The sequence below is a fragment of the Campylobacter sp. RM12647 genome (assembly GCF_020138135.1).
Taxonomy (GTDB): domain Bacteria; phylum Campylobacterota; class Campylobacteria; order Campylobacterales; family Campylobacteraceae; genus Campylobacter_E.
In genome coordinates this window covers 1-57671 of sequence record NZ_JACGAS010000008.1, presented here as the reverse complement: position 1 = coordinate 57671, position 57671 = coordinate 1, and the positions used below count along the sequence as shown (strand labels likewise).

The window sequence follows — 57671 nt, the reverse complement described above, 5'->3', positions numbered from 1 at the left end:
ACTTTAGTATGAGTATTTGTATCATAATATCCAATACCCCTTGGAGTTATGCTATCACTTTCATATCCTCTAACACTTCTTAAACCACCAAGATATAATCTTGAGTTAATTGGTGTATCTTTATAATTAAATAATTTATTAAATGATGTTCTAAATCTAAAAATTAAATCGGTGTCAAAATCTTCTTTTAAACCTTTATAATACTTAAAATCAAAGGCAAATTTTTTATATTTTTGGTCTCCCCCAAGCCCTGCATAAGTAAATGCTGCTCTACTATAAATACCACTTCTTGGTAAGTAAAAATCATCAGTATTATCAAAATATAAATATGGAGTTATAGCTGATTTTCTTGATTTGCCTAATTTTTCACCACTTGCAATCATTTCAATAGTTGCTTTTCTTAAATCACTTTGCTCGTAATTATAAATAGCTCCAATTCCCCAAAATCTAGCTAATTCTCTACCAATGCTAAGTTCTAAACCATTATTGTATTCTTCATAAGTATCCCAATCTCTTTTGTAGCTATATATATCAAAGCCTGTTGAGTATTTAGAATCAAATATCCTAGGATTATTTAAAAAGATTTTACCAGTTACATCTTTATCTGATTTTTCTAAATTAATCCCACCATACATTCCGCTACCTAAGATATTCCTATCGCTAACAGATGCGTTAATTAAGAATCCATCAGATGTGCTATAACCAACACCACCAGTAATTGAGCCTGTTGATTTTTCTTTTACATCTACTAATAAATCAATATCTCCCGTAAAGCTTGGTTTTGGAGTGATATTTACTTCTTCAAAATAACCGGTTTTTCTAAGTGCTATAATGCTATCATTTAAATCTGTTTTGTTAAATTGCATTCCTTCGGTTAAGAATAATTCTCTTCTTACTACTTTATCTAAAGATTTATCATTGCCTTTAATTATTACTTTACCAATATTGTATTTATTTCCTAGATTAACTCTAAAATAAATTTTTACAACTCCATCAGCATCATTTTTAGCAATATCAGGATAAACCTCTGCTAAAGCATATCCTTTATCTTGGAATTTGGTTTTAATTAATTCTATATCAGAACGAATTTTTTCTGAATTAATATATTTTCCTTTTTTGCTTCTTAAATCACTTAAGTTAAATTTCACTTCATTTTCTAGTGGGTTTTCTATTGTGATTTCTTCTATTTTATAGCGTTTACCTTCGCTTATATAATAGGTTAATTCTGCTTTGTAAGTTTGCATATTAGCTTCTAAATAAGGATTTGATACATTAGCATCAAGATAGCCTTTTTTCATATATTCATCTTTAATTCTAGCAGGGTCGTTTGGTAGTTCGGTTGAGTATAATTTACCATCATTAAATCCCCAAAACCAACCTAATAGTTCTTTTTCTTTATTTGCTATTACAGGGTCAAAATCACTATAGTCTAATTTTTTAGCACCTATTAAATTAACTTTTTTAATTGTTATGATTTCGCCTCTATTTATGTTGAAATTTAATACAACAGCATTATTTTCAAGCTCTTGAGTATCAACTTCAACTACGCTATCATAAAATCCACGAGATTGGTAGTATAGAATTATTTTTTCTTTTGCTTCTTCTATTTTTCTATCATTATAAGCTTCGCCTTTTTTAATACCTAAAAACGATTCTATTTGCTTTTTATCATTACTTGAAGTTCCTTTGATATTTACTTTTGCAATGAATTGTTTTTCTACAACATTAAATATTAGCTTTCCATTATTTTCATCAACATAAATATCATCAAAATATCCATAAGAAAAAAGGTTTTTAACCGCATCATTTATCTTATATATATTAACTTCATCATTAATTTTTAAATCCACAGCCTTTAAGGCTTGTTCTTTTGACAAGTGATATAAACCTTTAAATTCAATATCACTTATTGTATTTGCATAAATCAAAGAACTAATAGCACTTACATATATAATTTTTTTCATATTTAACCTGATTTTTTGATTTTGAAGAAAGAATAATAATAAAAGAAAGTTAATATTAAGTTTGTAAAAAAAGCCCTAAAAATAGGGCTTTTCGGCTTAAATATAGCCTTGGTCTATCATAGCATCTGCAACTTTTTTAAAGCCTGCAATATTTGCTCCTGCTAATAAATTGTGTTCAAATCCAAATTCTTTAGCAGTATTTGCAGTTCTAGCGTAAATATCTTTCATAATCTTATGTAATTTTTCATCAACTTCGTTAAATGTCCAAGAAGTCATATTTGCATTTTGTTGCATTTCAAGCGCACTTGTAGCTACACCACCAGCATTTGCTGCTTTTGCTGGTGCATAATATATTTTGTTTTCTAAAATAAATTTTTGTGCATCAAGTGTGCAAGGCATATTAGCACCTTCAGCGATTAATTTACAGCCATTTTTATATAAGTTTTTTGCATCTATTAAGCTAAGTTCGTTTTGTGTTGCACAAGGGAAAGCATAATCACAAGGAATACTCCAAATTCCATTTGTTCCTTTTTCATAATTTACTTTAGATACAAAAACTGCACCTTTTTTGCGGTTAGCATAATCACTTACACGAAGTCTTAAGTTTTCTTTAATTTCTTTTAAAAGGTCTAAGTCAATTCCATCTTTATCATAAACATAGCCATCGCTATCGCTTACTGCAACAACTTTTGCTCCGTATTCATAAAGTTTTTCAATAGTATAAATAGCCACATTTCCACTACCTGAAACTACGCAAGTTTTTCCTTCAAAGCCTTCGCCTTTTTCTTTTAGCAATTCTTTTGAGAAATAAACCGTTCCATATCCTGTAGCTTCTTTTCTAACTAATGAACCACCCCAGCTAATTTTTTTACCTGTTAAAGTTCCATCAAATTTAGAAGTAATTTTTTTATAAGCTCCAAACATATATCCAAGCTCTCTAGCACCAACACCAATATCTCCAGCAGGTACATCGGTTGAATAGCCTATGTGTTTGCTAAGTTCGCTCATAAATGCTTGGCAAAATCTCATTATTTCAGCATCGCTTTTGCCTTTAGGGTCAAAATTAGCCCCACCTTTACCACCACCTATATAAAGTCCTGTTAAAGAGTTTTTAAAGATTTGCTCAAATGCTAAGAATTTTAAAATGTCAAGATTTACCGTAGGGTGAAATCTTAAACCACCTTTATAAGGTCCAAGAGCACTAGAAAATTGAACTCTGTAGCCAAAATGTGTTTGAGCTTTACCGCTATCATCAATATATACAACTCTAAAAATAATTGTTCTTTCTGGCATTACTAGTCTTTGTAATACTGCGTGTTGTTCGTATTGCTTGTTGCTTTCTAGTAATGGTGTAACTGATTTTAAAACTTCAGTTGCACATTGTAAGAATATAGGTTGTCTAGATGAATAAGTTTTGATTAATTCAAGTGTTTCATTTACATAAGATTTTGCACTCATTTTTTCTCCTTTAAAAAATAAAAAAATATTATACAAAAAAAATTAAATTTATGATAAAAATTTTGAAGAAAAATATATGAAAAAAATTAATAAAAATTTGTGATTAATTTTAGGAATTTAAAATGATTTAAATTCCTAGAAGTTTTAAACTATTGGTATGAATAATTGATAATTATCGTCTAGTATTTCGTAAAGTTTTGAAAAATCATTAGATAAATATTTTAAAGTATTCGTTTTGATTATATGCTTTTCAAATCCTAAACAATGTATTATGTATGGATTAAATTTTAGCTCTAATAATGGGTTTTTGCTTTTGTATTCTACTAATTCTAAATTCTTATTAAAAAATTGTGATTGCATATTTATATGCTCTATTAAATCATCACTTACAGGATTTGCATTATCAAAATACATCATTTTTGCATTTAAATTAAGTATTAAAGAAATATCTAATAAAGTAGATGTCAAATTCTCCACTCTAAGAGAGCCTGAACCTATGCAAGCTATAGTATTTAGCTTTGCAAAATCTATTGTTCCTATTTTTAAAACAGGCATAGAACTATCATAAAAAGTTGCTATATTTTTTTTAAAAATTTCTTTACTTGTAATAAATAGTCCAGAATACATATTACAAAACTCTAAAACTACATTATTTACCGATATATCTTCATATTTAATATGGACTATTATTGTCTTTCTTTTAAGTTTCTTTAATTTTTCTAGGTCTTTATTTATTGTAGGATTTACTACATAAAAAATTAGTCTTGAACTATTAGATTTTGCGTGTAATAAAAGTGCTGTATTTATTAAATTGTCTATATTTTCATCAATTTTCATATCAATTACAACGCAAATGCTATCTCCATAAGGGCTAGGAAATTGTCCTACCTGACCTTTAATCCTTGAAAACATTAGATTTAAAATATTTGGATCACCTACTAAAACTAGCTCATCATTTGCTAGAATTTGAGTATCGGGTTTTGGTAAAATTATTTCATTATCTCTATAAATTAATGCGATTTTATAAAATTCTTGCGCAATTGCATTTATATGTTTGTTTGCATAAATTGAACCAACAGGAACAAATACTTGCATAATCTCGCCAATTCCAAGTCCAATATCTCTTGCTATCATTGGCATATTTGGCAAAATATCTATCAAATGATTTGTAGTCATTTCTTCTTGATTAATAAGGGTGCAAAAGCTATCATTTTCGTATTCTTTATTATTTGATAATACTACAATTCTTACTCTTTTATCAATAAATCTTATAGCATCATAAGCAAGCCTTGTATCTAAATCATTATCAAATAATAAATATACAAGTTCAAGATTACTATTTACATAATTTTTAAGTCTTGCAGCATTTGTAGGGTCAATTTTAATATGAGTAAAACTATGCTTAAAATTAATATCATCTTGGCAAACGATTATATATTCTTTTGTGCTATCCTTAAACTTTGCAAGTTCTTTTAAGAAGTGATTTGCAACACAAACCTTAGCTAAAACTAATATTTTTTTCATAACAACTCCATTTTATAAAGGAAAATTATAATGAAATTTGATTTATATTCAACAGATAATAATGCTAGGCTTGGTAAAGTAAGCACAGCTCACGGGGAATTTAATACTCCTTGTTTTATGCCAGTAGGAACTCAAGGCTGCGTAAAAGCCCTAGATGCAACCGATATGCAAAAGACTTTAGGAGCAAAAATAATCCTAGCAAATACTTATCATACTTATTTAAGACCAGGTGCTGATTTGATAGCTAGACACGGCGGGCTACATAATTTTACTAAATTTAATGGAAGCTTTCTAACTGATAGTGGTGGATTTCAAGCTTTTTCACTAAGTAAAAATACAAAACATAGTGATGATGGAATTACCTTTAAAAGCCACATTGATGGGAGCTTACATCATTTTACACCTGCAAGTGTTTTAAAAACGGAGTATTTATTAAATAGTGATATTTGTATGGTTTTAGATGATTTATGTGCTTTACCTGCTAGTGAAGAAAGGATTAAAGCAAGTCTTAAACGCACTATTTATTGGGCTAAACTCTCGCTTGAGATGAAAAAAGAATTTCAAAATACAGATGAAATTACCTTGCTTCAAAAATATTCAAAAGAGCTTTATAAAAGCGAGTTTAAAAAGCTTTATACAAATGAATTAAAAAGAGAGCAAAATATCTTTGCTATCGTTCAAGGTGGGACTAATCATACGCTAAGAAGTGAGTGTTTAAAAGGTATTTTAGATGCTGAAAATGAATATTATTTTGATGGACTTGCAATTGGTGGGCTAAGCGTTGGAGAGCCAAATGAATTAATGTATGAAACGGTAGAAAAACTAGCCCCACAAATGCCGCAAAATCGCCCAAGATATTTAATGGGAGTTGGAACTCCGCTTGATTTGGTAGAAAATGTCGCTCGTGGGGTTGATATGTTTGATTGCGTTATGCCTACTAGAAATGCTAGAAATGGCACATTATTTACAAGTTTTGGCAAAATAAATATAAAGGCTAGTTTTATGAAAGATGATAATGAGCCAATTGATAAAAACTGCTCTTGTTATACTTGCAGAAACTACAGCCGTGCTTATGTTCATCATTTGTTTAAAGCTGGAGAGATTACATTTTTTCGCTTAGCAAGTCTTCATAATTTGCATTATTATTTAAATTTAATGAGTGAGATTAGAGAAAATATAGCTAATAAAACTTTTGCTAATTTTTATAAGAATTTTAAAGAGATTTATAAATAATATTAGTTTAAATACTAATATTATTTAAGCTAAACTTAGAAAGTCTTTATTGAGCTTTCTAATTTTTCCTTGAAAATTTACGCTAATTAAATTGCCTTCAATGGCAAGTATTTTTCCACTACCAAATAATTTATGATTTACTGCATTTCCTACTTTAAATTCATTAGTAGAATTATTTATACTAGTATTGCTAGTATTTTTATACATAATTTCATTTACAAAAATACTTGGATTTGTATAATCATATTGTAAATAGAATTTATGTTTTGCCCTTGTCATCGCTACATAAGCTAATCTTCGCTCTTCTTCAATATCAAAAATACCCATAAAAGTGCAAGGCATTTTGCTACCATCACAATCAATTAAAAATACATATTCAAATTCTAATCCTTTACTAGCGTGAATAGTCATAAGATTAATTGCGTTATTATTTTCTTTTATTATTTGTTCTTGTAAGATGATTTTATTTAAAAAATTAGTAAGCTTAGCAATATCAGCATTAAAGCCGCATTCTCTTTTGATAATATCAAAAAATACCGAGCAGTTTTCAGCTCTTGATTTTGGATTATCAAATAAATTATGAACTTCAAGAGAAGCTAATTTATTTAAAAATAAAGCGAATTTATCTTGAGTTGTAGTATAAAGCTCTATAAATTCTTTAATTTCAATATTTTTAAAACTATCTAAATTATCTTTTAAACTTTCAAATAAAGATGGTTTTTTAGATAAATTCTCTAATTTTTCTAAGGCTTTTTCACCAAATTTTCTTTTAGGCATATTGATGATTTTTTTAAAGGCCAAGTTATCGTTAAAATCCACATAAAGTCTTAGATAATTTATGAGTAATTTAATTTCCGCTCTTTCAAAAAACGGAACAGAACCAATAACTTTATAAGGTATATTCTCACTAATTAATCTAGGCTCAATGAAATTTCCGCTCATATTCATTCTATATAAAACACAGATTTCATTGTGTTTTACGCCTTTTTCTATAAGACTTTTAATCTCGTAAATTACTTCATAATAATTTTCTAATTTAGTAATATCTATATCAAATTCATTATTTGTAAATAGCTCTTTTCCATATCTTGTTTTATTGTTTGCTATTAAGCTATTTGCGTGATTTAATATGGTTTTTGTGCTTCTATAATTTTCTTCTAATTTAATGATTTTTGCGTCTTGAAAATCATCAGAAAATCCTAATATATTTTGTATTCTTGCGTGGCGAAATGAATAAATACTTTGATCATCATCTCCAACTACAACGATATTTTGATGAGCTTTACATAATAATTTTAATAATTTTAATTGAGCTAAATTAGTATCTTGATACTCATCTACCATTATGTATGAATATTGATTGCTAATTTTTGTAGCTGTTGTTGGATTGTTTTTTAAAATATCGTGTGGAAGAATTATTAAATCATCAAAATCTATTAAATTATTGTATTCTAAAGTTTTTTCATAATCTAAATATATTTCGTGATTTTCATTTTCTAATTCAAATTCTAAGGTATTTTTAACCCTATCTATATAAGCCATAGCTTCGTTGGTTTTATTTCTTAAAAACTCTTTTTCATCTTTTAAGATTTCTTTATCTTTTTTATCCTTACTTAAAAAATTTATATCAGTTTTTCTAATTTTTTCTAAAACAAATTCTTTAATCATAGCCTTTTTATCATCAGTATCAATTAGTCTATAATTTTTTCTTCTTCTTCCATCTAATAATTCTATATATTCACTTAAAAACTCCATTCCAAAGCTATGAAATGTGCTTAAAATTGGTAAATTATTACTATAGCCTATTTCATTTAGCATTTTTATAGCTCTTTCTTTCATTGAAGCTGCGGCTTTATTTGTAAATGTAAGGCTTAAAATTGATTCAGGGCTAATTCCAACTTCACTTATTAAATAGACTAATCTGCTAATCATTGTTTGAGTTTTGCCAGTTCCAGCACCAGCTAAGATTAATAAACTTCCATCTACAAATGTAGCGGCTTGTTTTTGAGCAGGATTTAGTCTATCTAAATAATTCATTCGCAAAATTCCTTAACCATTTTAGCAATTTCATTAATTCCTAATTGCCAAAACTCATCACTATTTAAATCAAGTCCAAAAAGTCCTACCAATTCAGCCGGAGAGCGACTTCCACCACTTGCTAAAAATTCTGTATAAAGCTCTACGAAATTAGCACATTTTCCACTCTTATAAAGTCCAAATAATGCTAAAACTAATAATTGTGCGTAAGAATACGCGTAGCAGTAAAACGGCGAATGGATAAAATGTGGGATATAGCTAAACCAATATTTGTATTTTTTGCGTAGTTTTACGCTACTACCAAACATTTTTTGCCCTTCAGCTAACCATAAGTCGCAAAACTCATCAACACTTAATTCACCTTCGTGATTATGTAGAGCGATTTCGTAATTTGTAAAATTAATTTGTCTAAAAAATGTTGCGAATATATCTTCAATTTTACTTGCCAAAAGTGCTTTTTTATCCTTAGGGCTAAGCGTATCTTTAATAGCGTCATAAACTAGCATTTCAGCAAAAACACTAGCAGTTTCAGCTGTAGTTAGCGGAGTATTTGCATTAAAATACCCTAGATTTTCTCCTGCTAGACTTTGATGGATTAAATGCCCTAATTCGTGTGCTAAAGTGAATAAATCTCTTCTATTATTTGTATGATTTAGCATTACAAATGGTTGAGGATTTATGCCATAGCTAAATGCTCCACTACGCTTATTTTTAGCAGGATATACATCAAGAGCTTTATTATCAAGTGCTTTTTGCATAAGTTCAGCAAATTTTGGGCTAAATTTATTAAAAGTATCTTTTACAACTTTACAAGATTTCTCAAAATCCCAATCATTGCTAATATCATCATAAAGTGGAGCGTATCTATCATAGTCTTTTAATTCTTTAAGACCTAGAATTTCACGCTTTTTATTGTAATAATTTTCTACTAAATGATAATTATTTTCGGCTGCTTTTATTAGGCTTTTTACACTTTCATCTTCAATTTGATTACTCAAATTCCTTGCTTGCATAGGATTTTCATAGCCCCTTAGCTCGCATTCACTTAAGTGATTATTTTTAATCATATTAAAAATAAAGCATAGAGTTTTTATATTTTTCTTAAGTCCTTTTGTAAGTGCATCGGCTGCTCTTTTTCTTAAAGCTCTATCAGGGCTATAAAGTTTGCTTAATAGTTCTTCTTCGCTGATTTTTTTTAAATCAAGTTTAAAGGTAATATTACTTAAGTATTCATCAAATAATCTTGAAAATGCTTCTTTACCATTTATATTCATTTTCATAAATACTTGCTCGTTGCTTTTGCTTAATTGATATTTTTTAGCTTTTAGCCAATTATTTAGCATATATGAATATTTTTTACAATTATTTGCAATTTCTTGTGCGTTTTCTAATTCGCAAAACTCAATTTCAAAAAACACCAATTTACTTTCAATATTAGTGCAAATTGTGCTTATTTCTTGTAAAAATGCTCCATTTGCACTATCTTTTGCAAAATGTAAATACGCATAAGCTCCGGCACGGCTTAACTCATTATAAATGCTTTCTAATTTTGAAATTATATTTTCAAATTCTTTTTCATTTTTTAAATTATTTTCGTATTTTAAAGCAAAATCGTTTGCTTGATTTTCTAAATCTTTTAAAATTTTATATAATTCTTCTTTGTTTTTATAAATTATGCTTAAATCCCATTCCATTTTATACCCTACTTAAATCTATTTTAGTATCAGAACAAATTGCAGAAAATAGCACATCAGTAGAGCTATTTAAAGCTGTTTCAACACTATCTTGAATAACTCCAATTATAAAGCCAACCCCAACTACTTGCATAGCAATATCATCATTTATCCCAAATAATGAACACGCTAAAGGAACAAGTAAAAGTGAGCCACCAGCAACCCCACTAGCTCCACAAGCAGCAAATGCAGCTAAAAAGCTAAGTAGTATAGCGTTTGTAAAAGTAATATTAAGTCCTAATGTATGAACTGCAGCAAGTGCTAAAACAGAAATAGTAACAGCAGCTCCAGCCATATTAATTGTAGCACCTAGTGGAATTGATACTCCATATAATTCTTTATCAACATTAATTTTTGAACATAGTGCCATATTTACAGGAATATTTGCAGCTGAACTTCTTGTAAAAAACGCATAAATTGCAGAGTGTTTTATACAAACCCAAACTAATGGATAAGGATTTTTCTTAGTAACTACAAATACTATTAATGGATTGATTATAAATGTTACAAATAGCATAGTCCCAACTAATACTAATAGTAATAAAACATAATCAGCTAAAGTTTCTACACCAGTTTTAGCAACACTTGTGCTTACTAGACCAAAAATACCAATAGGAGCTAGACGAACTATGAAAGCAACAATTTTAATAGTACCTTCATTAATATCTATAAATACTTTTTTTACTTCTTTTGAGCAAGTTTTAAGTGCAATTCCAGCAGCTATAGCCCAAGTTAAAATTCCAATATAATTTCCATTAGCTAATGCACTTACTGGATTTTCTATCATTTTAAATAATAAATCTTTAAATACCATAGCAACACTACTTGGCGGGGTTAAATCAATATTATTTGGTATTTCTAATATAAGTTTTGTAGGAAATAAAAAGCTAGCAACAACACCACAAACAGAAGCTAAGAAAGTTCCTATTAAATATAAAATTATTACTTGTTTTATTTTTTTAGTTCCATTTCCATATTCTCTAGTAGAGATTGCACTAAGAACTAAAATAAATACTAATATCGGAGCAATTGCTTTTAGAGCACCTATAAAAAAATCTCCTAATAAAGAAGTATAATCAGTAAAACTAGGAATACAAATTCCAACAAAAACACCTACAACAATACCAATCATAATTTTTATAATTAAATTAGTACTTTTATATCTTTTAATCATTGAACTTAAGACGCTCATAATATCTCCTTAAAAAGGCAAAAATATAGCAAATCTCTCTTACAAAACATTAACTATAAAGGCTAAAATTAGGCAAAATTTAATTATTAAAGGATAATAAATGTATTTATTTACAAGTGAAGTAGTAAGTGCAGGACACCCTGATAAATGTGCTGATATCATTGCTGATAGCATTGTTGATTTGCATATAAATTATGATAAAAATGCTCGCGTTGCTAGTGAGGTTTTTGTCGCTGGAAAGAATGTAATAATTGGTGGAGAGATTAAATCTAATTTAAAGGTTAGTGAAAGTGAATATGAAGAAGTAGTTAAAAACGCTTTAATTAAAATAGGTTATAAAGAAAATTCTCATTTTAGCAAGGCTGAATGCTTACACCCAAGTGATGTTAAAGTGCAAGTGTTATTAAACGAGCAAAGTAATGATATTAATCAAGGCGTTGATAAAAGTGATGGAGAAATGGGAGCGGGTGATCAAGGTATGATGTTTGGCTTTGCAAGTAGCGAAGCACCTGAATTTATGCCTGCTGCGATTTTTTATGCGAGAATGATTTGTAATAAAGTATATGAATATGCTCTAAATAATCCACATGAATTTGGAGTTGATATTAAAACTCAAGTTACAATTGACTATGAGAGCAAGGAAAATTATGAAAATTGTAAGCCTAAAAAAATCCATACAATAGTAGTTTCAGCTCCAAGCGTAAGTAGCCTAAGTCTTGATGAAGTTCGCTCAAAAATTATGAATTTAATTTGTAATTCAGGCTTACCAAAAGAGCTATTTAATAAAGATGATTGCATTATTTATATTAATCCAACAGGAAGATATGTAAATCACTCAAGCCTTCACGATAGTGGCTTAACGGGAAGGAAATTAATAGTAGATAGTTTTGGTGGATATAGCCCAATAGGAGGAGGTGCACAAAGCTCAAAAGATTACACAAAAGTTGATAGAAGTGGGCTTTATGCAGCTAGATATGTAGCAAAAAATATAGTTGCAAGTGGCTTAGCTAAAAAATGTATAGTGCAAATTAGCTATGCAATAGGAATTGCAAAACCAATTAGCGTAAATGTTGATTGTATGGGGACAAATGCAAGTGTTGATGATAATATTTTAAGTGCATTTGTTGAAAGAAATTTTGCATTAACTCCTAGATGGATTAAAGAAAAATTTAGATTAGATGAGCCTAGTAAAGCTGGATTTTCTTATGCTGATGTTGCGACTTACGGGCAAGTTGGAGTTGCAAGTTATCCTTGGGAGCAGCTTGATAGCGTTGAATTATTTAAGAGTTTATTAAAATGAAAATAGGAATTATTGGACTTGGAGCCGTTGGTTCGGCTGCAAGTTTTATGCTAAGTAGTCAAAATATAGCAAACGAGCTTTATTTATACGATATTAAAGATGGCTTAGCAAACGCAAGTAAGATTGATTTAGAAGATAGTCTTGAAAATACCAATTCAAATTCTAAGATTTTTGCTGTTAGCAAGGTAGAAGAATTAGTAAAATGTGACCTTATTGTCTTAGCATATACAACTTGTATCGAGCCTGATAGAACGCTTGAACTTAAGGCTAATTATGAACCTTTAAAAGAAATTATTAATGCCTTAAAGGGCTTTAATGGTATATATTTAATAGCTACAAATCCAAATGATAGCATTGTTTATTACGCTCAAAAATTAAGCGGCTTAGATACTTTTAAAGTAATTGGAACAGGCACAACGCTTGATAGTGCAAGGCTTAAGATTGAAATTGCTAATAAATTAGGAATTTCTTATAAAAATATAAATGCTTTTATGCTAGCAGAGCATGGAGATACGCAGTTTTTTTATAAGAGCAATGCCTTTGTGGGCGGTAAAAATATTAATGAGTTTAACCTTAATTTAGATGAGATTGAAAACAGAGTTCGCTTTAAGGGTGGAGAAATTTTTAAAGTAAAAGGTAAAACAGAATTTGGAATAGGAAGTGTAATTGCAAGAATTATTAAAGCTATTAAAGATGATGAGAATTTAATCACACCTATTAGTTTTACTCAAGATAATTTAGCTTATTCAAGATTGGTTGTAGTGGGTAAGGGTGGTATTAAAAAAGTTCTTGAATTAGACTTAAATAAAGATGAAAAAGAAAAACTTGAAATCTCAAAAAATTATATTTTAAAGACTATTAATTCTATTAAATAATTAGTGAAGAGTTAAATCTCTTCATTGTTTATATATACATTAAAACTTTTTGGCTTGCTAATCTTTTTAATAGCTTCTTGCATAATGAAATTATTTGTATTTTTTGTTATATATAAAGTTTTATTTTTATAAGAAAAATCACAAATTTCGTTTTCTTTAGCCTTATTTAAAGCATTACAAAATGCTAGAATAAAATTAAGCCAAGATATGGTATTTTCATCTGGCAATAATTTTTTTAATTTTAAATTCTCATAATTTATTTTTTTGCCGTGTTGTTCTATTATAGTTGCTATTAGTGCTTTATCTTCGTGTTTTATACAAAAATTTAGACCACTTAAAACACAATAAGCACTATGTTTATGGTTTGAATAATAACTAAGCAATAAACCTGTTTCAATGAGCTTTGCTGCATATGTTAAGTGTTTTAGATATTTTTTATCAACATAATGAATTTCATTTAAAGTATTAAATAATCTTGTAACATTACTAACCAGTGAGCCTGATTTGTATTTAATTAGTCTATCTTCAAGACTTTTTAAGCTCGGATTAAAATTGGCTGGAAACCCTTTGTGGTGTTTAAATAAGTCTTTTAAAAATATTCCTTCTCTAACTCCAGCACCACTTGTAATTATTTGCTTAATTTTTAATTTTTTAATTATTTTATAAAAGACTAAAGCACCCATTTTAATGGTATCGTGTCTTTCTTTTTTAATTCCTAGCGAGCTAAGTTCTGAATTTTTGCAATTTATAATTTTTTCTATAAATTCACTTTCTTCATCTACTTGATAAGAAAAAGCATGAACCTGACTTAAAGGATAATTGTTTTTTTCCATAATAGCATTGCTAATAGCTCTTAATGAGCCGCCTATTGTAATTAAGATAGAAGCTTTAAAATCATCAGGGATTTGCTCTAAATAATTATCTATATATTTTTCTAATTTATTAAATTTGTCTTTAAATAAGTCTTTTAATCTCACCGTTCCAAGGTCAAGCGAGAAAGTTTTAACTACTTTTGTATTTTCACACAAACACAATTCAGCACTACCACCACCAATATCTAAACAAATTGATTTTTCATCTAATTTAGGTAGTAAATTAATAGCTCCAAAACCACTTAAATATGCTTCTTCCATTCCACTTAAAGTTTTGATATTGAGTTTTAAATCTTTTTTTAATAGGTTAATTAAATCAGCTTTATTTTTTGCATCTCTTAGAGCTGATGTTCCTATGCAAAATATTTTATTACATTTAAAATTAAGTGCTTGAGTTTTAAAATATTTTATTATTTCGTAAGCTTTTTTGATTTGTTTTTCTACCAATACATTATCTTGTTCATAAGCACCTTGTGCCAAACGAAATTTAACTTTTTGTTCGTTTAATATATAAAAACCATATCTTGAAGTTTTTTCATATATTGCCATTCTAATTCCGTTTGAACCTAAATCAATAATTGCAGTTTTTTTTGCCATATTTCTTCTCTTAATTTTTTTTGATTTTCATAGAAAAAATAGCCCTTGTTCCTTGCATATCTTTTCTATTTTCTAATGATACTTCAGCTTTTAGTGCGGTTGCAGCTGATTTTGATAAATAAAGTCCTAATCCAACGCCTTCTTTATCTCCAAATCTTTTAAATGGTGCAAAATAATCTTTATCTTCACTAATTCCACAACCCATATCATCTACATATAGATAAAAAGTCATATTATTGATGAAAGTTGTAATTGTTATTGTTGTATTTGGTTGAGAAAATTTAAATGCGTTTTGAATAAAATTTTGTAAAATTTGTGAGAATAAGGTTTTTTGTATTTTTATTTTTAATTCATTTGGGTTTAGATTAAGTTCTATTTTTTGTCCTGTTTTTGAGCCTAATAGGCTGAAATTTTTGCTTTCTTGTCTAATAAAATCAATTAAGTCTATTTCATTTGGCTCTTCAAATTGCGCACCTTCTAATCTGCCAATTTTAAGAATTTCATTTATGATTTTATTGATATTATCTATGCTATCATTAGAGTTTTTAATGGTTTGAATATAATATTCACTATCTCTTGATTTAATTAGCGTTACATCGTTTTTAGCTTTTATAACTGCTAAAGGAGTTTTTAATTCGTGAGCAATTCCTATAAATAGTTCTTTTTGAGACATATTATAGTTTTGAATTCTAGTAATTAAGTGATTAATACTACTTATGATTTCTTTAAACTCTAATGGATAGTTTTTATAATCTAATCTATTTGTAAAGTTATCATCAAACCTACTAACTTTAACGCTTAATTCTTTTAGGTGCATTGATAATATTCTTGATAAGAATAATGAATAAAAAATAATCAAACTAATAGCAATAATAATTATTAAAAATAAAGATATAAAAATAGTATCAAGAATTTTAATTGATTGACTTATATCTTTTTTTAATATTATATAATCCCCAAATTCATTGTAAGGATATGTTAAAATCAAGACTTTTTTATCATTTTCATTGATTATTTGAAAGTTTGGTTTCATAGTTTTTTTATCTAAATGAATTATTTTATAGTCTTTAAAAATAATAAAGTTTGAACTATTATTCACTTCAATAATACTAATAGCATTTTTGATTAAATTATCAAATTCATTTTGCATTATATTAATTTTTAGAATTTGATACGACAGAACTGAAAAAATAACAACTAGCACCGTAATAGTAGATGCTAGTTGCAAGAAAAATTTATTTCTTATGCTTTTTTGGGAAAGCAAAATCTATAGCCTCTTCTTCTTATTGTTTCAATAGTTGAGATACCTAAAGGCTTATCCATTTTTTGCCTAATTTGATTGATTGCAACTTCAATTACATTAGGAGTTACAAGTTCAGGTTCTTCCCAAATTGCATCTAATAATTGTTCTTTTGATACTATTTGATCAGAGTGTCTTGCAAGATGGGTTAATACTTCAAAAGGTTTACCTTTTAATTCAATTTCTTTACCTTTATAAGTAATTTTTTCTTCATCTGGGTCTATTTCTAAATTATCAATTTTAATTGTATTTGACCCACCAAATCTAAGTCTTGCTTCAATTCTAGCTAATAATACATTAAAATCAAAAGGTTTTTTAATGTAATCATCAGCACCTGCTTTTAAAGCGCTTATTTCACTTTCTTTATCATCTTTTGCAGATAAAATTATGATTGAAGTTCTTGAAGATTTATGTTTTACAACATGTATTAAGTCAGTGCCATCACCATCAGGAAGCATCCAATCTGTCAATACTAAATCGTAGTTTCTAATACCGATATAATATTCAGCATCTTTACAATTTTCGCACGCATCTATTTGATAGCCATATTCAGTTAAACCTTCGGCTAGTGTCTTGTTTAAAGATATTTCATCTTCCACTACTAAAATACGCATTTTTTTTCCTTAAAGTAAAATTAAGGTTATGCTAACACAATTTAAGCAAATATTCAAGTTTTTTTAAAGTTATTTTAATATTTTTTTTTGTATTTAGCACTAAGTTTTGTGTTTTTCATAATCTCTAATTTAATAATCTCAATTTTTATTTTTTTTAGTTGTGGAAATTTGATTTTTATTTTTTTTGCTAGTTTTTTATTAGCTTTTTCTAAGGTAAAGAATTTTTTTGATTTTAAATATTTTTTTGATAATTTAGTTACTTTAGCATAGTCTAAAAAACTATCAGCTTTTGCATTTATTTTTAGGCTTATTGTTTGCTTTTCTAATCTTTCAAATTCCAATAAGCCTATTATACATTTAAATTTTGTTTTTATTTTTATATGACTTTGCATTCGTCTTTAAAAATCAATCTAATAATATTTGGTATATGTTTATAGAACACAAAAAATAATATTAAATATATTGGTGCGTGAGAATTAATACTAATATTAGGGTATAAAAATTCTGCACTAATTACTCCAATACTAAATCCTATTAATGATGCTAAGCTAGATATTTTAAATACTTTTCCGATTATTAGCCAAAAAATAAGACCTATAATTACAGAGTAAGGAACTAATAGTATTAAAGCTCCAGCCCCACTAGCTACGCCTTTACCGCCATTAAAGCTTAAAAATATGCTATAGCAATGTCCTATAACACTAAGAACTGCCATAGCCCAAATTGTTGCTTCACTTATATCTAAAAACATAGCAATACAAATTGGAAGCATAGCTTTTAAAAAATCACTTAACATAGTAGCTATTGCTAATTTTTTAGCCAATTTTGGATTAACTTGTTTTACAACTCTTAATACATTTGTAGCTCCTATGCTTTTTGAACCTTGAGATTTAATATCAACATTAGCAAATTTTTTAGCATATATTAATCCAAAAGGAATTGAGCCTATTAAATAGGCTATTAGCATACAAATTAAATTATTATTTGTAAACAAGTCAATTACGAATGTAATAAAATTCATATCTTAATCTCTTTTATATAGGCTTAATTGATTTTTAAGCTCTACTAAAGTTTCTTCTACTCTTCTGCTTGCAAATTCTTGGATTTTTTTAGCATCTTCTTGGTCTGGTAAAATCTCTAAACAATATCTGTAAGCATTTTGATATACAATTAAAACAACTAATTTAAATTTTAAATTAAACTCAACTGCTTCATTTGAATGAGGCATATGTAAACAAATGTAAGATGATAAAATATCACCTCTTTTAAATCCTACATCTTCATTAGAAACAACACCAATTCCACCTTCTGAAATATCAAATAATTTTCCATTAGCAACCCTTCCATCTTCATGAGTTAGTGCTATTTTAGTAAATTCATTAGGATGCACTCTAGGATATGCTCTTTTTAATGCGTGCATATATGGTTGGCTTTCAAAATTATTTAAAGTTACCGTGCAATTTACAATATTAACAGATAAAATATTTGCTTTAATATTTTTTTGCAAATATTGATTTTGAACTATATAAGCGCAATCTTCTTCTTTCATAGCTAAAATTTGCATTAAATCAACTTTTACAACTATACTCGCATCTTCAACTTGTAAAATTTCTCCGTAAGTTCTAACAGGAACACCATTATAAAGATTTAAAAATTCTAATTTTTCTCCTACAGAATACATTTTTTTAAATGTATCTATAAAATTCTCGTGTATAAAAAATCCACCAGAACTACTTGCTGAAAATACATTAATTGAACTTTGTGCAGTCGTAGAATCGTGACAAATTGTGCAAAAAATTGAACCATATCTTTCCAATGCAAAGGCAAGATTAACAACTAATTTATTGTTTAATCCATTATTCATAATATGCTTAGAAAAATCTATATAAGTTTTTAATAAAAATTCAAAAAAGCAAGCTCTATCAAAGTCTTTTGTCTTGGCTAATTCCTTACCTCTTTCTATACTAAAATCTTTTGTTAGTAACATAGAAAATAATTCTTCGTAAGCATCTTCACAATTTTTTGATAAAATTTTGCCTTCGCTTCTATAATAAGCTTGTATGTTATTAATAAATTTGTGTGTATATTTTTCAAAATAATTAATACTAGAATTAACTAGTTCGTCTCTTCCTTCAAAACTCATGTTTTTGTTTCCTTTTAAACTAAAAATAGCATTAGTGTAGCAAAAAAAATAAATTTTTAAATAAAAATTAATGATTTTTTGATAGTATTCGCTTTTTACAACTCATTTAAGCTTATTTAAATCTTTAAATTTCTAATATTTAAAGTGCTTGATGGGACTTACTAAATTACAAAGGATGAATTATGTATGCTATTTTTAAACATAGCGGTAAGCAGTACAAAGTAAGTGTTGGCGACGAATTAAAGTTAGATCGCTTTGAAGCAGAGAAAAAGTCTATCGTAGAAGTTACAGATGTTTTAGCTGTTAACGATAAAGAATTAAAAATCGGTACCCCTTTTGTTAGTGGAGCGAAAGTTGTTCTTGAAGTTATCAACGAAGGAAAAGATAAAAAAGTTGTAATTTTTAAGAAAAGAAGAAGAAAAGACTCTAAATTAAAAAGAGGTTTTAGAAGACAATTTACTCGCGTAGTAGTAAAAGAAATTAAAGCGTAAGGAGAAATACAATGGCACACAAGAAAGGTCAAGGTTCAACTCAAAATAATAGAGATTCTATAGGTAGACGTTTAGGTGTTAAAAAATTTGGTGGAGAATTTGTAAGAGCTGGAAATATTATTATTCGCCAAAGAGGAACAGCAACTCACGCAGGAGCAAATGTTGGTATGGGAAGAGATCATACTATTTTTGCTTTAGTTGATGGTTTTGTTAAATTTGAAAGAAAAGACAAAAACCGCAAAAAAGTTTCTGTATATCCTGCAGTATAATTTAAATTAAAAGGAGCTTAGGTAATGTTTGTTGATAGTATAAAAATTAGGCTGAGCTCTGGTAACGGCGGAGCGGGTGCTAGCTCATTTCGCCGTGAAAAACATGTACCACTAGGTGGTCCTGATGGTGGCGATGGCGGTCGTGGTGGCGATGTAGTGGTTATTTGTGATAATAATCTTCATACTTTAGCGCATTTTAAAGGCAAAACACATTTGAAAGCTAGTAATGGTGATTGTGGATTACCTAGAAATAAAAGTGGTAAAAAAGGCGAGAATTTAGAAATAAAAGTTCCAATAGGTACTCAAATTATTGATATTAATACCAATGAAATCTTACATGACTTTACGAGTTTAGGAGAGCAAATAGTCTTACTAAATGGTGGTTTAGGTGGCCTTGGAAATAGACATTTTAAAAGTTCTGTTAATCAAAGACCTACATACGCTCAACCTGGCAAAAAAGGAGAAAGTCTAGAAGTAAGACTTGAATTAAAATTAATTGCTGATGTTGGATTAGTTGGATATCCTAATGTTGGAAAATCTACTTTAATTAGTATAGTAAGTAATGCTAAGCCAGAAATTGCTGATTATGAATTTACAACTCTTACTCCAAAATTAGGTGTTGTAGATATTAATGATTACTCGTTTGTAATGGCTGATATACCAGGAATTATAGAAGGTGCTAGCGAAGGAAAAGGTTTAGGATATGAGTTCTTAAAACACATATCAAGGTCAAAATGCTTATTATTTATGCTAGATAGTTTTAAAGAAATGAGCATTAAAGAACAATTTATTAATTTATACAAAGAACTTGAAGCTTATGGCTTGAATGATTTTAAATTTGCAGTTGCAATCACAAGATGTGATGTGGCTAAAGAGAATTTGATTCAAGAATTAGAACTTTTAAATGAGTATTTAAAAAGATATGATAATTTAGTTTTTGTTACAAAAATATCTTCAGTTACTAATGATGGTATTAAAGAGTTAAAATTATCTTTATCAAAAATGTTATTTGAATAACATATCTTAATTTTTAGGTATATCATGAAAAAAAATATAGTATTTATGGGCACGCCCGAATTTTCGGCATTTATTTTAGAAGAGCTTAGTAAATTTCATAATGTAAGTCTAGTTTTAACCCAAACAGATAAAGAAGTTGGAAGAAAAAAAATATTAACTCCAAGTCCAGTAAAAGAGATTGCGTTAAAACTAAACTTAGAATTAGCACAACCAAAAAGCTTAAGAAATAATGAAGAGATTAGAAATTTAATTAGCAATAAAAAACCAGATTTTATAATAGTTGCAGCTTATGGAAAAATACTACCAAAAGAGATTTTAGACATAGCACCTTGTGTTAATACTCACGCTAGTTTACTTCCTTATTATAGAGGAGCTTCACCTATACAAAGTGCTATTTTAAATGGTGATATTGTAAGTGGAGTTACACTTATGAATATGGATATAGGTCTTGATACTGGAGATATTTTATATCAACAAGAATTAAATATTAAGGATTTAAATTCTCCACAAGTATTTGACAAAATGTCTAAATTATCAGCAAAAATGCTTTTGGAATTTTTAGAAAATCCAAATTATTTTCAACCTATTAAACAAGATGATTCAAAGGCAACTCATACAAAAATTATCAAAAAACAAGATGGTTTAATTGAGCTAAATAATGCTAAAGAAATATATCAAAAATATTTAGCATTTTATGATTGGCCTAATATATTTTTAGAAAATGGTTTAAAGCTAAATGAGCTTGAATTGAATGAATGTGAAAGTGATAATAAAGAAGGGCTTATAAAAGAAATAGGTAAAAATTATTTAATTTTAACTTGTAAAAAAGGCAGCTTAAAAGTTTATAAATTGCAAGATGCAGGTAAAAAGTCTTTAGATGCTAATGTATATTTAAATGGTAAAAGGTTAAAACAAGGAGATAGCATTGTATAATCTAGCTTTTTGTAATTGTATAAGTTCAACTCAAGTTGAGCTTATAAATGCTATTAGAAATGGTTTTAAAGAACACGCATTTGCATTGGCTACGCTTAAACAAACTAACGGAATTGGCTCTTGTAATAGAAATTGGGTTAGCGATAATACCGATTCATTTGGCAATATAAATTCTAAGATTCATAATCAGTATTTTAAAGATATAGATTTTATATTTTTTGATGAATATAATAAATTTAATTTAGATATAAAAAATAATTTATATTTATCTTTTTTTAATGATAATTTACCAGATGATTTACCTATTCAATCAGCTAGTATATATTATTCTATGATAATGAAAATAGTCTTAAAAGAATTTGGTTCAAAAGTTTTTATCAAATGGCCTAATGATTTTTATTTAGATAATAAAAAAATTGGAGGGCTAATCACTGCAAAAATAAAAGATAAATTAGTTTGTGGTATTGGTATAAACATAACTACAGCACCAGTAGATGCTAATATTTTAGATATAGATATTTCATATTCAACATTACTTAAAACTTTTTTTGATAGAATAAATCTTAATATTTCTTGGAAAGAAATTTTTGATTATTATAAGAGTGATTTTGAATTAAGTAGATCGTTTTATTTTAAAAATGATGATAATACTTATTCATTAAATGATGTAAAATTATATGAAGATGGTTCTATTTTAGTAGATAACAAAAGGATATATAGTTTAAGATGAGTGAAATTATAACAATAGCTAATCAAAAGGGTGGGGTAGGTAAAACAACAACGGCAGTGAATTTAGCAGCTTCTCTTGCGGTAGCTGAAAAAAGTGTTTTACTAATAGATATGGATCCACAAGGTAATGCTACCACAGGCTACGGATTTAAAAGAAGTGATTTTGAATTTAATATATATCATGTATTAAGTGGTAAAAAAACATTAGATGAGATTATTTTAAAGACAAGTTTGAATAAACTAGACCTTGCTCCATCAAATATTGTTCTTACTAATTTTGAGCAAGAATTAGGAACAGGTGTAAATAATAAACAAATTTTAAGAAAAGCTTTAAAAGATGTTGTAAATAGATATGATTATATAATAATAGATTCGCCACCTGCATTAGGAAATATCACGATTAATGCACTTGCAGCAAGCACTGATGTAATAATCCCGATTCAATGTGAATATTTAGCATTAGAAGGTTTAGCACATATTTTAAGGACGATTCATAATATAAGAGAAGCAATAAATCCGAAGTTAAGAATAAGGGGAATTTTACCTACTATGTATAGCCCACAGAATAATCTTTCAAAGGATACGGTTGCCGAACTTAAAAAGCATTTAAGTGGCAAGTTATTTAGAAAAGATGGAGAGATAGTAATAATTCCAAGAAATGTAAAACTAGCAGAAAGTCCAAGTTTTGGAAAACCTATAATATTGTATGATATAAAATCTCCAGGTTGTGTTGCTTATCAAAGCTTAGCACATTCTTTAATAGGATAGAAAATGGCAAAAAAATCTTTAGGTTCAGATTTTAGTAGTATTTTAGATGATATATCTTTAGCTTATGATGATGAGTTAAGTGGAGTTTTTAGAAGTGATTTAGATACTATAAGAGATATTAGTATAGATGATATAACTCCAAATCCATATCAGCCAAGAAAAAGTTTTAATGAAGATAGTATAAATGAACTTGCTAATTCCATTAAAAATCACGGATTATTACAACCAATTGTTGTAATAGATGCTGATGAGCTTTGTGAAAAGGCAATGGAAAATGGAGAAAATTTAGAAAAAGTAACTAAATATTTTTTAATTGCTGGCGAGAGAAGATTAAGGGCTATTAAAGCTTTAGGTGAAACAAAAATTAAAGCAATTATTGCAAATATAGATTCAAGTAAAACAAGAGAATTAGCTTTACTTGAAAATATTCAAAGAGAAGATTTAAATCCTATTGAACTTGCTTTAGCTTATAAAGAGTTAATGAGAGTTAGAAAAATTACTCAAGAAGAATTAGCGCATAGTATTCAAAAAAGTAGAGCAAATATAGCAAATACTTTAAGATTACTTACTCTTAGTGAAGATACTCAAAAATTAATTATTGATGGCAAATTAAGTGCAGGTCATGCTAAAGTAATAGCAGGTCAAAAAGAAGATGAAAAGATTTTAGTAAATACAATTATTGGTCAAAAATTAAATGTTAGAGATTGTGAAAAACTAGCAAATAAACTCAAGGGTAAAAATACAAATAACATAATTGATGATAGCTTGTTAAAAAAATTAAAAGAATTTAAAATAGATTTTAAAATACAAAATGGCAAACTTATATTTAATTTAAATCAAGAAAATACTAAAAATTTTGTTGAAAATGCTATAAAAAACTTATAATTTAAATATTATTTGATTTTTTTATGTTAATATAAAGTTTTATCAAAATAAGGAGAATGTATGTTTGATGACTTAGATCTTAAAATGATGTTATTAACAGCTATGTTGTTTTTAATATTGCTTTGGATTTTAGATTACATCTTATACAAACCATTGCTAACCTTTATGAAAAATAGAGATGATGGTATAAAAGAAGATGAAGCTAGAATTCAGCAAAATAACACAGACGCTAGTAATAATGAAACATTAATTGCTAAGATTTATGCTGATGCAAGAGCTAAAGCTCAAGCCATCAAAAGCGAGCAAGTTGCCGTAGCAAAAGAGCAAGCAAGCAAAGCTATAGCAGAAAAAAAGGCTAGTCTTGATTTAGACTATCAGAAATTTTTAACTGAACTTGAAGCAAAAAAAATTCAGTTTAAAAATGAGTTGAAAGCTGATTTGTTTCAGTGTGAAAATGCTTTAAGAGCAAGTATAGAAAAAATTTAAGGTTGCTTTATGAACAGATTAATATGGATTTTATTACCTACTTATTTGTTAGCTAGTGATACAGATATTTTCTATAGAACTATAAATTTTGTAATTTTTGCTGTTATGATGTATTTATTACTTGCTAAGACAATTAAAAAGATATATTGTGATAGAATTGATAATATTAAAAATAGATTAGTATCAATAGAAAAAAGCTTAGATGAGGCTAAAAAAAATAAAGAAGAAGCAATTAAAAAAATAGAAATAGCTAATAACGAGGCTGATAAGCTAATAGAATTAGCTAAAGAACAAGCTATAAAATTAAATGAAAATATTTTAAAAGATGCTAATAATGAGATAGAAAATATGAAAAAATCTTATGAAGAGCAAAAAATATTTGAAGAGAAAAAGGCTAAAGAAGAAGTCGTTAATGAACTTATAGAAGAGCTTTTAAATACTAATGTTAATTTAAAACAATCTGATTTATTAGATATTGTTTCAAGGAAAGTTAGCTAATGGAAAAGTATGTAAATATAATAATGCAAAGAAAAGATAGGGAAGAATTTATATCTTGTTTTGAGATTTTAAAAGAAGCCTTTAAAGATAAAAAAACATTAGTGATAATAAATGCAGTTGGCATTAGCTTAGATAAAAAGATAGAGTTTTTAGTGAGTTTATCTAATACAAATAAAAAAGAAATTATTAATTTTTTAAAGGTATTAGGAGTAAATAATAAACTTGATAAAGTTCCAGTTGTTTATGATGGATTAGTTAAAAAATTAGCTTTAGAAAATAATATTTATTATGCTGATATTTATTCTAAAGAAAAAATTAGTGATAATGATATATTAAAGCACGAAAAAGAATTATCAAATTATTTTAAAAAAGAAATAAAACTAAAAAATATAATTCATGATAAAAATGAAATAAAGATTTATATTGAAGACTTAGGATATGAAATAATAGTATCAGAAACTTCATTAAAAGATAAAATCAAACAGCATATAATGAAAGCAATTTAAGAGGAGTAACAGTGAGTTTTAACGCAAATGAAATTAGCTCAATTATTAAAGAAAGAATTGAGAATTTTAATTTAAATTTAGAAATTGAAGAAACTGGTAAAGTTATTTCAATAGCTGATGGTGTTGCTAATGTTTTTGGATTAAAAAATGTTATGGCAGGAGAAATGGTTGAATTTGAAAATGGCGAAAAAGGTATGGCATTAAACCTTGAAGAAAATAGTGTTGGTGTTGTAGTTTTAGGAAGTTTTTCAAATATTAAAGAAGGTAGCTCTGTTAAAAGATTAAAACAATTATTAAAAGTTCCAGTTGGTGAAGAATTAATTGGTCGTGTTGTTAATGCTTTAGGAGAGCCAATCGACGCAAAAGGTGTTATAAATACTACAAAAACTGCATTTGTTGAAGAAAAAGCTAAAGGTATTATGGCTAGAAAAAGCGTTCATGAACCATTACAAACAGGTATTAAAGCAATTGATGCCCTTGTTCCAATTGGTCGCGGTCAAAGAGAGTTGATTATTGGAGATAGACAAACAGGTAAAACAACCGTAGCAGTAGATACTATAATTAATCAAAAAGGTCAAAATGTTGTATGTATTTATGTAGCTATTGGACAAAAACAAAGCACTGTTGCGCAAGTTGTTAAAAAACTTGAAGAACATGGGGCTATGGATTATACAATAGTAGTAAGTGCAACTGCGAGTGATTCAGCGGCTCTTCAATACCTTGCTCCTTATACAGGCGTTACAATGGGTGAGTATTTTAGAGACAATAGCAAACATGCTTTAATAGTATATGATGATTTAAGTAAGCACGCAGTAGCTTATCGTGAAATGAGCTTGATTTTACGCCGTCCTCCAGGTCGTGAAGCTTATCCAGGCGATGTATTCTATCTACATTCAAGATTATTAGAAAGAGCTTCAAAATTAAGTGATGCTTTAGGTGCAGGTTCGTTAACAGCTTTACCTATTATTGAAACTCAAGCAGGAGATGTTTCAGCATATATTCCAACTAATGTTATTTCAATTACAGATGGACAAATATTCTTAGAAACAGATTTATTTAACTCAGGTATTCGTCCTGCTATTAACGTAGGTTTATCAGTATCTAGGGTAGGTGGTTCTGCTCAAATTAAAGCTACAAAACAAGTATCAGGAACATTAAGATTAGACCTTGCGCAATATCGTGAATTACAAGCATTTGCACAATTTGCAAGTGATTTAGATGAGAGTTCAAGAAAACAATTAGAGCGTGGTCAAAGAATGGTTGAAGTATTAAAACAACCTCCATATAGCCCATTAGCTATTGAAAAGCAAATAGTTCTAATTTATGCAGGTACTAGAGGATTTTTAGATGATATTGCTGTAGATAAGATTACTAAATTTGAAAATGATTTATATGCTTATATTGAAACAAAGTCTCCTGAGATTTTTGAGCAAATTAGAGTTAAAAAAGCTTTAGATAGTGATTTAGAAGATAAAATTAAAAATTTATTAAATGAGTTTAAAGCAACACAAGCGTAGGTTTTGTAATGGCGAATTTAAAAGAGATAAAAAGAAAAATAAAGAGCGTTCATAATACTCAAAAGACTACTAATGCTATGAAATTAGTTTCTACTGCTAAATTAAAAAAAGCAGAAGAGCTTGCTAAGAAGTCTAAAGTATATGCAAGTAAATTGCAAGAGGTTATGCAAGAAATTTCATTTAAGCTAAATCAATTTGATATGGCTAAAGATAGTAGATTTTTTGGTAAGCATGAGATTAAGATTGTGGATGTTGTATTTATTACTTCGGACAAAGGTTTGTGCGGTGGTTTTAATATCAAAACTTTAAAAGAAGTTAGTAAAATTATTAAAGAAAATAAAGAAAAAGGTATTAAAACTAGATTAAGAGCTATAGGAAAAGTTGGTATTGAGTTTTTTAATTTTCAAAAAATTGAAATACTAGATAAATATACAGGCGTTAGTTCTTCACCTGATTATGAAAAAGCCAGAGAAATTATTAATTTAGCTATTAGTGATTATGAAAAAGCATTAACTGATAAGATAATATTAGTTCATAATGGTTATAAAAATATGATTTCTCAAGAATTATCAGTGTGTAATTTATTACCTGTAGATTCAAGTAATTCTGAAATTACTAATTCAAATTCTTTATTAGAAATTGAACCTGAAGAAAAGGAAGTTTTAGAAGAATTACTAAAAAGATATATAGAATATAGTATGTTTTATTCATTGATAGATAGTTTAGCAGCTGAACATAGTGCTAGAATGCAAGCAATGGATAACGCAACTAATAATGCTAAAGCAAGGGTTAAAGAACTTAATTTAGCTTATAATAAAGCAAGACAAGAAAGTATAACTACTGAATTAATTGAAATTATCAGTGGTGTTGAATCAATGAAAGAATAGGAGAATATATGCAAGGATTTATATCTCAGGTATTAGGACCTGTTGTAGATGTTGAATTTAGCGATTATTTACCACAAATCAATGAAGCTATTGAAGTAAATTATGAGGTTGAAGGTAAGCAAATTCGTTTAATATTAGAAGTAGCAGCACATTTAGGTGATGGCCGTGTAAGAACTATTGCTATGGATATGACTGATGGTTTAGTAAGAGGAACTAAAGCTGTTAGCTTAGGTGCTCCAATTAGTGTTCCTGTTGGGGAAAAAGTTTTAGGAAGAATTTTCAATGTGGTTGGAGATTTAATTGATGAAGGTGCTCCAGAAAATTATGAAACAAAATGGGCTATTCATAGAGAACCACCTAAATTTGAAGACCAAAGCACAAAAAGTGAAATATTTGAAACTGGTATTAAAGTAGTTGATTTACTTGCTCCTTATGCAAAAGGTGGTAAAGTAGGATTATTTGGTGGTGCTGGTGTTGGTAAAACAGTTATTATTATGGAATTAATTCACAATGTTGCGTTTAAACATAGTGGTTATTCAGTATTTGCTGGTGTTGGTGAGAGAACTCGTGAAGGAAATGACCTTTATAATGAAATGAAAGAAAGCAATGTTTTAGATAAAGTTGCTTTATGCTATGGTCAAATGAATGAACCACCAGGGGCAAGAAATCGTATCGCTTTAACAGGTCTTACAATGGCTGAATATTTTAGAGATGAAATGGGACTTGATGTTTTAATGTTTATTGATAATATCTTTAGATTTTCTCAATCAGGTTCAGAAATGTCGGCTTTACTTGGTCGTATTCCTTCAGCTGTTGGTTATCAGCCAACTTTAGCAAGTGAAATGGGTAAATTCCAAGAAAGAATTACATCAACTAAAAAAGGTTCAATTACTTCAGTTCAAGCTGTTTATGTTCCTGCTGATGACTTAACAGACCCAGCGCCTGCAACCGTTTTTGCTCACCTAGATGCTACAACGGTTTTAAATAGAAGTATTGCTGAAAAAGGAATTTATCCTGCGGTTGATCCACTTGATTCAACTTCAAGAATGCTTGACCCACAAATTATTGGTGAAGAGCATTATAAGGTAGCTCGTGGAGTTCAAAGTGTGCTTCAAAAATATAAAGATTTACAAGATATCATAGCTATTTTAGGTATGGATGAACTTAGCGAAGAAGATAAATTAGTTGTTGAAAGAGCTAGAAAAATTGAGAAATTCCTATCACAACCATTCTTCGTAGCTGAAGTTTTCACAGGTAGTCCTGGAAAATATATAAGCCTTGAAGAAACTATAGCTGGATTTAAAGGTATATTAGAAGGTAAATATGATGACTTACCTGAAAACGCATTTTATATGGTAGGAAATATTGAAGAGGCTATTAAGAAAGCAGAAAAATTAAAGGCTTAATATGGATAAATTAACTTTAGAAATAGTTACTCCACACGGAGAAATCTTTAATTCAGAAGTTAAATCAGTGTTAGTGCCAGGAAGTGAAGGTGAGTTTGGTGTTTTGCCAAACCACGCTTCTGTAATTTCTTTGCTTCAAGCTGGTGTAATTAGTGTGGAAAATTATGATGGTTCAAAGGAGCTTATAGCTATTGATTCAGGCCATGTAAAAGTTGATGAAAATAGTGTTGTTATTTTAGCTCAAGGTGCTGTTTATCTAGGTGGTAATGATAATTCAATAAGCAAAAAAAAGTTAGAAGAAGCTAAAGAATTATTAAAATCAGCAGGTGCAAATTCAGCAACCCTTGCCGCAACTTTAGGAAGACTGGATTCTAAATGAATTTGATTTCAGATTTTGACTTAGCTACTTTATTAGCAGTTGGGATTTTAGGTTTTTATTCTATTATTGCTTTAGCGATTTTTTTATATCGCTTAAGCAATATTTCTAAATTTTATCAAGAAGAGTTAAGAACTTTAGATAGGTTATTAAAAAATCAAGATTTATCTTTTGAGGCTTATTTTAAACCTTGTGAAGGTTCTATGAAAAAATTAGAGATTTATTATAATGAGGCTTCTAAAAATCTTAGTGAAGGCCTTACTTGGCTTAGTATTATTGCTACTACTTCGCCTTTTATAGGATTGTTTGGAACCGTTGTTTCAATATACTTTACTTTAATATCTTTAAATGGAAATGGTGATATTACTCAAATCGCTTCTCCAATTGGTCATGCTTTAATAGCTACTGCTAGTGGGATTATTTCTGCTATTTTAGCTTATACATTTCATTTAATTGTGAAACGAAAAGTATTTGAATGTTTAAATATTTTAGAGAGTCAAATAAAGATTATTAGCGATGAAAAATGATTTTTTACACGAAGACCCAGAGTTAAACATAACTCCTTTAGTTGATGTTATGTTAGTGTTATTGGTAATTTTAATGCTAGTAATTCCTAATTTAAAATATGATGAAAATATTAATTTACCAAATGGCTCAAAATCAAGTGTTAGCAAAGCAAAAAAAGATGATATTTTCGTAAGTATTACAAAAGATGAAGTAGTTTTAAATAAGAAAAAATATCCTTATATTGCTTTTTTTGATAATTTTAGTTTAATTAAAAATCAATTTGATAAAGATAAAATAGTTTATATATCTGGAGATAAAGATATAAGTTACGATAAGCTAATGCAAGTATTATCAACTTTTTCAAAAGCAGGATTTGTAAAAATTTCACTTCAAACAAAATGAGTAAATCAAAAGCTTTTTTATTATCTTGTTTAATATATGTGCTTACTATATTAATATTTATTTTGCTAATAAATATTTTTGCTAAAAATGAAGAAGTTATTAAATATGGCAATAGTGAAGTGGATATATTGTTCGTAGAAGATAATGTTGAAACTCCAGCCGAGGTTAAACAAGACTATACTAAAGAAGTAGCAAAAAAAATAAATAAAAGTCCAGAAAATACAAGCAATGATAATGCTACAAAAGATAATCAAAATAAAGTAATTGAACAAAATGAAAAAGTAGAACAACAAACTGATAGTAAAGATGGTGATAGTGATTTAAGTAGTTTGTTTGGGGATTTAAAAGTTAGCAAAAGTGAAAGAAAAAATCCAAAAAAGGAAACTAAGCAAGAAGAAAATAAATTAAATCAATCACAATTAGATGCTTTAAAACAAATACAATCACAATTAGCTAATACAACAATTAAGTCAAATAATAATTCAGAGACTACACAAACATCGGCTAAGGTTTCTGGAATTTATGATGAATATTTTGGTAGAGTGAATGCGTATTTGAAAAATGTTTGGAGTTTAGTAACTGCTAATAGTTCAGATATTAATGATAAGGAAATTTTTGAAGTAGCTTTTACAATATCAAAAAATGGTATAATAAAAATCAAAGATAATGGTTTTAATGAAAGCTCTGCTTTAAGACAAAAGGCAAGAATTTTTATACAAACTATTAATCAACAAAACAAAAATTTAGGAATTCCACCAAATCAACAAGATTATAGTGGTAGTTTAAGGCTTTCGGTTATATTAAGTATCAAGGAGATAAAATGAAAAAGATATTTTTATTATGTTTTAGTTTAGTATGCTTAACTGCTGATATTATTATGGATGTGGTTAGCGAGCAAGAGGTGTTGCCTAAGATTAGAATAACTACAAGTAGTTTGGTTAATTTTGATTTTGATAAGGTAATTAAAAATGATGTTTTAGTAAGTTCTAAATTTGAAATTACTAATGAAAATAATGCAAATTATGAATTAAATTATAATTTAAATCCTGTAGGAAATAATTATGAGTTAAGCATAACTCTTAAGGGTATGAATAATGAAATTAAGTATAATAATACTTTTACTTATCCAAAAAGTGCTTATGTGTTTTTATCTCACAAAGCAATTTCACAAATGTTTAAGGACTTAAAATTAGCAGATTTAGACTGGATGAATAAAAAGATTTTAATTACTAGAAAAATAGCTGCTAAGCAAAGTCAAATTCTTATTGCAGATTACACTTTAAATTATCAAAAAATTATTATGCAAGGTGGATTAAATTTATTTGCAAAATGGGCAAATAGCAATCAAAATGAATTTTATTATACAGATTATAATAAAGATATTTTGAGTATATATAAATATAATTTATTGAATAATCAAAAAACTTTAATTACTCAAGGTTCTGGTATGTTAGCACTTAGTGATATTAGCAAAGATGGAACTAAAGCATTAATTACTAAAACAACAGAAGATCAACCAGAAATATTTTTATTAGATTTAAATACTAAAAATACAAAAAGACTTACTATGTATAAAGGAATAGATGTTAGTGCAAGATTTGTAGGTAGTGATAGTTTTGCTTTTGTTAGCGATAGAAGTTCTTATCCTAATTTATATTTACAAGGTCTTGATAAAACTAACGCAACTCAATTAGTTTATCATGGTAAAAACAATTCTGCCTTTAGTGTTTATAATAATTATATAGTTTATTCAAGTCGTGAAAAATCAGGAGATTTTAACTTATATGTTATGGCAACTGATTCGCAATATGTAAGACAATTGACATTAAATGGTAGAAATATTTTCCCTAATTTTAGTAGCGATGGTAAGACAATTATGTTTATAAAATTATTAGGAATGCAAAGTTCTTTAGGAATTTTAAGACTTGATGAGAATAAAGTGTATCATTTCCCACTAAAAGTTGGTAAAATTTCAACTTTGGATTGGTAATTAAATAAATTTTTAGTTTTGGAAATTATAATTTCAATTACTTTTTATGAAAGGAAAAAAATGAAAAAATTAGCTTATGCAGTTGCTTTAGCAGCTTTAGTTGTTGGTTGTAGTCAAAAGGCTACAGTTGAGGCTCCAAAAAAAGTGGAGGTTGCTCCAGATATGAATGTAGATGTTAAGGAAGATATTAATACTAAACTAGAAAGAATTAATAATTCTTTAGGTAAAGTATATTTTGACTTTGACAAATATGATATTCGTTCAGATATGTATGGCGTAGTATCAAATAACGCAAGTTTATTAAATCAAGATGGTAAAGATTTAAATATTGTTGTTGAAGGTAACTGCGACGAGTGGGGTAGTGAAGAATATAACCAAGCTTTAGGTTTAAAAAGAGCTAAAGCTGTTAAAGATGGTTTAGAATCTCAAGGAGTTAGCAGCTCAAGAATTACAATTAAAAGCTATGGCGAAAACAACCCAGTATGTAATGATAAAACAAAAGAATGCGATGCTCAAAATCGTAGAGCAGAAACAAAAGTTCAGTTTTAATTTATGCTAAAACAAATACTTTTTATAGGGGCTTTAGCCCCTATTATTTACGCAGAAACTTCAGCCTTTAATGCAGGTAATATAAATATTAAAGAGCCTTATGGGCTAACAGAAAATGAAAAAGTTTTATTAGAGAACAAAAAAAAGGTTGAAACTCTTAGTAAAGATTATACTGGTGTTGATTTTAAAACAAATAAGGCTTTAGAAAGAATTGAAGGTATTCAAAGTGTAGTTGATGATTTGAATAACAAAACTTATAATTTTGAAGGTAAATTATTAGAAGTAGAAAAGTTTTCAAAAGAAAAACTTGACATTTATGATAAAGATATTTCTGAAATAAAACAAGAATTAAAAAATCAAAAAAACAGCATTAATCAGTTAAAAAAGGCTTTAAGTGAATTAACAAATTTAGTTAGTAGCTTGGGCGAGAATAAAGCTGTAAAATCTACAACTCAGCAAGTAGTAGCAAATGAGGTTGCAGCTAAAAATGAAACTCCAGCTCAAAAAATGGCAAATGCTATAAGTTTATATAATAGTAAAGATTATGAAAATTCCGCAAAAATTTTTGAAGAATTAGCAAATGCAAAACATAAACCTGCACAATGTAATTTTTATTTAGGACAAATTGCATACGCACAAAAAGACTATAAAAATGCTATATATTATTACAAAACAAGTTCAGATTTATATAATAATCAAGGGGTAAAAGCTCCTAATATGCCTTTAATTTTATTAAATACCGCAAATTCGTTGAAGGCAATTAATGAAACAGAAAAAGCAAATAATTTTTATGCAGCACTTAAAAAACAATTTCCAGATTCAAGTGAAGCTAAAAGTATAAATTAATAGAAAGGATTAAAAATGGCTATAAAAAAAGACAGCGTAGTATCACTTAATTTTATATTGCGTGATGCAAAAACTAATGAAGTATTAGAAAATAATACTGATTTTCATCCTATTTCATTTTTATTAGGTAGAAATCAAGTATTAGAGGCTTTAGAAGATGAAATTGCTAAACTAAATGAGGGTGATGAAAGTGATATTTTAATCACCAAAGATAAAGCTTGGCAAGAATATGATGAGAATTTGGTTCAAGAATTACCAAAAGAACAATTCGCAGGCATTGATTTAAATGTTGGCTTAGAATTATTCGGAGAAAACGAAGATGGCTCAACAGTTAGAGTTGTTGTTAAAGAAATCAAAGATAGTAGCGTAGTAATTGATTATAATCATCCTTATGCAGGAAGAGATTTATTATTTACCGTAAATATTAAAGAAGTAAGAGATGCTACTCCTGAAGAATTAGAAAGTGGTGCAGTAGCACAAGCTGGTGGATGTGGATGTGGAAATCACGGACATAGTGGTTGCAAAGGCGATGGAAGTTGCGGTCATCATCACGATGATGAAGATGATCATCACCATCATCATCACGGCGGCGGTTGTTGCAGAGGTTAAGGGCTAAGGTTTAGCTAAAATTGTTAAGGCGATTTATTTCGCCTTATACTAATATTTATTATATACTCAAAGTATTCAGTTTTTTAAAATTAATCATTTTTATAATTTTAAAATACATTTATTGCTATCAAATTCATAAATTACAAGCAATCTTGAATATATAATCGTAAGTTATAAATATACAAAACTTATTATTTTTAACTTGATTTTTAATTCAATCATAAAAAAGTGCTAAAATTGTGATATTAAAAATATAGATTGTATTAGTATTGCAAGTTAAACTTCGTTTATTATTTTAATAATGGAATTTATATTTTTATAATATTATACAAAATGTAAAAAAGATTTATAATAGCTGTAATTAAAAGATTTTAATACTTGTATTATAAGATTTGATAATAAAATAAATTAAAAAGGAAAAATATGAATTACGCATTTTTATACCCAGGTCAAGGTTCTCAAAGTGCTTTTATGGGTCAAGAATTATTTGATAATTTTGAGTTTGTAAGAAAAACTTATGATAAAGTTAGTAGTTTTTGTGGTATTGATTTTAAAGAATTAATTTTTAGTAAAAATGATAGATTAGATATAAGTGAATTTACCCAACCTGCAATATTACTAAATAGCATTATGTATTATAAAGTATTTGAAAAATTATTAGAAGAAAATGGAATTTCTTTAAGAAAAAAAGATGATATAAAGCCTTTTATTAGTTATGAAGACACTCCATCTTTAGGACATTCTTTAGGAGAATTTTCGGCTTTATGTGCAAATAATGCACTTGAATTAAAAAATGCTTTAAAGCTAGTAAATATGCGTGGAAAATATATGCAAGAATGTGCAAGTAGCGAAAATCCTGCTTCTATGATGGTTATTTTAGGTTTAGATGATAATTTAGTAGAAGAAATTTGTGCTAAAGCAAATAAGGAAAATAAGCAAATCTATGCAGCAAATTACAATTGCGATGGTCAAATAGTTGTAGCTGGGCTTAAAAAAGATTTAGAAAATAGCATAGATGATTTTAAAAATGCTGGAGCAAAAAGAGCAATGCTACTTAATATGAGCGTAGCAAGTCATTGTCCTTTAATGCAAAGTGCAGCTAATAAATTAGAAAAAGAATTGTTGTTTAATGATGATTTCATACCAGTAATCTCAAATGCTTTTACAAAGCCTTATAGCACTAAAAATGAAGCCATTTTAGCTATAAAAGAGCAACTTATTAAGCCTGTTTTATATAAACAAAGCATAAAAAGTATAGAAAATAGCGTTGATGGTTTTATAGAATTTGGAAGCAGTGTTTTATGCGGACTTAATAAAAAAATAACAAACAAACCAAGTATTAGTATAAAAAGCCTAGAAGATATTGAAAATTTTATAAAAACATTTAAGGAAAACCTATGAAAATAGCAATTTTAGGTGCTATGCGTGAAGAAATTGAGCCAATTTTAAATGAGTATTCTTATAAAGAGAGTAAATATGCAAATAATACTTATTATTTCATTGATTACGCAGGGCATGAGCTAATTATTGCTTATTCAAAAATAGGCAAAGTAAATTCAGCCCTAAGTGCTAGTGTAATGATAGAAAAATACAAGGCTGATTGTTTGCTTTTTACGGGCGTTGCAGGGTCGCTTAATCCTAATTTAAAAATAGGGGATTTATTAATTGCAGAAGAATTAGTGCAGCACGATATAGATATAACAGCGTTTGGACACAAACCTGGCTATGTCCCTGAAACTAGCGTTTTTATAAAAACAAGCGAGAAATTAAACAATATTGCTAAAAAAGTAGCAAAAGAGCTTGATTTAAATGTAGTTAGCGGCATTATTGCGACATCAGACCAATTTATTTGCGATGAAACTAAGAAAAATTGGATTAAAGATACTTTTAATGCTGATGCGGTTGAGATGGAAGGAGCAAGCGTTGCTTTAGTTTGCGAAAGTCTTAATGTGCCTTGTTTTATATTAAGAGCAATTAGCGATGATGCAGGTGGAAATGCTGATGTTAGTTTTGATGAGTTTTTAGAACTAGCTGCTAAAAATAGTGCTAGATTTGTCTTAAAAATGTGCGAACATTTGTTTAAAAATGAGCTTAGTAAAAGACTTATTAAAGAAGTGGCAAGAGCTTGTGATAAGTTTAATTTGATTGAAGAAGGCGATAAGGTTTTAGTAGGACTTAGCGGTGGAAAAGATAGCTTAAGCTTACTAATGCTACTTAAACATATGCAAAGAGCAGTCCCGTTTAAGTTTGAATTTGAAGCAGTAACGCTTAGCTATGGAATGGGCGAAGATTATAAATATCTAAGTAATTATTGCAAGATTTTAGGCATAAAGCATACAATAATTGAAAGTAACATTTATGAGATTTCTAGTGAAAAAATCCGTCAAAATTCAAGCTTTTGCTCGTTTTTCTCTCGTATGAGAAGGGGATATTTATATACTTATGCTAAGGAAAATGGCTTTAATAAATTAGCTTTAGGACATCATTTAGATGATGCTATTGAGAGCTTTTTTATGAACTTTACTTATAATGGAGCTTTAAGAACACTTGCTGCAAAATTCACTTCAGCACAAGGAATTACCGTAATTCGTCCTTTGATATTTGTTCGTGAAAGAATGTTAAGAGAAAATGCTATTAAAAATGGTCTTAAAACAATAGGTGATGAAGCTTGTCCTGCTATGAGATTTGATGTAAAAATGCCACACGCAAGAGCAGAAACAAAAGAGCTTTTAGCAAGTCTTGAAGCACAAAACCCAAAATTATTTAAAAGTCTTGAAAATGCCTTTTTTAACATTCATTACGATACTTTTTTTGCAAACGAAGGTGCTAATTATTGCAAGGAATAATTTTAAATACCTTTAGCGTTAGGGATAAAGATTTAATAGTCTTTATCCTAAGTAGCGAAGAATTAATAAAATGCTATAGATTTTACGGAGTTAGACACTCACATTTAATAGTCGGAAATATTATTGATTATGAGCTAAGTATTCAGCCTTTATTTTTGCCAAAACTACACTCAACAATGCAATTAGCCTTGCCTTGGAATGATTATGAGATTATTAAGGCTTGGCAGAGTTTTTGTGTGCTTTTATATGAGCATTTAAAAGATAATCAAGAGTGCGGAAGTTTTTATTATGATTTAAGTTTAAGAATAATTAATAGATTAAAAACTCAACATTATAAAAGAGTATTTTTAGATGCTTATGCTTTGATGATTGAATATGAAGGCAGGCTTTATTTTAGCGAAACTTGCACAGAATGCAATAAAGAATTAAATGATTTTTTTTCTTTAGGAGAAGGATTTTTAATGTATTGTAGGGGTTGTAAAGTGAGTGTAAGTATCAATAAAATTAAGATGAAAGATTATCTAAAAAATAAAAATTCAGCTATATTTGAAGATAGTGAAATAGATTTATTATACGAAGTATTTTCTAAAAAATTATAAAACTACAAAAGCTAAATTAAATTCTTTATTTTAAAAATCTTAAACAATATTACAATGAATTTGAATTTTAAATAAAATTTATTATCAATATAACTATCATTTATTTAAAACTTATAAATATTATGATAATTATTTTTGTTATTAACTAAAAATATTATAGAATATCATTTTTATTATCAATTAAGGAGATATTTTGAGAAAATCTTTAAAACTTTCTTTGGCTTTATGCTTATTTGGTGGTGTTGGCTTATTGGCTAATGAGAATGCTAATCTTGATACTATTGAAGTAAATGCTAGTTCAATTGGATATTCTAATGTTGATTCGCTAAAAATTTCAAATAAAAACGCAGGTGCAATAAGAGATGTTATGCGTGATATTCCAGGTGTTTATGTAGCAGGGACAAATCAGTTTAATCAAAAACTTTATATGCGTGGCGTAAATGATAGGGGTATTAATATTACTATTGATGGTGCAAGACAACGTGGAAATATTTTTCATCACTCGGCTGATTTAGTTTTAGATGTTGATTTATTAAAAGCTATTGATGTTGGCGTGGGTGTTTTAAGTGTTGCTAATAACTCAGGTGCTTTAGGTGGTTCGGTTGCGTTTAAGACTGCAAGTGCATTTGATTTATTAGAAGGTGATGAGAGTTTTGGCGGTAAGTTTAAAACAGGCTATTCAACTAATAATAAAGAATGGCAAAAAAGCATAATGGCTTATGGTAAAACTGATAATAATTTTGGTCTTTTAGCATATATCAATCATAAAAATTATGGCTTTGGAAAAGATGGAAATGGCAATGATATTGGTGGTAAGGGTCATGATTTAAGCTATTTATTTAAAGTAAATTATGAAAAAGATGAGCATAAAGCAGGTCTTAGCTATGAGCATACTGAATATGATGGTGATTTTCCATTTAGAGGTGAATTTGGTGGCTCGGTGGCATTTGATACAGGCACACTAAAAGCAGGAGAAAGAGCTCAACCTATTTTGCCTCAAAAAATGCAAAGAGATACCTATACATTTAACTACAATTACAATCCAAATGAATTAATTGATAGCGAATTTAGAGTTTATCATACAGAACATAGGCTTATAAAAGATGAAGTTCCAAATTATGCAGAATTTAAAAAATCAGGTGGTAAAGCATTTTTATCAAATGATGGGGTAAAAACCACAGGTGCTTATTTAAACAATAAATCAAGATTTGAAAATACTAGCTTTAATCAAGAAGTATTTTATGGACTTGAGTGGTATCAAACTACAAGCTTTAGAAAAAATCATTCAAGTTTAAAAGATGCAACAAATGGAGCAATTTCTGTAACTCCTACAAACAATCATCCTAAAGAAGTAGCAAACAACCTATCAGTATTTTTACAAGATACTATTCAAATTGGTGGATTTAGCATAATTCCTGGAGTTAGATTTGATAGATTTACTATAGATAATTTTGGCAAGAAAACTCAAGGATTTAATAATTTTAGCCCTGCATTAGCACTTGATTATAAGGCAGAAAACGGCATTAATTTATTTGCTGGGTATTCAAAAGTATTTAGAGGACCTGATCCGATTGAAGCTTTAAGACTTAGCGAAAATACATTTAATACAAATTATATTGATGAGAATTTAGAGCCTGAAACAGGTGATGCTTATGAAGCTGGATTTGGGTATAAAAATAACTTTAATGAACATAATGTTAATTTTGTAGCTAAATATTTTTATACTGATTATAAGAATTTAATTAAAGAAAATGTAAGCGTAACAACTACTCAAAACGGACAAACAATTAAGAATAATTACAATCGTATGAATATGGGTAAATCTAATGTTCGTGGGGTTGAATTATATGCTTCTTATGCTTATGAGAATTTAAAATTTAGTGCAAGTTATACTCATCAAACAACAAAACATAAAGACAAAAGTAAAGTTGGTGGCGTAATGGCATATAGTGATAGTGGGGATAAATATACATTTAATGCTGAATATTTTGCTAGTCCAATTGATACATTATTTGGTTATAACCTAATAGCTTTTGCTGGTAAGACTTTAGAAGATGGAACTAAAAAAGCAGGTTATGGAGTAAGCGAAATATATGCAAGTTATATGCCTACTCAAAATCTTGAAATAAACTTAAGCGTTGGCAATCTATTTGATAAAACTTATGTTTCACATTCTCAAAGAAGATTTGGTGTTGAAACTGCAAACGACTATGAAGCAGGAAGAAATATAAAACTAGGTTTTAGTTACAAATTCTAAACTAAAAAAGGCTTTTTAGCCTTTTTTAGAATATCAATTATTAGGAGAAAATGTGGAATTTTTAAAAGAATATTTAGATTATTTTGTGTTTGCGATATTATTTTTTATGAGCTTTTTAGTTTTGGCATTTAGTATTGAAAGGCTAATATTTTTTAAGAATATTGATATTAAAAATTATAAATGTAAAGATGAATTAGAAATAGCACTTAGTAAAAATCTCACCTGTCTTTACATCGTTTATCAAAACGCTCCTTATATAGGTTTGCTTGGCACGGTAATAGGCATAATGATTACATTTTATGATATGGCAAATGCAGCTACTATGGACGCAAAAAGTATTATGCTAGGGCTTTCACTAGCACTAAAAGCAACAGCACTTGGACTTGTTGTAGCAATCCCAACTCTTATGATATACAACGCATTTATTAGAAAAGTTGATGTTGTATTATCAAGATTTAAGGAAAATAATGAGAGTAAATAAAGAAGGCTTAAATCTAGTTCCATTTATTGATATTATGCTAGTTTTACTTTGCATTGTTTTAAGTGTTAGCACCTTTATAGCAGAAGAAAAAATCGCTATAAACTTACCAAAATCAGAAAATAGCGTAAGCATTGATGATAAGCAAAAAGTATTTATAAGTATTAATGAAACTGGCGAGATATTTTATAATGAGAGTTTGCTTAGCGTAGATGAATTAAAGGCAAAATTATCAAGTATTAGTAAAGATGAAATTGTAATTTTACGCTCTGATGAGAACGCTAGTTATAAACATTTTGTAAAAATAGTGGATATTTTAAAAGAGTTAAAGCATGAAAATTTTGCTATTGCAACAGAAAAATAAAATCGCATTTTTCATCTCCTTTTTAGTTCATGCGGTTTTGTTGGCGTGTTTTTTTAGAATTGATGTAAAGACAAGTGAGATTAAAAATGATAAAGCTTTAGCGGTGCTTTTTTATGCTCCTAGCATACCTCAAAATGCTGTTAAAGAAGAAATAATTGAAGAAGTAAAAGAAATAAAAGAAGAAATAATCAAAGAAGAGATAAAAGAAGAAAAATTTGCTTTAAAACCTAAAAAAAAGCACCATAAAAAACCAAAACCAAAGCAAGAAGTAAAAGAAATTAAAAAAACTCAAGATGAGCCAATCACACCTAAAAACGAACCTTTAGCAAGCAAGATAAATGAAGCTAAACCAACTACTACAATTAGTAATAATACTCCTGCAGGTGGGAATAATCAAGATGAATTAATCTCTCATATTCAATCAGTTTTAAATAAAACTGCTAAGAGCAATTATCCTATGAGTTCAAGAAAAAGGCGTGAGCAAGGAGTAGTGGTTGTAGGATTTACCTATGATTATGGTAAGGCAAAAAATATAAAAATACTTAAGCCATCAAAATATGAAAATCTAAATCAAGCAGGAATTAAAAGCGTTGAGATAGCGAAATTTAAGCGTTATGAAAGAGTTTTAGATATTAGTGTGCCGCTTAAGTTTAGCTTACATTAAAAATTAGTGCTTAATTGCACTAATTTAAAAATTATAATTTAGATTAAAAGTATATAGCCTTGAATTAGCGTATTTATAACATAATTCGTTATTGCAATTAAATACGCTGATTTTATTTTTGCTATTTAAAATATTTAAGATATTAAAACTTATTTTTAATTTAGTATTTTTAATATTTTTAGTATAGCCAAATCCTAAATTCCAATTCAAATATGACTTAAGTTTAGTATCGCTAAATATTTGCATATTTAAATTCTTATCGTATTGTGAGTATAAATCATTTTTCGCTGAATGATAAGTGATTTCATTAATCAAGTTAAAATTATCATAAAATAAATTATGAGTAAAATTAGCTATAAAAGGCTCATAAACAAATGGCAATTCGCTTGATTTTATAGTTTTACCATTATAGATTATGTTTTTACCAGTTGTGCTTAAATAATTAGTCGCACTACCTTTTTTATGTAGATAGCTAAGATTTAAATCAAAATAATTTTTAGTATTAAATATACTAATTTCATTGCTAGATAAATTAAGACTTACAATATCATTAGCTGTTTTTTTGCCATTATAATAAACTTTATAATTATTATCAGTATCTTTTATACTTTCTAAGCCTAATTCTTCTTGATTTGCTGAATAAATTTCATTATAAGTTTTGCGTTTAATGTATTTTAATAACATTTTAAAATATTTAAATTCTGCGTTGTAATATAGGCTAAACTCATTAGCATAAGGGCTTTTTAATCCCATAAAAACTCTATCTTTTTGCCATTTTGTATCTTGTATCCAAGGGCTATTATAATCAATTCTTGAATACTCTTCATATCCACTAAAATAATCATCATATAAAATATAAGCTAAAAGCCCTTTATCATAATATTTATTAAATCCAAATCCTAAAAATTGATTATCATTTAAATAATACTCAAGTCCTGTTCTAGGGGCTATATTAAATCTTTTGCTAAGGCTATCATAATCATTTCTAAGACCTAATCTAAATCTAAAATTATGATATTTAATATCGCTTTGTATAAATTGAGCGTAGTTATTTATTGATTTTTTAGCTTTTGCAAAATGTGTTTCATAATATGAAAAATATTGATTATTTATGCAACTAATATCATTTTCTTTACAAGCTAGAATATCAATTGGTTTTTCATATCTTGTATAAGGATTAATTCTATTTATTTTGCCTTGATTTTTACTAAGTTCAAAACCAAAATTAAAGCTATATTCTAAATCATTATTTTTAAATTCATTAGTTTTAGCATCTACTTTATATTGATATAATTTTTCAGTTTGTAAGGTATCTCCTAGCCCACCATAACTTTGCTTTATACCTGAAGGTAAGATGAATTGATACTGAACTTTTTTATCATAAATTCTTGAAGAATTTGATTTTAAAAATGATAAATGCTGATTAAGATTTATATTTTTTAATTCACTTTCAAGATTAAAAGCTAAGCTAAATCCACCATAATTTACTTTCATATTAGAATCAATTACGCCTTCTTGAAATTGATTTATTAAATAAGGATTATAAATAAAAGTTGAGCTAAGAATATGGTTATCATAATCTTTTTGAGTTTTTAGCAAAATTAAGTTATTTGTATCGCTGATTTTATTTATTGTGTATATATCTTTTTGTTTTATTTTTGTATTTGAATAATTACTACTTACAAAAAATAAAATTCCAAAAGTATCATTTAAATATGAGCTAAAATTAGCACTGAAATATCTTTTATAATAATTACTAAAATCTTGATAACCATATCCACTAGAATATTTTTGCCTTATTTTATCATCTATAAAAATATTATCTTGAAAGCTATATCCAAGACTAAATCCACCACTTGGATTTTTTGATGGGCTTTTGATTTTTGCATCAATTACTCCACCTAAAAATCCACCATAACTAGCACTTACAAAACTATCATAAATGCTTAAATTATCTATAATTTCGCTATCTATATTAAGCGAATATGAACCAAGAGATGGGTTATACCAGACATTTTTATATAGCGTTTTTGACATAGCTGGTTGAATGGTGCTTGTTATGTTTATTCCATCTATAAACATTTGATTTTGATAGGTTTTAGCACCATTGATTGAAAAATCATCTGGCTTTAAAGAATTTGAATTATCGCTATCTTTAGTAGTAATTCTTATATTTGTATGATTTTTGATAAGTTCATCTAAAGTGTGATTTTGTTTTATTTGAGTATTAAGATAGGCTTTATTGTAAATAGTGTTAGAAAATTCTAAATAATCAATATTTTGCACTGCATTAATATTGATTTCATCTAAGGTATTTGCATAAATATATGTAGCTAAAAATATGCTTAGCTTAATTTTATTTTTGCAAAATTGCTTCATAGCCATCTTTTGCTAAACATTTTAAAAGTGATTTTTCATCATAAGTTTTATCACTTATTTTTAGAGTTTTAGAATTTAAATCTACTTTATAATTTTTGCTAACTTTACTAGCACAAAAACTAATAAAATCAACACAAACTTCACAAGCCATATCTTTTATAAAATAAACATTTGCATTAAGATTAAGTGCTAAAAGCATTATAAAAAATGCTTTCATTGTTGCACTGCTTTATAGCCGATTTCGTTGATTTTTTCTACTATTGCTTTAATATCTATATCTTTAGCAAAAGTAATAACTAAATCTTTAGAATTAAAATCAGCCTTGTAATCTTTAACTTCAGCAATACTTTTAGACGCTTCTATTATTTTTTTAGCACAACCATTGCAACCCATATTTTTTACATTTAATAAATAACTTACATCAGCAAAAGCTAAACTTGATAAAATTGACACAAATAATAATTTTTTCATACATTCTCCTTAAAAAATATTAATTATAAAAATCATTTCTTAAGAAAAATTGAAAATAATTATAAATATTATATAAAAAATTAAATTAGAATTTAAAATATTATTTTGATATTTTAATATTAGCTAATTTTTAAATATAATTAAAAATTATTTTTATATAAAGGTTTATATTGTTTAAAAAATATTTGTTATTTTTATTTAGTTTAACTTTTTTAAATGCTTTAATTATCAATGAAAATGAAGTGATTTCAAATCAGATAATTACAAATGAAGATATAGATAATGAAGGCGTCATAAATAGTGATAAAAATCAATTTTCTGGTGTTTTTAATAATAATTTTGGTGCTACTTTAAGTGGTAATTTTTCTACTTTTAATGAGGTGTATAATGGTGGATTTTTTGAAGGCTCATTTCATAATATTCAAATGTTTGTTAATAATGGATATTTCTTAAGCACCAATACTACTACAAATCAAGAGTTTTTTAATCTATATGATGGAATGATAGAAGCTAATCATAATAATTTTTTTAATATGCAAAATTATGGCTTAATTTATGGAGATGATAATATTTTTTATGATTTTATTAACTTTCAAGAAGGCTGGATTTTTGGAGATAACAATACTTTTAATGGAGATGTTTTAAATGATACTGATGGGCTTATATCTGGAAATAATTTATCATTTAAATCAATTTTAGAAAATAATTCATATATTTTTATAGATAATAAAGCTAGTTTTAATGAAGTGATTAATAATGCTGTTATGGATGTAAATAATGCAGAATTTATTGGCGAAGTAATCAATAATGATACTATCAATGGGGATTTTTTAGAATTTAAAAATAATCTAAAAAATAATCAAAATAGCACTATTTCTGGAGAGAATTTAACTTTTGCAAATACTTATAATGATGGTATGATTTTAGGTGATATTACTACTTTTAATAAAGAATTAGATAATGATATTAATGGCTGGGTTATAGGAAATGATATTACCTTTAATGATAGGGTTATTAATAATGGCGATTTAGTAGGAAGCAATTTTAAGTTTAAAAATCAATTAGAAAATACTTTAAATGTAGATAGTATTTATTCTAGTTTTGAAAAGATAAATAATAGTGGATTTTTTACAAGTTATAAATCTACTTTTAATAATACCATTACTCAAAGCGATAATGCGTATTTTTATGCTAACGCATCTGCTATTAATGCTGATATTTTAGGTGGGGATATTGAGATTGCTTATAGTAATTTAGCTAATGAAGAATTAAAAGTAAAAAATGCGAAAATCAATAATTCTACAATTAATTCAAAAAATATGATTTTTGATAATTTGATTTTAAATTCTTCATCAATTTATGGTGGTTTTAGAGCTAAAACACTAGAAGCTAATAATAATAATTTTGTTCTTTATTTTAATGATGGTTTTAGTGGGGCTATTGTCGTTGATGAAGAGATAAAAGGCGTAAATAATGATATAAAAATTGTAAATTATCAAAATAATTTAGGATTCTTTCCTTTACTTTTAGCAAGAAGTAGTAAGGATTTAAGTAAAGATTTTGCTGTATATACTATAAAAGGCTTTAGTGTTTTTGGTTTTGATAAAGAAGTAATAGTAAAAAAAGAGCAAAATGGAGCTTTTTTGCTTGGGATAGGGGATTTTAACTCTTTAAATATTAGCGATATTAATGAATTATTTGATGATAAATATAAAAAGAATTTAGAAAATAATGCAATAAATAAAATTACAGCAAAAAATCCTGATATTGCAAAAATTGGTGTGGATAAAAAGCTAATTAATAATATAAAAAATAAATTCTATAAAGAAGACTTATTAAATTATTCTATTTCAAGATTAAATTTTGATAGCAAAAGGTTTGATTATTTAGATTATGAGTATTTAAGTGGGGATATAAATGATATAAATTATTGGCTAAATCTAATAAAAATAAATAAATCTAATGAATATAATTATTTTTATAATAATTTAGGATTGTTTTTATATAGCTTAAATAATGAAAGCAAAAATCATAAAATCTATGGCGGCGGATTTTATGCTAATTTTAATTTTGATAATTTTTATATAAATACTGATTTTAAATACAATGAGCACGAAGTTGCGATAAATCTTGATGATTTAGGGATTATAAATAAAGATTATTTTAGCGTTAATTCAAAAGTAGAATTTGGATTAAGTTATGAAAATTATTTTGTATATAAGCCAAATATTGCTTTTGTTTTTGAATACTTACCAAAGACAAAATATAAAAATGAATATATAAAAGCTTTATTTAAAAGGCAAAATAATTGCTTTTTAAAATTAGGTTTTGCTTTAGAATACCTTAACAATGATTTTGCATTTTCGCTAAATAGTAATTATTTTAAAAGCTTAAGCAAGGATAAATTGCTTATTATAAGTGATGGATATTCTAAAGAAAATCTATATTTTAAAAATCTTAATAGTTTTGAGCTTGGAATACAAACTAAGTATTTATTAAATGATAGTTTAAGTTTGGATATTGATTTAAGTAGGCAGTTTTTTAAAGAATTTAATTCTTATTTTTTTAAGATTGGTTTTGGATATAAGTTTTAGGCAAAATTATATATTTTGCCTTTTTATAAATTAAACATATGATTTAATGGGCCTCTGCCACTTCCTAGATTTGGAGCAAATTCCATTGCATTTTGTGTATATAATTTAGCATCTTTTACAGCTTGTAGTTTAGAAAGTCCATTAGCTAAATTAGCAGCTATAGAAGCACTTAAAGTACATCCTGCTCCGTGATCGTTTGTGGTATTTAAAGGTTTGCCGTAAAGCTCGTAAAAGTCTTTTCCATCATAAAAATAATCTATCGCTAAATCAAAATATTTTCCACCTTTAGCAATCACGCTTTTAGCACCTAAGTCTATTAATTTTTTAGCAGCATCTTTTAGTTTTTCTTTAGAATTAATCTCAAATCCACATAAAAGTTCGGCTTCTAATTTGTTAGGCGTTAAAATATCAGCGAATTTGATAAACTCATTTACATAAAGCTTAAAATCTTCATCTCCTATTAATCTAAAACCACTTTTAGCAAACATAACAGGGTCAATTACTATATTTTTAGGTTTATATTCTTTAAATTTTTCAATAGTTAATCTTATTAAATTAGCATCCCCCATTAATCCTGTTTTTAGTGCTTTTGGTGGAATATCTTTAAATACTGCATCAAATTGAGCCGATACAATATCTTCATTCATAACACAAGCACCATAAACTCCTTGAGTATTTACAGCATATACTCCTAAAACTACTGCCATTCCAAAAGTTTTATGCATAGTAAAGGTTTTTAAATCAGCTTCAAGTCCGCTACCACCACTGCAATCACTTCCTGCAATTGTTAGAACTGGATTTAACATATAAACTCCTTATATTGGTTAAAAGAGAAATAATACTCTAAAAATTTATAATTTTATTATAATATTTGCCTTTTTTATAAATTTATTAGGAACAAAAATGTTTAACCTTGATATAAACTTATTTTCTTACATTAGCGTTAGGGCTTTTTTAGCGTTTTTATTATCGTTTATTATTACATTAATTATTATGCCACTTTTTATTTCTTGGGCAAAGAGTGTAGGGGCAAATCAGCCAATTTTAAGCGATGCACCACTAAATCATCAAAAAAAATCTAATACTCCTACAATGGGTGGGGTTGTTTTTATTTGTGCTGCTTTATTATCTAGTCTTGTTTTTACTACATTTAATGTTTATAGTTTTAGTGCGATTTTGTGTATTGTTTGTTTTGGTGCTATTGGAATAATTGATGATTTAGGCAAGGTATTAAAAAAGGCAAATAAGGCTGGGTTAAAACCACGCTCTAAAATGATTTTAATGTTAATTGCATCTTTAATAACAATATTACCTATTATGATATATGGGAATTTTAGCACAGAACTTTTTGTCCCATTTTATAAATATCCTATAATTGATATGAAGTATTTTGCTTTATTATTTTGGGTATTGGTGTTAATTTCTAGCTCAAATGCTATTAATCTAACTGATGGACTTGATGGGCTTGCTTGTGTGCCTAGTGTGTTTTCACTATTTACATTATCAGTGTTTTTATATCTTAGCTCAAATGCTGTTTATGCTAATTATTTATTGTTACCTAGAGTAAGCGGGAGTGAAGAATGTGTTGTGATTGCACTTGCATTAATTGGTGCTTTACTAGGATTTTTATGGTATAACTGCCATCCAGCACAAGTATTTATGGGAGATAGCGGCTCTCTTACATTAGGAGCTATTGTTGGATATTTAGCGATAATTTCAAAAAATGAGATTTTATTAATTTTAATAGGTTTTGTTTTTGTTCTTGAGACTATTAGCGTTATTTTACAAGTTGGAAGTTTTAAAATATTTCATAAAAGGATTTTCAAAATGGCTCCAATTCATCATCATTTTGAGCAAATTGGTTGGAGTGAAAATAAAATCATAGTTAGATTTTGGCTAATTGCATTTATTTGCAATGTTTTAGCGTTAATTACTATTAAATTAAGGTGAGTTTTATGTTATCAATGTTTGGATATGGAAATGTTGCTAAGGCGATTACAAGCACTTATAAAAAGGGTGAATGGTATATATATGATGATAAATTTAGCGTTTGTAGTGAAGATGAATTTGGTAATAAGCTTTTACCTACAAGCTATTTTAATCCTGATAAAAGTAGTATAGAAGTAGTTAGTCCTGGAATTGCGCCTAATCATATTTTATGTAAAAGTGCTAAGAATTTAACAAGTGAGATTGATTTTTATAACGAAGCTTTAGGGCTTAGCATTTGGGTTAGTGGGACTAATGGTAAGACTACTACAACGGAAATGATTTCTTATTTGCTTAATATTGAAGCAGGAGCAAATATAGGAAAACCAATTGCATTAATGAATCTTAAAGCACATTTAGTTGTCCTTGAGATGAGCTCTTTTGCCCTTCATTATACTAAGGTTGCAAGACCTGAACTTTATGTGTTATTACCTATTTGTGATGATCATATTTCTTGGCATGGAAGCTTTAATAATTATGAAAAAGCAAAACTTGATTTAATTTTTAGAATGAATAAAACAGCAAGTATTATTGTGCCTAAAAAATATGAAGAGTATTTAAAGAGTGCAAATTGTATTAAATATTTTTATGAGAATTCTAGTGATTTAGCTAAGCTTTTTGATATTGATTTAGCTAGATTAAATTACAATGAGCCGTTTTTATTAGATGCGTGTTTAGCGTTGGCTGCTTGTAAGATTATTAGTGGCAAAATTGAATATGAAAAAATATCTAAGTTTAAAATTGGTCGTCATAGAGTTGAGATTTTTAAAGATAGCAAAGATAGAATTTGGATTGATGATAGCAAGGCTACTAATATTTCAGCTGCACTTGCTGCTATTAATAGTTTTAAAGAGCCTTTACATTTAATTGCTGGTGGAGATGCTAAAGGTCAAGATTTAAATGAGTTTTTCTCAAAATTAGATAAAAATATAAAGCTTTATTTAATAGGTAAGAGCGATTTTAGCGATATTGCTAAAAAGCACGGATTAAACCCAATTAGAACCAATCTAAAAGAAGCTGTAAGTATGATTTATAAAGATTTAACAACTAAAGAAATAGCATTATTAAGTCCTGCGTGTGCTAGTTTAGATGAGTTTAGTTCTTATGCTGAGCGTGGGGATTTGTTTATAAAATATATGAAAGATTTAGATGTTTAGCTTTTTAAGACTTGCAAAAAGTGCTTTAATTACAAGTGAGTATAGTGTGAAAAATAATAAATTACTTTATAAAAATAAAGAATTTATAATCCAAGATGAATTAAAAAATTACGAAAATACTTATTTTGTAGTTGCTATTGATAGGGTGATTTTATTTAAAAATCAAAATGAAAATAATTTTGATAAGGCTAAAAAAAGACAAATAAAAGCGATAAGTCTTAGTTTTTTAGTAATGATTTTATGTTTGATAATTTTATTTTTTCAAGAATTTGAAATAGGAATTTCATTTTTAAGTATTGCTAGTATTGTAGTTTTTATACTTTCAATACTTAATTATTCGTTTTTAAAACAACAAATTTTCGCATTAGAAAAAATTTAAGCATAATTTAAGAATTATCATATATAATAACGGCTTTTACTTCGGTGGTTGGATAGCTCAGTCGGTAGAGCAGCAGACTGAAAATCTGCGTGTCGGCAGTTCGATTCTGCCTCTAACCACCATTTTAGTTTTCCCACTTTTTATTATTTTTTATTTGAGAATTTGAAATAGGAATTTCAAAATAATTTTTCTATACATTAAATATTTTTTCATATACTCCCCAAATGATTAAGGCAAAAAAGAAATTCGGACAAAATTTTTTAAAAGATGAGTTAGTAAAACAGCAGATCATCCAAGCGATACCCAAAGATTTAAAAGCAAAATTAATTGAAATTGGGCCTGGCTTAGGTGATTTAACTGCTCCAATACTTAAAAGCGGTTTTAAATTAACAAGTTTTGAAATAGATGATAGTTTAATTCCTATTTTAAACGAGCGTTTTAATAAAGAGATTTTAAGTGGAGATTTTACGCTAATAAATGCTGATGTTATGAATGTAAAAATTAGCGATGAGCCTTATTTTATATGTGCTAATTTGCCGTATTATATTAGTTCGCAAATTATTATAAATGCTTTATTTGATGATAACTGCATAGGTATGCTTGTGATGATTCAAAAAGAATTAGCAGATAGATTTTTTGGTATTGATTATTGTGCTTTAAGTGTTATTACGGATTTACTTTGTGATAAAGTTAATGTTTGTGAAGTGCCACCTAGTGCATTCACTCCTATGCCAAAAGTAAATTCTAGTGTAATTAAGCTTATTAAAAAGCCTAGTTTGTTGGATAAAAAAGATTTAAAAGCTTTTAATTCTTTTATCAAGATAGCCTTTAATCAACCAAGAAAAAAAATGCTTAGTTCATTTTCAAATAAAACAAAGGTAAAACAAGCATTAGATAAGCTAGAAATTGATGAAAACAAAAGAGCTCATGAAATATCTGTTAAATCATTCTTAGAACTTTTTAAATTACTAAAGGATGAAAATGAATATTGAAGATTTAGAAAAAACAAAAGTAGCAAGAAGTTATGAAAACGCTGAAAACGAAGATGAACTTTTAGAAGAATTAGAAGAAGAAATTGACGATAAAAAAGCTAAAAAGAAAAAAAAGCGTAAGAAAAAAATCTTACCAGCTTCTTTAAAAGGTGATTTAGATTGGCAAAAAGCCTTAGCTGAATCGATGAAAGAAAACGAAAAAGCTCAAGAAAAAAGGCTATATCCTTGGATAAATTACAAAGGTAATGCAAGTGTTAAATTTACTCCATTAGGCGGACTTGGTGCTATTGGTGGAAATATGAGCGTAATTGAGTATGAAGATGAAGCTATTATCATTGATGTTGGAATGAGCTTTCCTGATGCTGATACTTTAGGTGTTGATATTGTAGTTCCTGATTTTTCTTATGTTAGAAAGATAAAAGATAAAGTAAAAGCTGTTCTTATCACTCATGCTCACGAAGATCATATTGGAGCAATGCCTTATTTTTATAAAGAATTTGATTTTCCGATTTATGCTACGCCGCTTCCACTTGGAATGATTTCAAATAAATTTAGCGAACATGGGCTTAAAGATAAATGCAAATTATTTAGACCAATTACAAAAAGACAAATTTATGAAATTGGCTCTTTTAAAGTTGAGTTTATGCATATAACTCATAGTATTATAGATAGCTGTGCATTAGCTATAAATACTCCTGCTGGAACTATTATTCATACGGGAGATTTTAAGATTGACCATACTCCAATAGATGGTTATGCTAGTGATTTACATCGTTTAGCTTATTATGGCGAAAAAGGTGTTTTATGTTTATTTAGCGATAGTACTAATAGTTACCGCGAAGGTGTAACTAAGAGCGAAAGCACCGTTGGTGGGACTTTTGATTTGATTTATTCAAGATGCAAAGGTCGTGTGATTATGAGTACATTTAGCTCAAACATTCACAGAATTCATCAAGCAATCACACACGCACTTGTATATAATAGAAAAGTTTGTATTATAGGTCGTTCTATGGAAAGAAACCTATTTACAGCAATTGAGCTTGGATATTTAAAATTTGATAAAAAGATTTTCATAAGTGCTGATGAGCTTGATAAATATCCTGATGAAGAGATATTAATAGTAACTACAGGCTCACAAGGTGAGAGTATGAGTGCATTATATAGAATGGCTACAAGCGAACATAAACATGTAAAAATTAAGCCAAATGATCAAGTAATTATAAGTGCTAAAGCAATTCCTGGTAATGAAGCAAGTGTATCGGGTGTAATTGATTTATTAATGCGTCATGGAGCAAGTGTTGCTTATCAAGAATTTAGCGAAATTCATGTAAGCGGTCATGCAGCAAGTGAAGAGCAAAAGCTAATCTTAAGACTTGTAAAACCTAAATATTTCTTGCCTGTGCATGGAGAGTATTCTCATATTAGTAAGCACAAAGCTAGTGCAATTGCTTGTGGTGTGAATGAAAAAAATATATATTTATTAAATAACGGCGATCAAATGGAGATTAGCTGGAATAAATTAAGAAGATTAAAAACCGTTAAAACAGGTAAAACTTATATAGATAATCAAGTAGATAGAGAAGTGCATGATGATTTATTAAATACTAGAAAAAATCTTGCAGAGCATGGAATAGTGCAGCTTAATCTTCATATTAATATGGGTGCAAGGACACTAAATCACGCACATATAATCAATTTTGGTTTAGTATCAAATAAACTAGCTCAAGATTTTGCAACTGATGTTAGCAATTATATTAAATTATTTATAGCTGATGCAAAAGATACTTTATTAAAGGATAAAAAGGCATTTGAACCTGCACTAAGAAATGCACTTAAGAAGTATTTTTTCAAAAAATATAAAAAATATCCGTATTTATTATTAAATATTCATTAAGGATAAAATATGCTAGAAATTGCAAAAAACATTCTAAAGCGAGAAGCCTTCGCTTTAGAAGAAGCGTCAAATTCTTTAGATGAGAGTTTTTGTGAAGTTGCTAAGATAATTAGTGAATGCAAAGGGAATTTAATCATTGTTGGAGTTGGTAAAAGTGGTATCGTTGGACGCAAAATTGCAGCTTCGTTTGCTAGTTGTGGGGTAAGGTCATTTTTTATTCATGCTAGTGAGTTAATGCACGGAGATTTGGGAAATATTTGTAAAGATGATGTGGTGATTTTAATTTCTTTTAGTGGTAAAAGCGAAGAAGTGTTAAAAATATTACCATTTTTAAATGATAGAAACGCTACTTTAATTAGCATTTCTCAAAGCAATTCTCCATTAGCAAATGCTTGTAGTTTCAATATTGCTACAAATTGCAATGAAGCAATTACAAATCTACCAGCACCTACTAGCTCAACTACTCTAACTCTAGCTTTAGCTGATGCGCTTTTAGCTTGTGTTATTAATTTAAAAGATTTTAGCGTTAGTGATTTTGGTATAAATCATCCAGGTGGAGCATTAGGTAAAAAGTATTATGTAAAAGTTAGTGATTTAATGCATAAAAACAATCTACCGATAATAAGCAAAAATGCTAGTTTAAAAGACGCTATTATTTGTATGAGCAAGGCAAGTTTTGGTTGTGCTTTATTGGTTGATAATGAAAAATTAGTTGGATTTTTAAGTGATGGGGATTTAAGAAGAGCTATGGCTAAGGATGATTTTTCTTTAGAACAATTAGCCTTAGAATATGCTAGTAAAAATCCTAAAACCATAGAAAAATCAGTTTTAGCACATAAGGCGTTTTCTTATATGAAAGAAAACAAAATATCAATTTTAGTAGTTCTTGAGAATGAAAAAATAATAGGATTATTACAATTATTGGATGAGTGATGAGACTTAATAAATTTATAGCACACAATAGCAAGTATTCAAGAAAAGAAGCTGATAAATTAATAAAAGAAGGCTTAGTAAAGATTAATAACAAAGTTTGCTTAGAAGACTGGAGTGAAGTTGGAATTGATGATAAAGTTTTTGTAAAAGGTAAAAGAATTTATAAAAAAAGTGAATTTAGCGTCATCGTATATCATAAAGATAAAGGCGAATTAGTAAGCCATAAAGATGAGCGTGGAAGAGCCTTGATATATGATAATTTGCCAAGAGATTTTAGACATTTTAATCCTGTTGGAAGATTAGATTTTTCATCAACGGGCATACTTTTATTAGTAGATAGTCCTGTAATAGCTGATTTTTTAATGCAAAGTAACTTAGAGCGTGAATATTACTTAAAAATTAAAGGCACTATAAGTAAAGATGTAATCAATGCTATGGAAAATGGACTTGAGATTGTAAATAGCTTAAAAGGAGCACACCCAAAAAGCAAAATCACAAATCTTAGTCTAAAGCCTTTTTTAGAATATGAGATTTTTGGAAGTAGTGGTGGATATACAAAACTAAGAGTTATTATTGATGAAGGCAAAAATAGAGAATTAAGACGCTTTTTTGCTGAATTTGATTTAGAAGTAGTGGAGCTTAAAAGGGTTGCTTTTGGTAGGGTTGATTTGGGTGTGTTAAAGCCTAAAAAATATAGATTTTTAACCAATAGCGAATACGAAGATTTAAGAAGCTTTTTAAAAGAAAATAAGGTGTATTATTAATGAAAGAATTAAATAATTTACATAAAGAATTTATAGAGTTAAGACATAGCATACACGCAAATCCAGAGCTAGGATTTAATGAGTTTAATACCGCAAAATTAGTTGCAAATAAACTAAAAGAATTTGGTTATGAAGTTTATGAAGGCATAGGAAAAACAGGTGTTGTAGGAGTATTAAAGAAAGGAAATTCTACTAAAAGCATAGGTCTTAGAGCTGATATGGATGCACTTAGTATAGAAGAATGCACAGGACTTGATTATGCTAGTAAGAATGGCTGTATGCACGCTTGCGGACACGATGGGCATACGGCAGGATTATTAATGGCTGCTAAGTATTTAGCAAGTGCTAATTTTAATGGAACTCTTAATTTATTTTTTCAACCTGCTGAAGAATGTTGTGATAATGAAATGCTAAGCGGTGCTATGAGAATGATAAAAGATGGAGTTTTAGAACGCTTTAAGGTTGATTATATTTATGGAATTCATAATATGCCAATTTCGCAGATGAAAGGCTATGAAAATAAGAAATTCTTTATGAAAAAAGGCGTAATGATGGCAGGTGTAAGTGCTTATAAAGTAGATTTTATAGGCTTAGGCGGACACGCATCGGCTCCACATTTATGTAAAGACCCAATAAGCGTTGCAAATAATTTTGTAAATGCTTTATATACTTTTAAATCTTTAGAATTAAAAGATAGCGTTGTAAATGTTACAGGCTTTCTAGCAGGAACTACAAAAGCATTTAATATAATCCCAAATGAAGCTAGTGTTATGATAAATGTAAGAGGTCTTAGCAATCAAGAGCTTGAATTTATTGATACAAGAATTAAAGAATTAGCAACAAACTTAGCAAATGCTTTTAATATAAAAGCCATAGTAAAAAGAGCTGAAAATATAAAAGCTACTATCAATAACGATGAAGCACACGAGTTAGCAAGACTTGCTGCTATTGAGAGTTTTGGTGAAGATGAATGTGAGTTTGAACACCCGCATTTAATGGGTAGCGAAGACTTTTCTGCGTTTTTAGATGAGGTTAAAGGAACATATGCTTTTATAAATAATGGAGATAGTGCAAATCTTCATCATCCAGAATATAATTTCAACGATGAAGTATTGCTACTAGCTAGTAAGTATTTTGCAAATTTAGTATTAAATTATTTAAAATAAATTTATTTTTATTAAAAAATTAAATAAATTTATTATTTAGCCGATATAAAAAAGACTATATTTAAAAGGAGAAGATTATGAATGTAGGTTCTGTTAGTAATTCAGGTTTTACGAGTGGCTTACCAAAAAGTGTAAAAACTCAAGATGATGCAAGAAATGCTATAAAAGATAATTTAAAAAATATAGGCATTGACTTAGGAGATAGGGATTTAAGTAGTATTAGTGGTAAGGATATTACAAATGCTTATATAGCACAAAGTATGCAAATTAGCTTTTCTCAATTTAATACTCAAGGAAGTATATTTAGTTTTTCAAAAAATGAAATGCAACTTAATACTTTTCTTGGAACTTTAGGTAAATTAGGTGATGGTTTTGAGAATTTACAAAACTTAACTCCTGCAAAAGCTAAAGAATTAATTAGTGAAGATGGCTATTGGGGTAGTAAGCAAACTGGCGATAGAATAGCTGGTTTTGTTCTAGCTGGTGCTGGAGATGATATTGAAAAGTTAAAAGCAGGTCGTGAAGGAATTATGCGTGGTTTTAAAGACGCCGATAAGACTTTAGGTGGTTTTAGCAAAGGATATGCTGATATTGCAAATGCTACAATTGAACGCGCTGTAAAAGCTATAGATGATAAAATAGCTGAATTAGGCGGCAATGTAGTAGATATAAAAGCTTAATTAAATGCCTATTTTTAGGCATTTAATACTTATAAATATAATTAATTTTAAAATCTTAAAAATAAATATTCTTATATTAAGACAATTTAAAATAAAAAATTTTCATACTAATTAGATAATTTAATCAATTAATTTTAGCTTTTATAATAAAGTAAAATCATTATATTTTGCATTTATAATTATACATCATAAAACATTAATTACAAAGTAAAACAATTAAAATATATATTATGAAAATAATTTATTTTTATAAGATTTTGCTATGTATTGATTAAACATTTTATAATTTTTCTCTCTTAAGTAATTCTTTAATACTAGGCTCTATGCTATTAAATTCATTTATATAATTTTTATAAATAAATTCCATAATCTTTAAAATTTTGGTTATTAATAATATATAATAAACTTTTCTTTAAACCACCAATGTATTACATAAAACTCTTTGTATCCAACAATAATATGTAATATAGTAGATAAAAAAATGTTCTACTCTATTACATAAAAAATAAAAAATGTTCTACTCTATTACATAAAGCTATTTGTATCCAACAATAG

General features: G+C 27.8%; 57 protein-coding genes, 1 tRNA gene and 1 pseudogene (1 of these 59 running past the window's edge). 43 read left to right on the top strand and 16 right to left on the bottom strand.

Translation table 11 applies throughout. The features are described 5' to 3' along the window. The 3 genes from bamA to AVBRAN12647_RS04555 all read right to left on the bottom strand — a co-directional run. Nucleotides 1–1964: the 5' portion of an outer membrane protein assembly factor BamA gene (gene bamA / locus AVBRAN12647_RS04565; RefSeq protein WP_336614761.1), read on the bottom strand. Its footprint begins 304 nt before the window's first position; only the first 1964 of its 2268 coding nucleotides appear in the window; its start codon is at nucleotides 1962–1964; its stop codon lies off the left edge, out of view. A 96-nt stretch (nucleotides 1965–2060) separates the two neighbouring features. Continuing rightward, complete coding sequence (gene gdhA, locus AVBRAN12647_RS04560; RefSeq protein WP_214117397.1) at nucleotides 2061–3422, bottom strand: NADP-specific glutamate dehydrogenase; 1362 nt, start codon at nucleotides 3420–3422, stop codon at nucleotides 2061–2063. 144 nt (nucleotides 3423–3566) lie between these two features. Then, nucleotides 3567–4946, bottom strand: coding sequence for a TrkA C-terminal domain-containing protein (locus AVBRAN12647_RS04555; RefSeq protein WP_336614760.1), 1380 nt, complete (start codon nucleotides 4944–4946; stop codon nucleotides 3567–3569). A gap of 30 nt (nucleotides 4947–4976) precedes the next feature. Here AVBRAN12647_RS04555 and AVBRAN12647_RS04550 point away from each other — a divergent pair, with 30 nt between their 5' ends. After that, entirely contained in the window at nucleotides 4977–6179 is a 1203-nt protein-coding gene (locus tag AVBRAN12647_RS04550; RefSeq protein ID WP_336614759.1) for a tRNA guanosine(34) transglycosylase Tgt, read from the top strand. A 24-nt stretch (nucleotides 6180–6203) separates the two neighbouring features. Here the strand turns inward: AVBRAN12647_RS04550 and AVBRAN12647_RS04545 are convergent, their stop codons facing one another. Genes AVBRAN12647_RS04545 through sstT form a run of 3 tightly spaced genes read right to left on the bottom strand, consistent with a single transcriptional unit; the run spans nucleotide 6204 to nucleotide 11141 of the window. Then, nucleotides 6204–8216 (bottom strand): ATP-dependent helicase, encoded by a 2013-nt coding sequence (locus tag AVBRAN12647_RS04545; protein ID WP_336614758.1) that lies wholly within the window; start codon nucleotides 8214–8216, stop codon nucleotides 6204–6206. Beyond that, nucleotides 8213–9910 carry a M3 family oligoendopeptidase gene (locus AVBRAN12647_RS04540; protein ID WP_267523930.1) on the bottom strand — a complete coding sequence of 566 codons (1698 nt, stop codon included), beginning with the start codon at nucleotides 9908–9910 and terminating at the stop codon, nucleotides 8213–8215. Before AVBRAN12647_RS04540 ends, AVBRAN12647_RS04545 begins: the two co-directional genes overlap by 4 nt. 1 nt (nucleotide 9911) lies before the next feature. Then, a complete protein-coding gene (sstT, locus tag AVBRAN12647_RS04535; protein WP_214149693.1) occupies nucleotides 9912–11141 on the bottom strand; it encodes a serine/threonine transporter SstT in 1230 nt (409 codons plus the stop codon). A 100-nt stretch (nucleotides 11142–11241) separates the two neighbouring features. On the opposite strand from sstT, the gene metK reads away from it, so the two are divergent. Further along, on the top strand, nucleotides 11242–12441 hold the full coding sequence (gene metK / locus AVBRAN12647_RS04530) for a methionine adenosyltransferase (protein WP_214117391.1): 1200 nt from the start codon (nucleotides 11242–11244) through the stop codon (nucleotides 12439–12441). After that, entirely contained in the window at nucleotides 12438–13316 is an 879-nt protein-coding gene (locus tag AVBRAN12647_RS04525; protein ID WP_336608403.1) for a lactate/malate family dehydrogenase, read from the top strand. Before metK ends, AVBRAN12647_RS04525 begins: the two co-directional genes overlap by 4 nt. An 11-nt stretch (nucleotides 13317–13327) precedes the next feature. On the opposite strand, the gene AVBRAN12647_RS04520 is transcribed toward AVBRAN12647_RS04525, so the two are convergent. The 6 genes from AVBRAN12647_RS04520 to AVBRAN12647_RS04495 form a co-directional block, all read right to left on the bottom strand. Further along, entirely contained in the window at nucleotides 13328–14785 is a 1458-nt protein-coding gene (locus AVBRAN12647_RS04520; RefSeq protein WP_214149695.1) for a Ppx/GppA phosphatase family protein, read from the bottom strand. A gap of 10 nt (nucleotides 14786–14795) precedes the next feature. Continuing rightward, nucleotides 14796–16013 (bottom strand): sensor histidine kinase, encoded by a 1218-nt coding sequence (locus AVBRAN12647_RS04515; RefSeq protein ID WP_336609498.1) that lies wholly within the window; start codon nucleotides 16011–16013, stop codon nucleotides 14796–14798. Between the two features lie 14 nt (nucleotides 16014–16027). Beyond that, entirely contained in the window at nucleotides 16028–16699 is a 672-nt protein-coding gene (gene hsrA / locus AVBRAN12647_RS04510; RefSeq protein WP_214117387.1) for a response regulator transcription factor, read from the bottom strand. Between the two features lie 74 nt (nucleotides 16700–16773). Beyond that, nucleotides 16774–17091, bottom strand: a complete 318-nt coding sequence (locus AVBRAN12647_RS04505) for a dihydroneopterin aldolase (protein ID WP_214117386.1) — start codon at nucleotides 17089–17091, stop codon at nucleotides 16774–16776. Continuing rightward, nucleotides 17076–17720 (bottom strand): glycerol-3-phosphate 1-O-acyltransferase PlsY, encoded by a 645-nt coding sequence (gene plsY / locus AVBRAN12647_RS04500; RefSeq protein WP_442862272.1) that lies wholly within the window; start codon nucleotides 17718–17720, stop codon nucleotides 17076–17078. Before plsY ends, AVBRAN12647_RS04505 begins: the two co-directional genes overlap by 16 nt. Nucleotides 17721–17723: 3 nt before the next feature. Continuing rightward, nucleotides 17724–18842, bottom strand: coding sequence for a PilZ domain-containing protein (locus AVBRAN12647_RS04495; protein WP_214120243.1), 1119 nt, complete (start codon nucleotides 18840–18842; stop codon nucleotides 17724–17726). Between the two features lie 182 nt (nucleotides 18843–19024). Between AVBRAN12647_RS04495 and rplU the strand changes: the two genes are divergently transcribed. The 29 genes and pseudogenes from rplU to AVBRAN12647_RS04350 all read left to right on the top strand — a co-directional run bounded on the left by rplU (nucleotide 19025) and on the right by AVBRAN12647_RS04350 (nucleotide 41721). After that, on the top strand, nucleotides 19025–19333 hold the full coding sequence (gene rplU / locus AVBRAN12647_RS04490) for a 50S ribosomal protein L21 (protein WP_214117383.1): 309 nt from the start codon (nucleotides 19025–19027) through the stop codon (nucleotides 19331–19333). A gap of 11 nt (nucleotides 19334–19344) precedes the next feature. Next, complete coding sequence (gene rpmA, locus AVBRAN12647_RS04485) at nucleotides 19345–19602, top strand: 50S ribosomal protein L27 (protein WP_214117382.1); 258 nt, start codon at nucleotides 19345–19347, stop codon at nucleotides 19600–19602. A 24-nt stretch (nucleotides 19603–19626) separates the two neighbouring features. Continuing rightward, complete coding sequence (gene obgE / locus AVBRAN12647_RS04480) at nucleotides 19627–20619, top strand: GTPase ObgE (RefSeq protein ID WP_214149696.1); 993 nt, start codon at nucleotides 19627–19629, stop codon at nucleotides 20617–20619. Between the two features lie 24 nt (nucleotides 20620–20643). Beyond that, on the top strand, nucleotides 20644–21552 hold the full coding sequence (gene fmt, locus AVBRAN12647_RS04475; protein WP_336614757.1) for a methionyl-tRNA formyltransferase: 909 nt from the start codon (nucleotides 20644–20646) through the stop codon (nucleotides 21550–21552). After that, nucleotides 21545–22282, top strand: coding sequence for a biotin--[acetyl-CoA-carboxylase] ligase (locus AVBRAN12647_RS04470; RefSeq protein WP_239802997.1), 738 nt, complete (start codon nucleotides 21545–21547; stop codon nucleotides 22280–22282). Before fmt ends, AVBRAN12647_RS04470 begins: the two co-directional genes overlap by 8 nt. Then, entirely contained in the window at nucleotides 22279–23049 is a 771-nt protein-coding gene (locus AVBRAN12647_RS04465) for a ParA family protein (protein WP_214117378.1), read from the top strand. Before AVBRAN12647_RS04470 ends, AVBRAN12647_RS04465 begins: the two co-directional genes overlap by 4 nt. A gap of 3 nt (nucleotides 23050–23052) precedes the next feature. After that, the gene (locus tag AVBRAN12647_RS04460) at nucleotides 23053–23934 is read left to right on the top strand and encodes a ParB/RepB/Spo0J family partition protein (RefSeq protein ID WP_214117377.1); all 882 of its coding nucleotides are present in this window, start codon (nucleotides 23053–23055) and stop codon (nucleotides 23932–23934) included. 60 nt (nucleotides 23935–23994) lie between these two features. After that, entirely contained in the window at nucleotides 23995–24420 is a 426-nt protein-coding gene (locus AVBRAN12647_RS04455) for a F0F1 ATP synthase subunit B family protein (RefSeq protein ID WP_214117376.1), read from the top strand. 9 nt (nucleotides 24421–24429) lie between these two features. Further along, nucleotides 24430–24918 (top strand): F0F1 ATP synthase subunit B family protein, encoded by a 489-nt coding sequence (locus AVBRAN12647_RS04450; protein ID WP_214117375.1) that lies wholly within the window; start codon nucleotides 24430–24432, stop codon nucleotides 24916–24918. Next, nucleotides 24918–25424 carry a F0F1 ATP synthase subunit delta gene (locus AVBRAN12647_RS04445; RefSeq protein WP_214117374.1) on the top strand — a complete coding sequence of 169 codons (507 nt, stop codon included), beginning with the start codon at nucleotides 24918–24920 and terminating at the stop codon, nucleotides 25422–25424. Before AVBRAN12647_RS04450 ends, AVBRAN12647_RS04445 begins: the two co-directional genes overlap by 1 nt. Nucleotides 25425–25435: 11 nt before the next feature. Then, on the top strand, nucleotides 25436–26941 hold the full coding sequence (gene atpA, locus AVBRAN12647_RS04440; protein WP_214117373.1) for a F0F1 ATP synthase subunit alpha: 1506 nt from the start codon (nucleotides 25436–25438) through the stop codon (nucleotides 26939–26941). Nucleotides 26942–26949: 8 nt separating this feature from the next. After that, nucleotides 26950–27828 carry an ATP synthase F1 subunit gamma gene (gene atpG, locus AVBRAN12647_RS04435; protein ID WP_214117372.1) on the top strand — a complete coding sequence of 293 codons (879 nt, stop codon included), beginning with the start codon at nucleotides 26950–26952 and terminating at the stop codon, nucleotides 27826–27828. Nucleotides 27829–27836: 8 nt separating this feature from the next. Beyond that, nucleotides 27837–29234, top strand: coding sequence for a F0F1 ATP synthase subunit beta (atpD, locus tag AVBRAN12647_RS04430; RefSeq protein ID WP_214117371.1), 1398 nt, complete (start codon nucleotides 27837–27839; stop codon nucleotides 29232–29234). 1 nt (nucleotide 29235) lies between these two features. Beyond that, nucleotides 29236–29613, top strand: coding sequence for an ATP synthase F1 subunit epsilon (gene atpC, locus AVBRAN12647_RS04425; RefSeq protein WP_214117370.1), 378 nt, complete (start codon nucleotides 29236–29238; stop codon nucleotides 29611–29613). Next, on the top strand, nucleotides 29610–30137 hold the full coding sequence (locus AVBRAN12647_RS04420; protein ID WP_214117369.1) for a MotA/TolQ/ExbB proton channel family protein: 528 nt from the start codon (nucleotides 29610–29612) through the stop codon (nucleotides 30135–30137). The genes atpC and AVBRAN12647_RS04420 overlap by 4 nt, the downstream gene beginning before the upstream one ends. Continuing rightward, nucleotides 30127–30519 (top strand): biopolymer transporter ExbD, encoded by a 393-nt coding sequence (locus AVBRAN12647_RS04415; RefSeq protein ID WP_214117368.1) that lies wholly within the window; start codon nucleotides 30127–30129, stop codon nucleotides 30517–30519. Before AVBRAN12647_RS04420 ends, AVBRAN12647_RS04415 begins: the two co-directional genes overlap by 11 nt. Then, nucleotides 30516–31343 carry a hypothetical protein gene (locus AVBRAN12647_RS04410; RefSeq protein ID WP_336614756.1) on the top strand — a complete coding sequence of 276 codons (828 nt, stop codon included), beginning with the start codon at nucleotides 30516–30518 and terminating at the stop codon, nucleotides 31341–31343. The genes AVBRAN12647_RS04415 and AVBRAN12647_RS04410 overlap by 4 nt, the downstream gene beginning before the upstream one ends. Continuing rightward, nucleotides 31340–32509: a PD40 domain-containing protein gene (locus tag AVBRAN12647_RS04405; protein ID WP_214117366.1), complete on the top strand. Its 1170-nt coding sequence runs from the start codon at nucleotides 31340–31342 to the stop codon at nucleotides 32507–32509. The genes AVBRAN12647_RS04410 and AVBRAN12647_RS04405 overlap by 4 nt, the downstream gene beginning before the upstream one ends. Before the next feature lie 60 nt (nucleotides 32510–32569). Continuing rightward, the gene (locus AVBRAN12647_RS04400; protein ID WP_214117365.1) at nucleotides 32570–33058 is read left to right on the top strand and encodes an OmpA family protein; all 489 of its coding nucleotides are present in this window, start codon (nucleotides 32570–32572) and stop codon (nucleotides 33056–33058) included. A 3-nt stretch (nucleotides 33059–33061) separates the two neighbouring features. Further along, the gene (locus tag AVBRAN12647_RS04395) at nucleotides 33062–33904 is read left to right on the top strand and encodes a tetratricopeptide repeat protein (RefSeq protein WP_214117364.1); all 843 of its coding nucleotides are present in this window, start codon (nucleotides 33062–33064) and stop codon (nucleotides 33902–33904) included. A 15-nt stretch (nucleotides 33905–33919) separates the two neighbouring features. After that, nucleotides 33920–34513, top strand: coding sequence for an FKBP-type peptidyl-prolyl cis-trans isomerase (locus tag AVBRAN12647_RS04390; protein ID WP_214117363.1), 594 nt, complete (start codon nucleotides 33920–33922; stop codon nucleotides 34511–34513). 423 nt (nucleotides 34514–34936) lie between these two features. Further along, nucleotides 34937–35914: an ACP S-malonyltransferase gene (locus tag AVBRAN12647_RS04385; protein ID WP_336614755.1), complete on the top strand. Its 978-nt coding sequence runs from the start codon at nucleotides 34937–34939 to the stop codon at nucleotides 35912–35914. Continuing rightward, nucleotides 35911–36591, top strand: a pseudogene (locus AVBRAN12647_RS04380) (5'-methylthioadenosine/adenosylhomocysteine nucleosidase); the annotation flags it as partial. The gene AVBRAN12647_RS04385 and the pseudogene AVBRAN12647_RS04380, both read left to right, overlap by 4 nt. Then, nucleotides 36577–37359, top strand: a complete 783-nt coding sequence (locus tag AVBRAN12647_RS04375; RefSeq protein ID WP_214117410.1) for an ATP-binding protein — start codon at nucleotides 36577–36579, stop codon at nucleotides 37357–37359. The pseudogene AVBRAN12647_RS04380 and the gene AVBRAN12647_RS04375, both read left to right, overlap by 15 nt. Next, entirely contained in the window at nucleotides 37347–37958 is a 612-nt protein-coding gene (gene recO / locus AVBRAN12647_RS04370) for a recombination protein RecO (protein WP_336614754.1), read from the top strand. Before AVBRAN12647_RS04375 ends, recO begins: the two co-directional genes overlap by 13 nt. Before the next feature lie 193 nt (nucleotides 37959–38151). Then, a complete protein-coding gene (locus tag AVBRAN12647_RS04365) occupies nucleotides 38152–40215 on the top strand; it encodes a TonB-dependent receptor domain-containing protein (protein WP_336609505.1) in 2064 nt (687 codons plus the stop codon). A gap of 52 nt (nucleotides 40216–40267) precedes the next feature. Continuing rightward, entirely contained in the window at nucleotides 40268–40696 is a 429-nt protein-coding gene (gene exbB / locus AVBRAN12647_RS04360) for a TonB-system energizer ExbB (RefSeq protein ID WP_239802994.1), read from the top strand. Then, nucleotides 40683–41057 carry a TonB system transport protein ExbD gene (gene exbD / locus AVBRAN12647_RS04355; protein WP_442862271.1) on the top strand — a complete coding sequence of 125 codons (375 nt, stop codon included), beginning with the start codon at nucleotides 40683–40685 and terminating at the stop codon, nucleotides 41055–41057. The genes exbB and exbD overlap by 14 nt, the downstream gene beginning before the upstream one ends. Further along, the gene (locus AVBRAN12647_RS04350) at nucleotides 41026–41721 is read left to right on the top strand and encodes a TonB family protein (RefSeq protein ID WP_214149703.1); all 696 of its coding nucleotides are present in this window, start codon (nucleotides 41026–41028) and stop codon (nucleotides 41719–41721) included. The genes exbD and AVBRAN12647_RS04350 overlap by 32 nt, the downstream gene beginning before the upstream one ends. Before the next feature lie 24 nt (nucleotides 41722–41745). On the opposite strand, the gene AVBRAN12647_RS04345 is transcribed toward AVBRAN12647_RS04350, so the two are convergent. The 3 genes from AVBRAN12647_RS04345 to AVBRAN12647_RS04335 are packed head-to-tail and all read right to left on the bottom strand — an operon-like array spanning nucleotide 41746 to nucleotide 44571. Next, nucleotides 41746–44100: a TonB-dependent receptor plug domain-containing protein gene (locus AVBRAN12647_RS04345; RefSeq protein ID WP_336614753.1), complete on the bottom strand. Its 2355-nt coding sequence runs from the start codon at nucleotides 44098–44100 to the stop codon at nucleotides 41746–41748. Continuing rightward, nucleotides 44078–44317: a hypothetical protein gene (locus tag AVBRAN12647_RS04340; protein WP_214117355.1), complete on the bottom strand. Its 240-nt coding sequence runs from the start codon at nucleotides 44315–44317 to the stop codon at nucleotides 44078–44080. The genes AVBRAN12647_RS04345 and AVBRAN12647_RS04340 overlap by 23 nt, the downstream gene beginning before the upstream one ends. Next, nucleotides 44314–44571, bottom strand: a complete 258-nt coding sequence (locus tag AVBRAN12647_RS04335; protein WP_336614752.1) for a heavy-metal-associated domain-containing protein — start codon at nucleotides 44569–44571, stop codon at nucleotides 44314–44316. The genes AVBRAN12647_RS04340 and AVBRAN12647_RS04335 overlap by 4 nt, the downstream gene beginning before the upstream one ends. A gap of 170 nt (nucleotides 44572–44741) precedes the next feature. Here AVBRAN12647_RS04335 and AVBRAN12647_RS04330 point away from each other — a divergent pair, with 170 nt between their 5' ends. Continuing rightward, the gene (locus AVBRAN12647_RS04330; RefSeq protein ID WP_336614751.1) at nucleotides 44742–47165 is read left to right on the top strand and encodes a hypothetical protein; all 2424 of its coding nucleotides are present in this window, start codon (nucleotides 44742–44744) and stop codon (nucleotides 47163–47165) included. A gap of 23 nt (nucleotides 47166–47188) precedes the next feature. On the opposite strand, the gene thiD is transcribed toward AVBRAN12647_RS04330, so the two are convergent. Next, a complete protein-coding gene (gene thiD, locus AVBRAN12647_RS04325) occupies nucleotides 47189–47971 on the bottom strand; it encodes a bifunctional hydroxymethylpyrimidine kinase/phosphomethylpyrimidine kinase (RefSeq protein WP_214117352.1) in 783 nt (260 codons plus the stop codon). A gap of 97 nt (nucleotides 47972–48068) precedes the next feature. Between thiD and mraY the strand changes: the two genes are divergently transcribed. The 10 genes from mraY to AVBRAN12647_RS04275 all read left to right on the top strand — a co-directional run bounded on the left by mraY (nucleotide 48069) and on the right by AVBRAN12647_RS04275 (nucleotide 57116). Beyond that, nucleotides 48069–49115, top strand: a complete 1047-nt coding sequence (mraY, locus tag AVBRAN12647_RS04320; protein ID WP_214117351.1) for a phospho-N-acetylmuramoyl-pentapeptide-transferase — start codon at nucleotides 48069–48071, stop codon at nucleotides 49113–49115. Nucleotides 49116–49120: 5 nt separating this feature from the next. Beyond that, nucleotides 49121–50308, top strand: coding sequence for a UDP-N-acetylmuramoyl-L-alanine--D-glutamate ligase (gene murD, locus AVBRAN12647_RS04315; RefSeq protein WP_336614750.1), 1188 nt, complete (start codon nucleotides 49121–49123; stop codon nucleotides 50306–50308). Continuing rightward, nucleotides 50301–50687: a hypothetical protein gene (locus tag AVBRAN12647_RS04310; RefSeq protein WP_267523279.1), complete on the top strand. Its 387-nt coding sequence runs from the start codon at nucleotides 50301–50303 to the stop codon at nucleotides 50685–50687. The genes murD and AVBRAN12647_RS04310 overlap by 8 nt, the downstream gene beginning before the upstream one ends. A gap of 46 nt (nucleotides 50688–50733) precedes the next feature. Next, a tRNA-Phe gene (locus tag AVBRAN12647_RS04305) sits at nucleotides 50734–50809 on the top strand. Between the two features lie 102 nt (nucleotides 50810–50911). Next, entirely contained in the window at nucleotides 50912–51679 is a 768-nt protein-coding gene (gene rsmA / locus AVBRAN12647_RS04300) for a 16S rRNA (adenine(1518)-N(6)/adenine(1519)-N(6))-dimethyltransferase RsmA (RefSeq protein WP_214117348.1), read from the top strand. Further along, nucleotides 51669–53573 carry a ribonuclease J gene (locus AVBRAN12647_RS04295; RefSeq protein WP_250325130.1) on the top strand — a complete coding sequence of 635 codons (1905 nt, stop codon included), beginning with the start codon at nucleotides 51669–51671 and terminating at the stop codon, nucleotides 53571–53573. The genes rsmA and AVBRAN12647_RS04295 overlap by 11 nt, the downstream gene beginning before the upstream one ends. A 9-nt stretch (nucleotides 53574–53582) precedes the next feature. Next, nucleotides 53583–54506, top strand: coding sequence for a KpsF/GutQ family sugar-phosphate isomerase (locus tag AVBRAN12647_RS04290; RefSeq protein ID WP_214117346.1), 924 nt, complete (start codon nucleotides 53583–53585; stop codon nucleotides 54504–54506). Next, on the top strand, nucleotides 54506–55270 hold the full coding sequence (locus AVBRAN12647_RS04285; protein ID WP_214120204.1) for a pseudouridine synthase: 765 nt from the start codon (nucleotides 54506–54508) through the stop codon (nucleotides 55268–55270). Before AVBRAN12647_RS04290 ends, AVBRAN12647_RS04285 begins: the two co-directional genes overlap by 1 nt. Then, a complete protein-coding gene (locus tag AVBRAN12647_RS04280; RefSeq protein WP_214117344.1) occupies nucleotides 55270–56436 on the top strand; it encodes an amidohydrolase in 1167 nt (388 codons plus the stop codon). The genes AVBRAN12647_RS04285 and AVBRAN12647_RS04280 overlap by 1 nt, the downstream gene beginning before the upstream one ends. A gap of 77 nt (nucleotides 56437–56513) precedes the next feature. Further along, nucleotides 56514–57116 carry a hydrogenase-4 component G gene (locus AVBRAN12647_RS04275; protein WP_214117343.1) on the top strand — a complete coding sequence of 201 codons (603 nt, stop codon included), beginning with the start codon at nucleotides 56514–56516 and terminating at the stop codon, nucleotides 57114–57116. The last annotated feature ends 555 nt before the right edge of the window (nucleotides 57117–57671 follow it).

Coding starts and splice junctions, on each gene's coding strand:
- rsmA (WP_214117348.1), top strand. CDS start 50,912: ATGATTAAGGCAAAAAAGAAATTCGGACAAAATTTTTTAAAAGATGAG.
- AVBRAN12647_RS04280 (WP_214117344.1), top strand. CDS start 55,270: ATGAAAGAATTAAATAATTTACATAAAGAATTTATAGAGTTAAGACAT.
- AVBRAN12647_RS04420 (WP_214117369.1), top strand. CDS start 29,610: ATGAATTTGATTTCAGATTTTGACTTAGCTACTTTATTAGCAGTTGGG.
- AVBRAN12647_RS04345 (WP_336614753.1), bottom strand. CDS start 44,100: ATGAAGCAATTTTGCAAAAATAAAATTAAGCTAAGCATATTTTTAGCT.
- murD (WP_336614750.1), top strand. CDS start 49,121: ATGTTATCAATGTTTGGATATGGAAATGTTGCTAAGGCGATTACAAGC.
- AVBRAN12647_RS04525 (WP_336608403.1), top strand. CDS start 12,438: ATGAAAATAGGAATTATTGGACTTGGAGCCGTTGGTTCGGCTGCAAGT.
- AVBRAN12647_RS04445 (WP_214117374.1), top strand. CDS start 24,918: ATGGAAAAGTATGTAAATATAATAATGCAAAGAAAAGATAGGGAAGAA.
- gdhA (WP_214117397.1), bottom strand. CDS start 3,422: ATGAGTGCAAAATCTTATGTAAATGAAACACTTGAATTAATCAAAACT.
- AVBRAN12647_RS04295 (WP_250325130.1), top strand. CDS start 51,669: ATGAATATTGAAGATTTAGAAAAAACAAAAGTAGCAAGAAGTTATGAA.
- AVBRAN12647_RS04390 (WP_214117363.1), top strand. CDS start 33,920: ATGGCTATAAAAAAAGACAGCGTAGTATCACTTAATTTTATATTGCGT.
- AVBRAN12647_RS04375 (WP_214117410.1), top strand. CDS start 36,577: ATGTGCGAACATTTGTTTAAAAATGAGCTTAGTAAAAGACTTATTAAA.
- AVBRAN12647_RS04310 (WP_267523279.1), top strand. CDS start 50,301: ATGTTTAGCTTTTTAAGACTTGCAAAAAGTGCTTTAATTACAAGTGAG.
- AVBRAN12647_RS04335 (WP_336614752.1), bottom strand. CDS start 44,571: ATGAAAAAATTATTATTTGTGTCAATTTTATCAAGTTTAGCTTTTGCT.
- rplU (WP_214117383.1), top strand. CDS start 19,025: ATGTATGCTATTTTTAAACATAGCGGTAAGCAGTACAAAGTAAGTGTT.
- AVBRAN12647_RS04520 (WP_214149695.1), bottom strand. CDS start 14,785: ATGGCAAAAAAAACTGCAATTATTGATTTAGGTTCAAACGGAATTAGA.
- AVBRAN12647_RS04505 (WP_214117386.1), bottom strand. CDS start 17,091: ATGCAAAGTCATATAAAAATAAAAACAAAATTTAAATGTATAATAGGC.
- AVBRAN12647_RS04540 (WP_267523930.1), bottom strand. CDS start 9,910: ATGGAATGGGATTTAAGCATAATTTATAAAAACAAAGAAGAATTATAT.
- rpmA (WP_214117382.1), top strand. CDS start 19,345: ATGGCACACAAGAAAGGTCAAGGTTCAACTCAAAATAATAGAGATTCT.
- atpG (WP_214117372.1), top strand. CDS start 26,950: ATGGCGAATTTAAAAGAGATAAAAAGAAAAATAAAGAGCGTTCATAAT.
- AVBRAN12647_RS04400 (WP_214117365.1), top strand. CDS start 32,570: ATGAAAAAATTAGCTTATGCAGTTGCTTTAGCAGCTTTAGTTGTTGGT.
- AVBRAN12647_RS04495 (WP_214120243.1), bottom strand. CDS start 18,842: ATGAGTTTTGAAGGAAGAGACGAACTAGTTAATTCTAGTATTAATTAT.
- AVBRAN12647_RS04410 (WP_336614756.1), top strand. CDS start 30,516: ATGAGTAAATCAAAAGCTTTTTTATTATCTTGTTTAATATATGTGCTT.
- AVBRAN12647_RS04290 (WP_214117346.1), top strand. CDS start 53,583: ATGCTAGAAATTGCAAAAAACATTCTAAAGCGAGAAGCCTTCGCTTTA.
- AVBRAN12647_RS04550 (WP_336614759.1), top strand. CDS start 4,977: ATGAAATTTGATTTATATTCAACAGATAATAATGCTAGGCTTGGTAAA.
- AVBRAN12647_RS04460 (WP_214117377.1), top strand. CDS start 23,053: ATGGCAAAAAAATCTTTAGGTTCAGATTTTAGTAGTATTTTAGATGAT.
- mraY (WP_214117351.1), top strand. CDS start 48,069: ATGTTTAACCTTGATATAAACTTATTTTCTTACATTAGCGTTAGGGCT.
- AVBRAN12647_RS04415 (WP_214117368.1), top strand. CDS start 30,127: ATGAAAAATGATTTTTTACACGAAGACCCAGAGTTAAACATAACTCCT.
- exbD (WP_442862271.1), top strand. CDS start 40,683: ATGAGAGTAAATAAAGAAGGCTTAAATCTAGTTCCATTTATTGATATT.
- fmt (WP_336614757.1), top strand. CDS start 20,644: ATGAAAAAAAATATAGTATTTATGGGCACGCCCGAATTTTCGGCATTT.
- thiD (WP_214117352.1), bottom strand. CDS start 47,971: ATGTTAAATCCAGTTCTAACAATTGCAGGAAGTGATTGCAGTGGTGGT.
- hsrA (WP_214117387.1), bottom strand. CDS start 16,699: ATGCGTATTTTAGTAGTGGAAGATGAAATATCTTTAAACAAGACACTA.
- AVBRAN12647_RS04275 (WP_214117343.1), top strand. CDS start 56,514: ATGAATGTAGGTTCTGTTAGTAATTCAGGTTTTACGAGTGGCTTACCA.
- AVBRAN12647_RS04340 (WP_214117355.1), bottom strand. CDS start 44,317: ATGAAAGCATTTTTTATAATGCTTTTAGCACTTAATCTTAATGCAAAT.
- AVBRAN12647_RS04455 (WP_214117376.1), top strand. CDS start 23,995: ATGTTTGATGACTTAGATCTTAAAATGATGTTATTAACAGCTATGTTG.
- AVBRAN12647_RS04395 (WP_214117364.1), top strand. CDS start 33,062: ATGCTAAAACAAATACTTTTTATAGGGGCTTTAGCCCCTATTATTTAC.
- atpD (WP_214117371.1), top strand. CDS start 27,837: ATGCAAGGATTTATATCTCAGGTATTAGGACCTGTTGTAGATGTTGAA.
- AVBRAN12647_RS04545 (WP_336614758.1), bottom strand. CDS start 8,216: ATGAATTATTTAGATAGACTAAATCCTGCTCAAAAACAAGCCGCTACA.
- metK (WP_214117391.1), top strand. CDS start 11,242: ATGTATTTATTTACAAGTGAAGTAGTAAGTGCAGGACACCCTGATAAA.
- AVBRAN12647_RS04385 (WP_336614755.1), top strand. CDS start 34,937: ATGAATTACGCATTTTTATACCCAGGTCAAGGTTCTCAAAGTGCTTTT.
- sstT (WP_214149693.1), bottom strand. CDS start 11,141: ATGAGCGTCTTAAGTTCAATGATTAAAAGATATAAAAGTACTAATTTA.
- atpC (WP_214117370.1), top strand. CDS start 29,236: ATGGATAAATTAACTTTAGAAATAGTTACTCCACACGGAGAAATCTTT.
- AVBRAN12647_RS04450 (WP_214117375.1), top strand. CDS start 24,430: ATGAACAGATTAATATGGATTTTATTACCTACTTATTTGTTAGCTAGT.
- AVBRAN12647_RS04465 (WP_214117378.1), top strand. CDS start 22,279: ATGAGTGAAATTATAACAATAGCTAATCAAAAGGGTGGGGTAGGTAAA.
- AVBRAN12647_RS04350 (WP_214149703.1), top strand. CDS start 41,026: ATGAAAATTTTGCTATTGCAACAGAAAAATAAAATCGCATTTTTCATC.
- AVBRAN12647_RS04555 (WP_336614760.1), bottom strand. CDS start 4,946: ATGAAAAAAATATTAGTTTTAGCTAAGGTTTGTGTTGCAAATCACTTC.
- AVBRAN12647_RS04285 (WP_214120204.1), top strand. CDS start 54,506: ATGAGACTTAATAAATTTATAGCACACAATAGCAAGTATTCAAGAAAA.
- obgE (WP_214149696.1), top strand. CDS start 19,627: ATGTTTGTTGATAGTATAAAAATTAGGCTGAGCTCTGGTAACGGCGGA.
- plsY (WP_442862272.1), bottom strand. CDS start 17,720: ATGAATTTTATTACATTCGTAATTGACTTGTTTACAAATAATAATTTA.
- AVBRAN12647_RS04405 (WP_214117366.1), top strand. CDS start 31,340: ATGAAAAAGATATTTTTATTATGTTTTAGTTTAGTATGCTTAACTGCT.